Origin of the sequence: Plantactinospora sp. CA-294935, from assembly GCF_050936445.1 — a bacterium.
Classification (GTDB): Bacteria; Actinomycetota; Actinomycetes; order Mycobacteriales; family Micromonosporaceae; genus Plantactinospora.
Genome location: NZ_JBNJMU010000001.1, coordinates 9,129,014 through 9,185,495 on the forward strand (window position 1 = coordinate 9,129,014; position 56,482 = coordinate 9,185,495).

At 72.2% G+C, this 56,482-nt stretch carries 52 protein-coding genes and 1 riboswitch (2 of these 53 cut by a window edge); of the genes, 36 read left to right on the forward strand and 16 right to left on the reverse strand.

Annotated elements, in window-relative coordinates:
• The 5 genes from ACQEVC_RS39635 to ACQEVC_RS39655 all read left to right on the forward strand — a co-directional run.
• Positions 1-1,511: the 3' end of a ThuA domain-containing protein gene (locus ACQEVC_RS39635; protein WP_432888707.1), read on the forward strand. The gene continues 1,936 nt to the left of window position 1, outside the view; the window shows 1,511 of its 3,447 coding nt (coding positions 1,937-3,447); the start codon falls outside the window, past its left edge; the stop codon is at positions 1,509-1,511.
• 139 nt (positions 1,512-1,650) lie between these two features.
• A riboswitch (SAM riboswitch) is annotated at positions 1,651-1,741 on the forward strand.
• A gap of 7 nt (positions 1,742-1,748) precedes the next feature.
• Positions 1,749-1,880, forward strand: coding sequence for a hypothetical protein (locus tag ACQEVC_RS39640; RefSeq protein ID WP_432888709.1), 132 nt, complete (start codon positions 1,749-1,751; stop codon positions 1,878-1,880).
• A gap of 158 nt (positions 1,881-2,038) precedes the next feature.
• Complete coding sequence (locus tag ACQEVC_RS39645; RefSeq protein WP_432888711.1) at positions 2,039-2,920, forward strand: ABC transporter substrate-binding protein; 882 nt, start codon at positions 2,039-2,041, stop codon at positions 2,918-2,920.
• 81 nt (positions 2,921-3,001) lie between these two features.
• Positions 3,002-3,796, forward strand: coding sequence for an amino acid ABC transporter permease (locus tag ACQEVC_RS39650; RefSeq protein ID WP_432888713.1), 795 nt, complete (start codon positions 3,002-3,004; stop codon positions 3,794-3,796).
• A complete protein-coding gene (locus tag ACQEVC_RS39655) occupies positions 3,789-4,634 on the forward strand; it encodes an amino acid ABC transporter ATP-binding protein (protein WP_432888715.1) in 846 nt (281 codons plus the stop codon). Before ACQEVC_RS39650 ends, ACQEVC_RS39655 begins: the two co-directional genes overlap by 8 nt.
• A 62-nt stretch (positions 4,635-4,696) precedes the next feature.
• Here ACQEVC_RS39655 and ACQEVC_RS39660 read toward each other — a convergent pair whose 3' ends face one another.
• Positions 4,697-5,902, reverse strand: coding sequence for a cytochrome P450 family protein (locus tag ACQEVC_RS39660; RefSeq protein WP_432888717.1), 1,206 nt, complete (start codon positions 5,900-5,902; stop codon positions 4,697-4,699).
• 124 nt (positions 5,903-6,026) lie between these two features.
• Here ACQEVC_RS39660 and ACQEVC_RS39665 point away from each other — a divergent pair, with 124 nt between their 5' ends.
• From ACQEVC_RS39665 to ACQEVC_RS39675, 3 genes are all read left to right on the forward strand, one after another.
• The gene (locus ACQEVC_RS39665) at positions 6,027-6,680 is read left to right on the forward strand and encodes a CG0192-related protein (protein ID WP_432888719.1); all 654 of its coding nucleotides are present in this window, start codon (positions 6,027-6,029) and stop codon (positions 6,678-6,680) included.
• Positions 6,681-7,170: 490 nt separating this feature from the next.
• On the forward strand, positions 7,171-7,698 hold the full coding sequence (locus ACQEVC_RS39670) for a MarR family winged helix-turn-helix transcriptional regulator (protein WP_432888721.1): 528 nt from the start codon (positions 7,171-7,173) through the stop codon (positions 7,696-7,698).
• 64 nt (positions 7,699-7,762) lie between these two features.
• Positions 7,763-8,341 (forward strand): SgcJ/EcaC family oxidoreductase, encoded by a 579-nt coding sequence (locus ACQEVC_RS39675; RefSeq protein WP_432888723.1) that lies wholly within the window; start codon positions 7,763-7,765, stop codon positions 8,339-8,341.
• Between the two features lie 186 nt (positions 8,342-8,527).
• Here the strand turns inward: ACQEVC_RS39675 and ACQEVC_RS39680 are convergent, their stop codons facing one another.
• Positions 8,528-9,415, reverse strand: a complete 888-nt coding sequence (locus ACQEVC_RS39680; protein WP_432888725.1) for an NAD(P)-dependent oxidoreductase — start codon at positions 9,413-9,415, stop codon at positions 8,528-8,530.
• A 44-nt stretch (positions 9,416-9,459) separates the two neighbouring features.
• On the opposite strand from ACQEVC_RS39680, the gene ACQEVC_RS39685 reads away from it, so the two are divergent.
• The gene (locus tag ACQEVC_RS39685; RefSeq protein ID WP_318401171.1) at positions 9,460-9,801 is read left to right on the forward strand and encodes a winged helix-turn-helix transcriptional regulator; all 342 of its coding nucleotides are present in this window, start codon (positions 9,460-9,462) and stop codon (positions 9,799-9,801) included.
• A gap of 291 nt (positions 9,802-10,092) precedes the next feature.
• Here the strand turns inward: ACQEVC_RS39685 and ACQEVC_RS39690 are convergent, their stop codons facing one another.
• The gene (locus ACQEVC_RS39690) at positions 10,093-10,299 is read right to left on the reverse strand and encodes a DUF397 domain-containing protein (protein WP_432891964.1); all 207 of its coding nucleotides are present in this window, start codon (positions 10,297-10,299) and stop codon (positions 10,093-10,095) included.
• Between the two features lie 18 nt (positions 10,300-10,317).
• On the reverse strand, positions 10,318-11,184 hold the full coding sequence (locus tag ACQEVC_RS39695; RefSeq protein ID WP_432891967.1) for a helix-turn-helix domain-containing protein: 867 nt from the start codon (positions 11,182-11,184) through the stop codon (positions 10,318-10,320).
• A 306-nt stretch (positions 11,185-11,490) separates the two neighbouring features.
• On the opposite strand from ACQEVC_RS39695, the gene ACQEVC_RS39700 reads away from it, so the two are divergent.
• From ACQEVC_RS39700 to ACQEVC_RS39715, 4 genes are all read left to right on the forward strand, one after another.
• Complete coding sequence (locus tag ACQEVC_RS39700) at positions 11,491-11,640, forward strand: hypothetical protein (protein WP_432888728.1); 150 nt, start codon at positions 11,491-11,493, stop codon at positions 11,638-11,640.
• Positions 11,641-11,674: 34 nt separating this feature from the next.
• Positions 11,675-11,872 (forward strand): hypothetical protein, encoded by a 198-nt coding sequence (locus tag ACQEVC_RS39705; RefSeq protein ID WP_318401164.1) that lies wholly within the window; start codon positions 11,675-11,677, stop codon positions 11,870-11,872.
• Between the two features lie 47 nt (positions 11,873-11,919).
• Positions 11,920-12,504: a DUF1707 SHOCT-like domain-containing protein gene (locus tag ACQEVC_RS39710; protein WP_318401163.1), complete on the forward strand. Its 585-nt coding sequence runs from the start codon at positions 11,920-11,922 to the stop codon at positions 12,502-12,504.
• Positions 12,505-12,621: 117 nt separating this feature from the next.
• Complete coding sequence (locus ACQEVC_RS39715; RefSeq protein ID WP_432888731.1) at positions 12,622-13,146, forward strand: tetratricopeptide repeat protein; 525 nt, start codon at positions 12,622-12,624, stop codon at positions 13,144-13,146.
• Between the two features lie 6 nt (positions 13,147-13,152).
• On the opposite strand, the gene ACQEVC_RS39720 is transcribed toward ACQEVC_RS39715, so the two are convergent.
• Positions 13,153-14,088 carry a LysR family transcriptional regulator gene (locus tag ACQEVC_RS39720; RefSeq protein ID WP_432888733.1) on the reverse strand — a complete coding sequence of 312 codons (936 nt, stop codon included), beginning with the start codon at positions 14,086-14,088 and terminating at the stop codon, positions 13,153-13,155.
• A 29-nt stretch (positions 14,089-14,117) separates the two neighbouring features.
• On the opposite strand from ACQEVC_RS39720, the gene ACQEVC_RS39725 reads away from it, so the two are divergent.
• The 5 genes from ACQEVC_RS39725 to ACQEVC_RS39745 all read left to right on the forward strand — a co-directional run bounded on the left by ACQEVC_RS39725 (position 14,118) and on the right by ACQEVC_RS39745 (position 20,031).
• Positions 14,118-14,849, forward strand: coding sequence for a succinate dehydrogenase cytochrome b subunit (locus tag ACQEVC_RS39725; RefSeq protein ID WP_432888735.1), 732 nt, complete (start codon positions 14,118-14,120; stop codon positions 14,847-14,849).
• A 20-nt stretch (positions 14,850-14,869) separates the two neighbouring features.
• A complete protein-coding gene (locus ACQEVC_RS39730) occupies positions 14,870-16,807 on the forward strand; it encodes a fumarate reductase/succinate dehydrogenase flavoprotein subunit (protein ID WP_432891970.1) in 1,938 nt (645 codons plus the stop codon).
• Positions 16,804-17,565: a succinate dehydrogenase/fumarate reductase iron-sulfur subunit gene (locus ACQEVC_RS39735; RefSeq protein ID WP_432888737.1), complete on the forward strand. Its 762-nt coding sequence runs from the start codon at positions 16,804-16,806 to the stop codon at positions 17,563-17,565. The genes ACQEVC_RS39730 and ACQEVC_RS39735 overlap by 4 nt, the downstream gene beginning before the upstream one ends.
• A gap of 206 nt (positions 17,566-17,771) precedes the next feature.
• Positions 17,772-18,788 (forward strand): serine hydrolase, encoded by a 1,017-nt coding sequence (locus ACQEVC_RS39740; protein ID WP_432888739.1) that lies wholly within the window; start codon positions 17,772-17,774, stop codon positions 18,786-18,788.
• Positions 18,789-18,882: 94 nt separating this feature from the next.
• Positions 18,883-20,031: an MBL fold metallo-hydrolase gene (locus tag ACQEVC_RS39745; RefSeq protein WP_432888741.1), complete on the forward strand. Its 1,149-nt coding sequence runs from the start codon at positions 18,883-18,885 to the stop codon at positions 20,029-20,031.
• A gap of 40 nt (positions 20,032-20,071) precedes the next feature.
• On the opposite strand, the gene ACQEVC_RS39750 is transcribed toward ACQEVC_RS39745, so the two are convergent.
• Positions 20,072-21,556 carry an APC family permease gene (locus ACQEVC_RS39750; RefSeq protein WP_432888743.1) on the reverse strand — a complete coding sequence of 495 codons (1,485 nt, stop codon included), beginning with the start codon at positions 21,554-21,556 and terminating at the stop codon, positions 20,072-20,074.
• A gap of 222 nt (positions 21,557-21,778) precedes the next feature.
• Here ACQEVC_RS39750 and ACQEVC_RS39755 point away from each other — a divergent pair, with 222 nt between their 5' ends.
• Positions 21,779-22,438: a GOLPH3/VPS74 family protein gene (locus ACQEVC_RS39755; protein WP_432888745.1), complete on the forward strand. Its 660-nt coding sequence runs from the start codon at positions 21,779-21,781 to the stop codon at positions 22,436-22,438.
• A gap of 13 nt (positions 22,439-22,451) precedes the next feature.
• On the opposite strand, the gene ACQEVC_RS39760 is transcribed toward ACQEVC_RS39755, so the two are convergent.
• On the reverse strand, positions 22,452-24,437 hold the full coding sequence (locus ACQEVC_RS39760; protein WP_432888747.1) for a primary-amine oxidase: 1,986 nt from the start codon (positions 24,435-24,437) through the stop codon (positions 22,452-22,454).
• A 223-nt stretch (positions 24,438-24,660) separates the two neighbouring features.
• Between ACQEVC_RS39760 and ACQEVC_RS39765 the strand changes: the two genes are divergently transcribed.
• A complete protein-coding gene (locus tag ACQEVC_RS39765) occupies positions 24,661-27,084 on the forward strand; it encodes a Tex family protein (RefSeq protein WP_432888749.1) in 2,424 nt (807 codons plus the stop codon).
• Between the two features lie 276 nt (positions 27,085-27,360).
• On the opposite strand, the gene ACQEVC_RS39770 is transcribed toward ACQEVC_RS39765, so the two are convergent.
• Together ACQEVC_RS39770 and ACQEVC_RS39775 are read right to left on the reverse strand one after the other, a co-directional pair.
• Positions 27,361-28,389 (reverse strand): DUF389 domain-containing protein, encoded by a 1,029-nt coding sequence (locus ACQEVC_RS39770; protein WP_432888751.1) that lies wholly within the window; start codon positions 28,387-28,389, stop codon positions 27,361-27,363.
• Positions 28,390-28,529: 140 nt separating this feature from the next.
• Entirely contained in the window at positions 28,530-28,745 is a 216-nt protein-coding gene (locus tag ACQEVC_RS39775) for a hypothetical protein (RefSeq protein ID WP_432888753.1), read from the reverse strand.
• A gap of 158 nt (positions 28,746-28,903) precedes the next feature.
• On the opposite strand from ACQEVC_RS39775, the gene ACQEVC_RS39780 reads away from it, so the two are divergent.
• Together ACQEVC_RS39780 and ACQEVC_RS39785 are read left to right on the forward strand one after the other, a co-directional pair.
• Positions 28,904-29,644: a response regulator transcription factor gene (locus ACQEVC_RS39780; protein WP_432888755.1), complete on the forward strand. Its 741-nt coding sequence runs from the start codon at positions 28,904-28,906 to the stop codon at positions 29,642-29,644.
• Positions 29,641-31,284 carry a sensor histidine kinase gene (locus tag ACQEVC_RS39785; protein WP_432888757.1) on the forward strand — a complete coding sequence of 548 codons (1,644 nt, stop codon included), beginning with the start codon at positions 29,641-29,643 and terminating at the stop codon, positions 31,282-31,284. The genes ACQEVC_RS39780 and ACQEVC_RS39785 overlap by 4 nt, the downstream gene beginning before the upstream one ends.
• Positions 31,285-31,346: 62 nt before the next feature.
• Here the strand turns inward: ACQEVC_RS39785 and wecB are convergent, their stop codons facing one another.
• The 4 genes from wecB to ACQEVC_RS39805 are packed head-to-tail and all read right to left on the reverse strand — an operon-like array spanning position 31,347 to position 35,999.
• Entirely contained in the window at positions 31,347-32,471 is a 1,125-nt protein-coding gene (gene wecB, locus ACQEVC_RS39790; protein WP_432888759.1) for a non-hydrolyzing UDP-N-acetylglucosamine 2-epimerase, read from the reverse strand.
• The gene (locus tag ACQEVC_RS39795; RefSeq protein WP_432888761.1) at positions 32,468-33,793 is read right to left on the reverse strand and encodes a glycosyltransferase family 4 protein; all 1,326 of its coding nucleotides are present in this window, start codon (positions 33,791-33,793) and stop codon (positions 32,468-32,470) included. The genes wecB and ACQEVC_RS39795 overlap by 4 nt, the downstream gene beginning before the upstream one ends.
• Entirely contained in the window at positions 33,790-34,962 is a 1,173-nt protein-coding gene (locus tag ACQEVC_RS39800; protein ID WP_432888763.1) for an NAD-dependent epimerase/dehydratase family protein, read from the reverse strand. The genes ACQEVC_RS39795 and ACQEVC_RS39800 overlap by 4 nt, the downstream gene beginning before the upstream one ends.
• A complete protein-coding gene (locus ACQEVC_RS39805) occupies positions 34,959-35,999 on the reverse strand; it encodes a polysaccharide biosynthesis protein (protein WP_432888765.1) in 1,041 nt (346 codons plus the stop codon). Before ACQEVC_RS39805 ends, ACQEVC_RS39800 begins: the two co-directional genes overlap by 4 nt.
• Positions 36,000-36,348: 349 nt before the next feature.
• On the opposite strand from ACQEVC_RS39805, the gene ACQEVC_RS39810 reads away from it, so the two are divergent.
• The 8 genes from ACQEVC_RS39810 to ACQEVC_RS39845 all read left to right on the forward strand — a co-directional run bounded on the left by ACQEVC_RS39810 (position 36,349) and on the right by ACQEVC_RS39845 (position 44,033).
• Positions 36,349-37,470 carry a DegT/DnrJ/EryC1/StrS family aminotransferase gene (locus tag ACQEVC_RS39810; protein WP_432891973.1) on the forward strand — a complete coding sequence of 374 codons (1,122 nt, stop codon included), beginning with the start codon at positions 36,349-36,351 and terminating at the stop codon, positions 37,468-37,470.
• Entirely contained in the window at positions 37,467-38,120 is a 654-nt protein-coding gene (locus ACQEVC_RS39815; protein ID WP_432888767.1) for a sugar transferase, read from the forward strand. The genes ACQEVC_RS39810 and ACQEVC_RS39815 overlap by 4 nt, the downstream gene beginning before the upstream one ends.
• Complete coding sequence (locus ACQEVC_RS39820; protein WP_432888769.1) at positions 38,117-38,761, forward strand: acetyltransferase; 645 nt, start codon at positions 38,117-38,119, stop codon at positions 38,759-38,761. The genes ACQEVC_RS39815 and ACQEVC_RS39820 overlap by 4 nt, the downstream gene beginning before the upstream one ends.
• Positions 38,758-39,834 carry a glycosyltransferase gene (locus tag ACQEVC_RS39825; protein WP_432888771.1) on the forward strand — a complete coding sequence of 359 codons (1,077 nt, stop codon included), beginning with the start codon at positions 38,758-38,760 and terminating at the stop codon, positions 39,832-39,834. Before ACQEVC_RS39820 ends, ACQEVC_RS39825 begins: the two co-directional genes overlap by 4 nt.
• Positions 39,835-39,947: 113 nt before the next feature.
• Positions 39,948-40,565, forward strand: a complete 618-nt coding sequence (locus ACQEVC_RS39830) for a NeuD/PglB/VioB family sugar acetyltransferase (RefSeq protein ID WP_432888773.1) — start codon at positions 39,948-39,950, stop codon at positions 40,563-40,565.
• 80 nt (positions 40,566-40,645) lie between these two features.
• Positions 40,646-41,659: a GDP-mannose 4,6-dehydratase gene (gene gmd / locus ACQEVC_RS39835; RefSeq protein ID WP_432888775.1), complete on the forward strand. Its 1,014-nt coding sequence runs from the start codon at positions 40,646-40,648 to the stop codon at positions 41,657-41,659.
• Positions 41,660-41,685: 26 nt separating this feature from the next.
• Positions 41,686-42,897 carry a glycosyltransferase gene (locus ACQEVC_RS39840; protein ID WP_432888777.1) on the forward strand — a complete coding sequence of 404 codons (1,212 nt, stop codon included), beginning with the start codon at positions 41,686-41,688 and terminating at the stop codon, positions 42,895-42,897.
• Positions 42,894-44,033 carry a DegT/DnrJ/EryC1/StrS family aminotransferase gene (locus ACQEVC_RS39845; protein WP_432888779.1) on the forward strand — a complete coding sequence of 380 codons (1,140 nt, stop codon included), beginning with the start codon at positions 42,894-42,896 and terminating at the stop codon, positions 44,031-44,033. The genes ACQEVC_RS39840 and ACQEVC_RS39845 overlap by 4 nt, the downstream gene beginning before the upstream one ends.
• Before the next feature lie 17 nt (positions 44,034-44,050).
• Here the strand turns inward: ACQEVC_RS39845 and ACQEVC_RS39850 are convergent, their stop codons facing one another.
• A complete protein-coding gene (locus ACQEVC_RS39850) occupies positions 44,051-45,316 on the reverse strand; it encodes a hypothetical protein (RefSeq protein WP_432888781.1) in 1,266 nt (421 codons plus the stop codon).
• Positions 45,313-46,701 carry a hypothetical protein gene (locus ACQEVC_RS39855; RefSeq protein ID WP_432888783.1) on the reverse strand — a complete coding sequence of 463 codons (1,389 nt, stop codon included), beginning with the start codon at positions 46,699-46,701 and terminating at the stop codon, positions 45,313-45,315. Before ACQEVC_RS39855 ends, ACQEVC_RS39850 begins: the two co-directional genes overlap by 4 nt.
• 392 nt (positions 46,702-47,093) lie before the next feature.
• On the opposite strand from ACQEVC_RS39855, the gene ACQEVC_RS39860 reads away from it, so the two are divergent.
• The 3 genes from ACQEVC_RS39860 (at position 47,094) to ACQEVC_RS39870 (ending at position 51,569) form a co-directional block, all read left to right on the forward strand.
• Positions 47,094-48,992: a polysaccharide biosynthesis protein gene (locus ACQEVC_RS39860; RefSeq protein WP_432888785.1), complete on the forward strand. Its 1,899-nt coding sequence runs from the start codon at positions 47,094-47,096 to the stop codon at positions 48,990-48,992.
• Positions 48,993-49,217: 225 nt separating this feature from the next.
• Positions 49,218-50,333 carry a Gfo/Idh/MocA family protein gene (locus ACQEVC_RS39865; RefSeq protein ID WP_432888787.1) on the forward strand — a complete coding sequence of 372 codons (1,116 nt, stop codon included), beginning with the start codon at positions 49,218-49,220 and terminating at the stop codon, positions 50,331-50,333.
• A gap of 111 nt (positions 50,334-50,444) precedes the next feature.
• Entirely contained in the window at positions 50,445-51,569 is a 1,125-nt protein-coding gene (locus tag ACQEVC_RS39870) for a DegT/DnrJ/EryC1/StrS family aminotransferase (RefSeq protein WP_432888789.1), read from the forward strand.
• A 115-nt stretch (positions 51,570-51,684) separates the two neighbouring features.
• Here ACQEVC_RS39870 and ACQEVC_RS39875 read toward each other — a convergent pair whose 3' ends face one another.
• Positions 51,685-53,739, reverse strand: coding sequence for a glycerophosphodiester phosphodiesterase family protein (locus tag ACQEVC_RS39875; RefSeq protein WP_432888791.1), 2,055 nt, complete (start codon positions 53,737-53,739; stop codon positions 51,685-51,687).
• A gap of 361 nt (positions 53,740-54,100) precedes the next feature.
• Between ACQEVC_RS39875 and ACQEVC_RS39880 the strand changes: the two genes are divergently transcribed.
• The 3 genes in view from ACQEVC_RS39880 to ACQEVC_RS39890 are tightly spaced (each overlapping or abutting the next) and all read left to right on the forward strand, a layout consistent with a single transcriptional unit that may run on beyond the window.
• Positions 54,101-54,556 (forward strand): hypothetical protein, encoded by a 456-nt coding sequence (locus ACQEVC_RS39880; RefSeq protein ID WP_432888793.1) that lies wholly within the window; start codon positions 54,101-54,103, stop codon positions 54,554-54,556.
• A complete protein-coding gene (locus tag ACQEVC_RS39885) occupies positions 54,549-55,985 on the forward strand; it encodes a hypothetical protein (protein WP_432888795.1) in 1,437 nt (478 codons plus the stop codon). The genes ACQEVC_RS39880 and ACQEVC_RS39885 overlap by 8 nt, the downstream gene beginning before the upstream one ends.
• Positions 55,982-56,482, forward strand: partial view of a S8 family serine peptidase gene (locus ACQEVC_RS39890; RefSeq protein ID WP_432888797.1) — the 5' portion only. The gene runs 864 nt beyond the window's last position; only the first 501 of its 1,365 coding nucleotides appear in the window; the start codon lies at positions 55,982-55,984; the stop codon falls past the right edge of the window. Before ACQEVC_RS39885 ends, ACQEVC_RS39890 begins: the two co-directional genes overlap by 4 nt.

Genomic DNA, 56,482 nt, shown 5'->3' on the forward strand with positions numbered 1-56,482 from the left:
CCCTGTCGACGCACGACACCGCGCAGACCTTCACCGACCCGAGGTTCGGGCCGACCCGGGTCGGCGACCTCCAGTCGATCAACGGGATCTTCGGCGACATGAGCTGGATCCAGCCCTTCGAGGCGGAGTTCGGCCCGGACGGCTCGCTCTACGTCATCGACTTCGGCGTGGGCAGCGGCAGTGGCCGGGGCGGCAGCAACGAGGGGGCCGGGATCTACCGGATCGACTACGTGGCGAACGGCCGCCCGCCGGTGGCGAAGCTGACCGTGGACCGGGACAACGGCCCGGGGCCGCTGACGGTCCGGTTCTCCAGCGCCGGCTCGGCCTCCGGCGACGGCTCGCCGATCACGTACGCCTGGGATCTCGACGGCGACGGTGACACCGACTCGACGGCGGCGAACCCGACGCACACGTACGCCGACCGGGGCCGGTTCACCGCCCGGCTGACGGTGAGCAGCACGGGCGGGCTCAGTTCGGTGGCGACCGTGCAGATCACGGTCGGCAACACCCGGCCGACGGTCGGGCTGAACGTGCCGAACGGCGGCTTCTTCGACTTCGGCGACCAGATCCCGTACGCGGTCACGGTCACCGACCCGGAGGAGAGCAGCGTCGACTGTGCCCGGGTGGTCACCCAGACCCAGCTCGGGCACGACAGCCACAGCCACCCGATGGACAACTACCTCGGCTGCTCCGGCATGCTCGGCACCGAGCCGGCCGGCGGGGACGGGCACGGGCCGGGCCAGAACCTCTACACGGTGCTGACCGCCCAGTACACCGACGGCGGCGGCCCCGGCGGGGTGCCGGCGCTGGTCGGTTCGGTCCGGCACGAGTTGCAGACCAAGAGCAAGGAGGCGGAGCACTTCGACGCCTCGAACGGGATCCAGGTGCTGGACCGGGCGACGGCCCGGGCCGGGCGGCGGGTCGGCGACATCGACCACGGCGAGTGGATCAGCTTCGGTCCGGTGAACCTGACCGGGATCGGCTCGGTCACCGCCGGGGTCAGCTCGGGCAGCAGCGGCGGCACCATCGAGTTCCGGGCCGGTTCGCCGACCGGGCAGTTGCTCGGCACGATGCCGGTCGGCAGCACCGGCGGCTGGGACAACGTCGTCTCCCCGACGGTCAACCTGGCCGACCCGGGCGGGACCTTCGCCCTCTATCTGGTCTTCGTCGACCCGGCGCAGACCGGTGGCACCCCCGACCTGCTCTCGCTGGACTGGTTGCGGTTCAACGGGGCGGGCGTGAAGCGGGAGACCGGTGGCAGCGTCTCGGTCGCCGCCACCCCGCGCACCGGGACCGCGCCGCTGTCGGTGGCGTTCACCGGTACGGCCACCGCGGCGGCCGGGCGGACGATCACCGACCGCGCCTGGGATTTCGGCGACAACACTCCGGTCGTGCACGGCGCGTCGGCGAGCCACCCGTACGCCCGGCCGGGCACCTACACCGCCCGGCTGACCGTCACCGACAGCGCCGGGGCGACCATGTCGAGTCACCTGACGATTACGGTCAGTTAGCGGACCACCGGATGGGCCGTGCGGCGGCGGCCCATCCGGCCCCGGAAGTCCCCCTCGGCGGTGCCAGGTGGCGAGCACCACAGCCGTCCCGGCCCTGACCAGTTGGAACGTCGGGGCCCCGGTTGAGTAGGCTGATCACCGGCCATCCAGAGCGACCGAGAGACCTGGCTCGTCGACGTCGCAGCAACCCCCCACGCGGGTGCGGGTGCTACCGCCAGGACCGATGGAGGTTTCGTAGTGCGCAGCATCCGAGCCGGGCGGGCGAGCCGGCTGCATGTCACCTGGCACCGGTGGCGTCGACACGTCGACCTCTGCCGGACCAGCACCATGCTCTGTCGGGCCACGGCGCTCTGTCGGGCCACGGCCTGACCTGTCGGGCCCCGGCCTGACCGCGACCGCCGGTCGGCGGATCTCCGACCATCTCGTCAGCATCCCCTGAGCGACGCCGTCCCGTACTGCCCGTGACCTGACCGGTCGGGGCAGTTGTCGGCCCGTCGTCGCCGGATATTTCGTGGAGTTTCAGCACAATGCGCATCAACGCTCTCGCCACCCGTCTCCTCTCCGGAGTCGCCGCCGTCGCGCTGTTCGGCGCGGTCGCCGCGTGCGGCGGCTCCTCCTCCGGCGACGCCGCCGACAACCCGTACGACCTGCTGCAACCCGGCACCCTGCGGGTCGGCACCCTGACCGACGCCCCGCCGAACGTCTATCTGAAGGACGGGAAGTTCACCGGCTTCGACAACGACCTGATGACCGCCGTCGCCGGCAGGCTGGGCCTCAAGGTGGAGTTCGTCGGCACCGAGTTCTCCGCGCTGCTCGCCCAGGTCAACAACCACAAGTTCGACGCCGGCTCGTCGTCGATCACCATCACCGAGGCGCGGAAGAAGACCGTCGACTTCACCAACGGGTACGACTTCGGCTACTTCGGACTCGACGTACCGGCCGGCTCGCCGATCAGGAGCTTCGGCGAGCTGAAGGGCAAGCGGGTGGTCGTGGTGCAGGGCACCGTGCAGGACGACTACGCCACCAAGGAGGGCCTGGACCCGGTCCGGGTACCCGACTACAACGGCGCGATCAACCAGCTCAAGGCGAAAACCGCCGACGCCTGGATCGCGCCCGCCGAGATCGGCGAGAAGTCCGCGCAGGAGAGTGGCGGCAAGATCGTACTGGCCGAGAAGCAGCTCAGCTCGGCGCCGACCGCGTTCGCGGTGGCCAAGGGCGCCGACCCGCTGCGCGAGGCGCTGGACTCCGCGCTCGACCAGGTGATCGAGGACGGCACCTGGACCCGCCTCCAGGAGCAGTACTACCCGGGGCGGCCGGTGCCGGCCAGCTTCAAGCCGGGCAGCGGCACGGTGACGTACCCGCCGGTCAAGGCCGGTCCGACGAGCCCGGCCGCCACCCCGGCGAGCTGACCCGGCCCGCACCGCAGACAGCCGTCGGCCGACCGCACCGCGCGGCCGGCCGGCGGCTCCGGACCCGAGACAGGTGAGGCCATGGAGACCCTGGCGACGTTGTGGGAGACCTTCTTCGACCTGGAGTCGATGCGCGAGGCGCTGCCCGAGATGCTGACGGTCGGGCTGCCCAACACGCTGCTGCTGGCGCTGCTCTCCGCCATCCTGGGGACGCTGCTCGGCATGCTGCTGGCGATGGCCGGGCTGGCCCGGACCCGCTGGCTCCGCTGGCCGGCCCGGATCTACACCGACGTGTTCCGGGGGCTGCCGGCCGCCGTCACCATCCTGCTGATCGGGGTCGGGCTGGCGCCGCTCGGGCTCGCCTGGTGGGGCCCCAACCCGTATCCGCTGGGCATCCTGGCGCTGTCGCTGATCGCGGCGGCGTACATCGGGGAGATCTTCCGGTCCGGCATCCAGAGCGTGGAGGCCAGCCAACTGGAGGCGACCCGGGCCCTGGGCCTGTCGCACGGCGCCGCCATGCGCCTGGTGATCATCCCGCAGGGCGTACGCCGGGTCCTGCCGGCCTGGGTCAACCAGCTCATCGCACTGATCAAGGACTCCAGCCTGGTCTACTTCCTCGGCCTGGTGGCCAGCCAGCGGGAACTGTTCCGGATCGGCCAGGACTACGCGGCGAACACCGGCAACGAGTCCGCGTTGCTGCTCGCCGGGCTGTTCTACCTGGTCATCACCGTGCCGCTCACCCACCTGGTGAACTGGGTCGACCGGCGGCTGCGCGACGGCCGGGCCGGTGGCCCGGAATCCGACTCCGACGATCCGGTGGCGCTGGCCGGCGAGACCGCGCTACCGACCGGTGGAAGGGAAACCCGGCATGCCTGAGTCTCTCCGTCCGACCGCATCCGTCCGGTCGGCGTCGGCCGTCGAGGCCACACCGCCCGCCGGTTCGGCGGCTCCGGCCGGCTCGACCGGGGACGGGACCGGTCCCGGGTACGAGTCGGTGAGCGTCGCGACCCGGGACGTACACCTCTCGTTCGGCCGGCACCACGTGCTGCGCGGCATCGACCTGGAGGTCGGCCGGGGCGAGACCGCCTGCGTCATCGGCCCGTCCGGATCCGGGAAGTCCACCCTGCTGCGGGTCGTCAACCGGCTGCTGGAGCCGGACCGGGGCGACGTACTGCTGGACGGCGTGAGCGTGCTCGACCAGGACCCGGACGCGCTGCGCCAGCGGATCGGCATGGTCTTCCAGCAGTTCAACCTCTTCCCGCACATGACGGTGCTGCGCAACGTCACGCTCGCGCTCCGGCAGCTCAAGCGGCTCTCCCGGGACGAGGCCACCGAGCTGGCGCTGCGCCAGCTCGACCTGGTCGGACTGCGACACAAGGCCGACGTCCGACCCGGCCGGCTCTCCGGCGGCCAGCAGCAGCGGGTGGCCATCGCCCGGGCACTGGCGATGTCCCCCCGGGTGATGCTCTTCGACGAGGCGACCTCGGCCCTCGACCCCGAACTCGTCAAGGGCGTGCTCTCGCTGATGGCGGAGCTGGCCGACCAGGGCATGACGATGCTGGTCGTCACCCACGAGATGGGCTTCGCCCGGCAGGTCGCCGACCAGGTCGTCTTCCTCGACCGGGGCCGGGTGGTCGAGGCCGGCCCGCCCGCGCAGCTCTTCGAGGATCCGCGGAGCGCTCGGCTCGGGCAGTTCCTCTCCCAGGTGCTGTGACCCGGTCAGGCCGCGCGCCCTGACCAGAAGGACCCGGTCACAGCCTGGCCGAACGGACCCGGTCAGCCGCGCGGCCTGACCGGCAGCCCGGAGAGGCCACGGAGCAGCAGGCTGGACCGCCAGCCGATCTCCTCCGGCGGCACCGCCAGGCGCATGTCGGGAAACCGGCGGGCCAGCGCGCCGAAGGCGATCTGCCCCTCCAGCCGGGCCAGCGGTGCGCCGAGGCAGTAGTGGATGCCGTGCCCGAAGGCGAGGTTGGGGGTGGGTGGCCGGTCCAGGTCCAACCGGTCCGGCTCGGGGAACCGGTCCGGATCCCGGTTCGCCGACAGCAGGGCCACCAGCACCGACGCGCCCTCGGGGATGGTCCGGCCGCCCAGCTCGACCGGTTCCGTCGCGGTCCGGAACGAGGCGTTCTGCACCGGGCCCTCGTAGCGCAACACCTCCTCGATCGTCCCGGGCAGCAGCTCCGGCTCGGCCACCACCCGGGCCCACCGCTGCGGCTCGGCCAACAGCAACAGCATGCCGTTGCCGATCAGGTTGACCGTGGTCTCGTGCCCGGCGATCAGGAACAGGTAGACCATCGAGACGAGTTCGTCGTCGGTGAGCCGGTCGCCCTGCTCGTGTACCGCGATCAGCGCGGAGAGCAGGTCGCCGGCCGGCCGCTCGCGCTTGGCCGCCAGCAGCGTACGGATGTAACCGACGATCGCGGTCAGCGCGGGCGGCAGCCCGGCCGGATTCATCGGGCCGGTGACGATCGCGTCCGTCCAGCTCCGGAAGTCGGCCTGGTCCTCGGCCGGTACCCCGAGCAGCTCGCAGATCACCTGGATCGGCAGCGGAAAGGCGAAGCGGTCGATCAGGTCCACCTGCTCGGCGTCGGCGATGCCGTCGAGCAACTGCTCGGCCAGTTCCTCGATGCGGGGGCGCAGCGCGGCCACCCGACGTGCGGTGAACGCGCCGGAGACCAGCCGACGCAGCCGGGTGTGGTCGGGCGGGTTCTGCGCCAGCATGTGCCGGCCCACCGCCCGGGCCACGTCGTCCGGAACCATTCCCCGATAGCTGAACCCGCCCGCCGAGGTGGTCTTGGCCAGCCTCGGGTCGCTCAGGGCCCGCTGGGCGTCCTCGTAGCGGGTGACGACCCACGCGGTGGCGCCGGTCGGCAGCGCGACCTCCACGACCGGGCTGTCCCGGCGCAGCTCGGCGAGCACCCGGTGCAGGTCGGCGGTGGACCCGAAGGGATTGGCAACGGCGGTCGACATCGGCTCCCCCATCCGACGAGTGGACGCCCGGCAGCCGGAGCGTGTCCGGGCTGCCTCCTATGCTGCCACCGTCGGCGCCGTGCAGAGGGCCCCGCCGCCGGCCAATCTCCGGCCCGAGCGGGTTACGATCTTGTGCATGGCGCTGCTGCACCGGGCCCAACTGCATCCCGGCAAACTCGAACTCCTGGCGGACTGGCTGCCCGGCCGGCGCTGGTACCAAGGGTCGGCCCCCGCCCACGTCGTCCGCGTCGCGAGCTTCCGGTTCGACGACCCGGACGGAGCGGTCGGGATCGAGACCATGCTCGTCAGGTCCGGTGACGGGCCGGTGCACCAGGTTCCGCTGAGCTACCGCGCCGGATCCCTGCCCGGCGGCGACGACTGGCTGATCGGTACCACCGAGCACTCGGTGCTCGGCCGCCGCTGGGTGTACGACGCCTGCGGCGACCCGGTCTATGCCAGCGCACTGGCCGGCGCGATCGTCACCGGCAGCGGTCAGGCGGAGGAGTTCTTCGAGGTCGACGGGGTACGCGAGTTCCGCGAGCCGAGCATGACCGTGACCGGCAGCGGCACCCCTGGCAGCACCGTGCCGTCGGTACACGTCATCCGTCGGGTGGTCGAGGACGACGGGCGCACGACCATCGTCACGGACGCCGTGGAACTCGCCGTCGCCCGCCGTCCCGGAGCCGGGGACGACGGGCTGACCGGCGGCACGCCGATCGGCGGCACACTGACCGCCACCTGGCCCGGCCAGCCGACCCCACTGCCACTGGCCTACACCGTCCCGCGCTGAGCCCGGACTCGCCGCCGGATACGGTGACCTGGACTTGGCCCGCAGCCATGAACAAGCCCGCGTGACCGGATGAGGAGAGGACTGTGCGGGCCGCTCGACGTCAAGTGGCCCGACCGGTCCGGATCGGACAGGCTCGTCGGCCTGTTACCACCGCACCCCCAGCTCGCCATTCGTGCCTTGACATCCGTCCTCCTTCGGTTCGGGCCAGCCGCTCGCTTCCAGTGCGGACGACCTCTGTACGTCCGCGCAAGCTGCCCAGCTATTTATACGCATCCCTGCCTTTCGCCGACCTTTCAGCGCTCTTACACCAAGATCACCGGAATTATCCTTGCCGAGACGTCCTCTCCGCGATCGGCGCGGTCGACTGTCGGCGACGTGTCACCGGCGTGCACGACACTTCCGCTGGTACGCCGGGCCGTGCTGGTTGTCGGTCCTTTGATCGTTACGGTCGAGGCGATGGCCATGGGGCCGGAGTCGGAAGGGGTGGACGGTGGAGGGCCGGGATGAGCTGATCGGTGGGTTGGTGGAGGAGATGCCGCGCTACATCTCCGCCGCGGTGCGATTTCAGGTTGCGGTCGCTCATCAGCTCGACATGTCGGTTTCCGATGTGCACGGGCTGGCCGCACTGTTGGAGACCGGACCGGCCGGGGTCAGGCGGCTGGCCGATCTGATGGGAATGACCACGAGTGCGGTGACCCGGCTCGTGGACCGGCTCGAACGTGGCGGATACGTGCGGCGGGAGCCGGACCCGGCGGACCGTCGGCGGGTCGTGATCCATGTGGTTCCGGAGCAGGTCGCGCGGGTCGCCGGGTACTACGAGCGGCTGAACGTCCGCTGGCAGCGGCAGATCAGCCAGTACTCCGACGCCGAGTTGCGGTTCCTGCTCGAGTTCCTGCGGCAGGGCCGCCGGGATGCCGGTGCCGAGACCGTCAACCTGCGGGCCGGGGGCCGGCAGCACGCCACCCGGGGGCGCCGGGCCCTGCGACCGCCCTCTGACGAGTCTCCCGGAGGGCGCTAGGGGAGCACCCTGATCTACCCCGGATAGCTGCTGTAAGAACTTGCTGCTTGCAGCAGCGAATCGCTTGACTGAGCGGCAGACGGCAGAAGCCGTCGCTACTTGTCAATGGAGGTGGACAGTCATGCACGTACGACGCTTCCGGTTCGGTCAGTTCGTCGTCGCGTCGGTCATCGCCGTGGCCGCGTTGGCCGCCTGTGGCTCGGACAACAACGGAGACCGGGACAGGTCTGCGCCACCGTCTGCGAGTGTCGGCGCGGGAGCGGCGTCCGGAGCCGACGAGACCGAGGTTCGGGGACTGCTCGACAAGATCAACGAGGCGTGGGCGCGGGGTGACGCCGCGGCGTACGCCTCGTACCACACCGACGACGCCGATCTGATCGACTTTCGCGGCATCCATGCTGCCGGCCGGCCGGCGATCGTCGACCTGCTGCAGCCCGCGTTCGACGGTGTGTTGAAGAACAGCAAGGTCGAAGCGCGGATCGTCGACCTGCGCTTCCTCTCCGCCGATGTCGCGATCTTCCACACCAGGGGCAAGATCGTTCCAATGGGCGAGGATTCCATCCAGACCTTCGTGGCCACCAAAGGCCCCGACGGCTGGCTGATCGCGGCCTTCCAGAACACCCGTGTCCAGGCCGGCGAGTAGGGGTGTGCCGTGAATCGAAGCTGGTCTGCCAGGTCGAACGGCGCCGTCGCCGTCAGGTGTCCACGAGATCTCCGGTTTCGGTTCTGCTCGCCGAACCTCTACCGGAGACCTCGCCACACCCCGGCCTCCCACGCCCGAAAGATCCTCGCGCCAGTTCAGGCGCCGGCACCGACTTCGGCACCCGCCTCAGCGGCGACCGAGGAGTTCGGCGACCCGGAGAAAGCCGTCCGTGCCGTGGCCCAGCCCGATCACCCGGCGGGCCAGGCCCTCGACCGCCCGCATCACGCTGGCGTCGATTCCGTGCGCCTCCGAGGTGTGCACGACGTGCGCCATGGTCGAGGCCGCCGACGTGATCGGATTGTCCTCGCCGGAGTAGCTGCCGTCCGCCACCTGCGCCGCCGTACCCTCGAAGATCGCCGGCAGGATCGCGCCGATGCCCACAGCGAAGGGCGCCAGTTCCCGGGCGTTGATCCCCTCCGCCCGGGCCACCGCCACCGCGTGGGCCCAACCCGCCATCGAGGTCCAGAAGATGTCCAGCAGGGCGATGTCGTACGCCGCCGCCCGGCCGATCTCGTCGCCGACGTGGGTGTGGGTGCCGCCCAGCCGCTCCAGTGCCGGCCGGTGCCGCTGGTAGAGATCGCTCGGACCACTGTGGATGAAGACCCCGTGCGGAGTGCCGATGGTGGTGGTCGGCGTCATGATCGCACCGTCCAGGTAGCCGATGCCGTGCTCGGCGGCCCAGGCCGCGACGTCCCGGGCCCGGCCGGGAGTGTCCGCGCTGAGGTTCGCCACCGTACGACCCTTGAGCGCGTCGGCGACGGCGTCGGTCCGGAGGATGGCGTCCACCGCGTCGTTGTTCACCACGCAGACCACCGTCAGGTCGCTCGCGGCGACCGCCTCCGCCGCCGAGCCGGCGCCGACCGCGCCCCGCTCGACCAGCGCGGTTCCCCGGCCGGGAGTCCGGTTCCAGACCGTGGTCGGCAGGCCGGCGTCCAGGAACGCGCCGGCCAGGGCCCGGCCCATCGGTCCGAGACCGAGTACCGTGACAGCGGACTGTTCGAGGTGTGAGGACATACCTGTACTCCTGAATAGTGTGAACTGGGGTAAAGAGGACGCAGATGACACGCAGTCGTGCCCGGGACCTGAACGTCTGCGGAGTGACCGCCGCGATCGCCGTGATCGACGGCAAGTGGAAGACTTCGCTGCTCTGGCTGCTGGAATCCGGCCCGCACCGCCCCGCCGAACTGCGCCGGCGGCTGCCGGGCCTCACCGAGAAGGTGCTGACCCAGGCGCTACGCGAGATGGAGAGCGACGGGCTGGTGCACCGCGAGGTGCACGACGTACTGCCGCTGAAGACCGTCTATTCGCTGACCCCGTTCGGCCGCGACCTCGCCGAGGCGTTGGCGCCGCTCTCCGACTGGGGGCACCGCCGTTTGGACGGGCTGCACGCCGCCCAGTGAACCTTTTCAACCTCGCCTTGCGGTGCGGTGGACCGCAAGGTCGGACGCGGTGCGCGAGCGCCGCGCGGTTCAGGTTGAAAAAGGTTCAGTCGTCGGCCTCCTGACACACCGCCGACCTCCCGTCGATCCGGATCCCGGCGGCCGTCCGACCGCCCACGACCAGAGTCGTCCGGCAGTGCCGGACCGACAAGTACGCACAAAAAAGTGGCTATCGCCAGCGGTGTGCGGTGCATGGCTCGGCGGCCCCTCCTACGTGGTTCGGAAGGGCCGCCGATTCGCGCCCGGTATGGGTTACGCCGGATGCGTCCCGTCCTTCAGCGACGTCGTGAAGGTCGCCCAGGCAGCCGATCGGAACGCCAGCACAGGACCACTCCGGTCCTTGCTGTCCCGCACCGCGACAACAGCCCCAAGGTTGTCGGCAACCTCGACACAATTACCGTTGGCTCCCGAACGACTGCTCGTACGCCACCCGGCATCGGTCGGATCGAAGTCGTACATCTTCTTCACCTCCTTCCGTCAATCCTGCTCGGCGGCACGGGTGATCAAGCGGACCGAGGCCGCCGGATTGAGCGCTGCCGCGCGTAGGTGCTCGAAGAGATCGGTGTAACTGGCAATGTCGGTGTCGCGTTCGAGGAACAGTGCGTTGACCCGGTTCTCGATGTAGACCAGGTCCGAATCGGCCGGATCTGGAAAACTCATGACGGCAAATGCGCCATACATGCCCGGGTGCGCGCCGACCTCGTAGGGCAGTACCTGAACGGTGATGTTGGGCAGCTTGGTGAGCTTGGCGAGGTGCTGCAACTGGTCGTGCATCACAGCCGCCCCGCCGACCTTGCGGTGCAACACGCTCTCATCGAGAATCGCCCACACCTTGAGCGGTTCGGCCTTGCTGATCGACTCCTGGCGCCTGAGCCGCGCCTCGACTCGCCGTTCAACCTCCGCCTCCGTGCCGTCCGGTAAGAGCCCGGCGGTGACGGCTCGGGCGTACGCCTCGGTCTGGAGCAGGCCGGGGACGAACAGCGACTCGTAGTTGCGGACCGACTGGGCCTCGGACTCGAACGAGATGTAGGTGCTGTATTCGTCGGGCAACTGGTCCTCGTACGCCTGCAACCAGCCCAACTGTCCGGCATCCTTGGCAAGATCGACCAGCTCGGCCCGGCGCTCCGGATCGGTGACGCCGTAAACGTCGAGCAACCCGAGCAGGGTTCGGCGCTGGGGGCGGGCCCGCGCCGTTTCGAGGCGCCAGAGGGTGGCCGGGTTCATGTGGGTCCGCTCGGCGACATCCTCCCGGGTGAGACCGGCGCCGTGTCGCAGTGCGCGGATTTCCGCCGCCAGTCGGCGCAGTCTGACGGTCGGCGGTTGCTTTCGTGCCGCCACGTTCATGCTCCTTCGCTCCTCTCCAGTCTCAGGTGGCTTGCGTTTGCAAGGCAATGGAAAAGCCGCGCGATGTGAACAGTGCGGGGCTTCGCAAGCCTTGCGTTCGTGCATGACGCTCCAGCAACATGACCCACAGTACGGCCCCGGTCACACCGTGATTGGCCCGTACCGGCCACGGCGCGCCGCGCACCTCCCCTGCTGGGGCGCGCCGTGGCCACCCCCGCCCTCGGGCGGATGTCCCGTTCCCGGGATGCCGGGTAGACCCTCTGGCGGCAACCAGCCGCCCGGCATCCCTCCATCCAGGAGGCCGCCATGCTGCTGCGCCTGTTCTGCACGGTCGTCGGCTGCACACTGCTCGGCTTCGGCGCCGGGCTCTTCGCCTTCAGGGTCAAGTCCCGGTGGTGTCCACGCTGCGGTACCACCACCTCCGAACTGGCCGGCCAGCACCGCGCCCGGCCCTGATCTCGGTAACCGGATCGCCAGGAAGGAACGGCTGATGAGCCTGGAGGAACTGACCCACAAGGAACCCTTCTACGCGGCTATGCGGCTGCTGACCGAGACGGCGTGGCGGCGGAACATGACGGTCGAGGCCCTACTGACCCTGACCGAGCTGCTCGACCCGGCCGACGACGCGAACACCGCACAACCGATGCGAGAGACGCGGACGCGGGGAACGCGGGAAACGCCCGACTGAGCCGGCCGGGCTTCTGTACCTGCCGACCGGACCGTAGTGTTGGTGAGGTGAGTGGCGATGTGGTCCCGCCGAGGCGGGAGGTGCGGTTGTCCGACGCCGAGCGGGAGAGCGTCGTCGCCCGGTTGAGCGCCGCGGTCGCGGAGGGCCGGCTGACCCTGCCCGAGTTCGAGGAGCGCGTCGACGGGGTGCTACGCGCCCGGACCGACGGCGACGTGCAGCCCTACGTCGCCGACCTGCCGGCCGTGGCCCCAACCGTCGCTCCCGACGAGGTCGTCGAGCTGACCAGCTTCGCCGGGGAGATCAAGCGCTCCGGCCGCTGGGCCGTACCCCGGCGGCTGGTGGTGCGCAGCAAGGCCGGCATGGTCAAGCTCGACCTGCGGCACGCCGTGATCAGGCACCGGGTGGTCGACGTCAACCTCGCCACCCAGGCCGGCTCGACGGTCATCGTGTTGCCGGCCGGCGCGACCGCCAACATCGACGGGGTCAACACGAGCGCCGGCACGGCGACGGCCAAGGTGCCGTCCACGCCCGAACCCGGCTCGACCGCCCCGCACATCGTCGTCACCGGCAGCACCGCCGCCGGCACCCTGGTCGTCCGCTACGAGCGCCGCTTCTGGCGCTGGAGCTGGTAGCGCAACCCACGCCGGCCCTCGGCCCGGCAGCGGCAACCAACCCCGCAGATGTGGCCCGGGTAACGCGGAGACAGCGTCGACAGCGGCTCAACCGGGCGGCTCTGCGAGTCTGTGTCGATGCAGGACTGGGAGCGGCGGGTCGCCGAGGCGTGGGCTTCGATCGACGACTACGAGGACCGGGACGACGACTTCCGTGCTCTGATCGACAGTCTGGCGGCGGAACTGCCCGCCGACGACCCGGTCGGCGCGTTCGAGCGGGCCTGCGCGTGGGATTCGACCGGGCACTCCGACCGGGCCGTGCCGCTCTACCGCTGGGCGCTCGACCACGGACTCATCGGTTACCGGCGGCGCCGGGCCGTGATCCAGATGTCCAGCTCGTTGCGGAACATCGGGCAGGCCGAACTCGCGGTCAGGCTGCTGAAGGCCGAGCGTGGCATCGATCCGGCGACGCTGGACGAGCCGACCCGGGGTCTCGGCGACGCGATCAGCGCGACGCTGGCGCTCTGCCTTGCCGACACCGGTCGCGAGCGCGAGGCGGTGTCGGTCGCGGTCGGCGCGCTCGCCCCGCACCTGCCCCGCTACCAGCGCTCGATGGGCAACTACGCGCGGCTGTTGCTCGCCCCGGACGACAAGCCGGAATAGCCGGCGTCAGTACGGCGTGACGCCCGCCGGCAGCGTCGAGTTCGCGGCGGCCGTACCGATGAATGCCAGCAGGATCCGCCGGAACGCCCGGGCCGCGTGCGTGGGTTCCGGCTCCCGGCGTCGGGCCAGCGCGATCGTCCGGTGCACCCCCGGCGGGGCCAGCGGGGTGACCCAGAGCCTCGGCCGCCGCGCCACCACGATGCCCGGCACCAGGGCCACGCCGAGTCCCGCCTCCACGAAGCTGAGCACCGCGTCCATCTCGCCGCCGTCCACCGCGAGCGACGGCTCGAAGCCCGCCTCCCGGCAGGCCCGCAGGGTGGCGTCCCGCAGGTCGTAGCCCTGCCGGAACATCACCAGCGGCTGGTGGCGCAGGTCGGTGAGGTGCATGGTGCCGGCCGAGTCGGTCATCGGCAGCGGGTTGAGCGAGGCGACCACCAGGTTGTCCCGGAGGATCGGCTCGGCGATCAGCGCCGGGTCGGCGCCGGTCGCGGGCAGGATGATCAGCGCCAGGTCCAGCTCGCCCCGGAGCAGGTCGCGGACGAGGTCCTGCGAGCCGCTTTCCTCCACCCGCAGGTCCACCCCGGGGTGGGCGTCCCGGAACCGGCGCAGCACCGCCGGGGCGAGCGAGGTTGCCAGGCTGGGGGTGGCGCCGAGGCGTACCCGGCCGCGCCGGACCCCGACGAGTTCCTGGACTTCGCGGCGGGCGGTGTCGACGTCGGCGAGGATCCGCTCGGCGAGCGGCAGCAGCACCTCGCCGGCCGCCGTCAGCCCGATGTTGCCGCGTACCCGTTCGAAGAGCGGGGCGCCGAGATCGGTCTCCAGGGCGTGAATCTGCTTACTCAACGACGGCTGGGTGATGCCGACAATGTCGGCGGCATGAGTGAAATGCCGGGTTTCTGCCACTGCCACGAAGTATCTCAACTGGTGGAGCTGCACATGCATAGCCTACAGCTATCGTCTCTGAGGCTTCGATGCATTGGACGACTAATCGGAGGTCTCCTAGCGTTTGTGAGGTGACAGCTACCTCGACGCGGTCGCCGATCCGGTCCAGCATCGGCCTCAAGGCCGTGATGGCGGTGACGGGCATCCTGCTGGTGCTCTTCCTGATCGCGCACATGCTCGGCAACCTGAAGATCTTCTTCGGCCCCGAGTCGTTCGACCACTACGCGCACTGGCTGCGTACCATCGGCGCACCCGTGCTGCCGGACACCTGGTACCTGTGGATCCAGCGCGCGGTGCTCGGCATCGCCCTGGTCGCGCACATCTGGTCGGCGACCGTGCTGGCCCGGCGGGCCCGGGCGGCCCGACCCGTCCGGTACGCGCACCGCCCCAAGGTGCAGGGCAGCTACGCGGCCCGGACCATGCGCTGGGGCGGGGTGATCATCGCGCTCTTCGTCGTCTACCACCTGCTCGACCTGACCACCGGCGATCTGAACCCGGTCGGCGACCCGCGCCGGCCGTACGCGAACGTGGCCGCCGACTTCGCCCCGGAGCGCTGGTACGTCACCCTGCTCTACACCGTCGCGATCGTGACGCTCGGCTTCCACCTGCGGCACGGGATGTTCAGCGCGTTCCGCAGCCTCGGTCAGCAGACTCCCCGGGGCGAGGCCAGGGCCCGGGCGATCTCGCTCGGCTTCGCCGTCGCGCTCTGCGCCGGATACCTGGTCGTCCCCTTCGCGGTGATCGCGGGATTGGTGCGTTGACGATGAACCCCACTAACGGGCTGGACCTCTTCACCATCGGCGAGCCGATCGCCGACACCAAGGCCCCGGACGGGCCGATCGAGACCCGCTGGCAGCGCCGCCGGTTCGCCGCCAAGCTGGTCAACCCGGCCAACCGGCGCAAGCTCACGGTGATCGTGGTCGGCACCGGGCTGGCCGGCGGGTCGGCCGCCGCGACGCTGGGCGAGCAGGGCTACCGTGTCAAGTCATACTGCTACCAGGACAGCCCGCGCCGGGCACACTCGATCGCCGCCCAGGGCGGCATCAACGCCGCCAAGAACTACCGCAACGACGGCGACTCGATCCAGCGCCTCTTCTACGACACCGTCAAGGGCGGCGACTTCCGCTCCCGCGAGTCGAACGTACGCCGACTCGCCGAGGTCTCGGTGGAGATCATCGATCAGGCGGTGGCCCAGGGCGTACCGTTCGCCCGGGAGTACGGCGGCCTGCTCGACACCCGCTCGTTCGGCGGCGCCCAGGTGCAGCGCACCTTCTACGCCCGGGGCCAGACGGGCCAGCAGTTGCTGCTCGGGGCGTACCAGGCGCTGGAGCGGCAGATCGGGCAGGGCCGGGTCGAGATGCACAGCCGGCACGAGATGCTGGAACTGATCGTCGTCGACGGCCGGGCCCGGGGCATCGTGGCCCGGGACCTGGTCACCGGCGAGATAACGTGCGACTTCGCCGACGCCGTGGTACTCGCCTCCGGCGGCTACGGCAACGTCTTCTACCTCTCCACCAACGCCAAGGGCTGCAACGTCACCGCCACCTGGCGGGCGCATCGCAAGGGCGCGCTCTTCGCCAACCCCTGCTACACGCAGATCCACCCGACCTGCATCCCGGTCTCCGGCGACCACCAGTCGAAGTTGACCCTGATGAGCGAGTCGCTGCGCAACGACGGCCGGGTCTGGGTGCCGAAGGCGGCCGGCGACGACCGCCCACCCCGGCAGATCCCGGAGGAGGAGCGGGACTACTTCCTGGAGCGGATGTACCCGTCCTTCGGCAACCTGGTCCCCCGGGACATCGCCTCCCGGGCCGCCAAGAACGTCTGCGACTCCGGCCGGGGCGTCGGGCAGACCGGGCTCGGCGTCTATCTCGACTTCGCCGACGCGATCGACCGGCTCGGCCGGTCCACCATCGCCGACCGGTACGGCAACCTCTTCGAGATGTACCAGCGGATCACCGGCGAGGACCCGTACGAGGTGCCGATGCGGATCTATCCGGCGGTGCACTACACGATGGGCGGGCTCTGGGTCGACTACGACCTCCAGGCGACCATCCCCGGCCTGTTCGTGATCGGCGAGGCGAACTTCTCCGACCACGGCGCCAACCGGCTCGGCGCCTCCGCGCTGATGCAGGGCCTGGCCGACGGCTATTTCGTGCTACCCAGCACCATCGCCGACTATCTGGCGGCCGGACCCTTCGAGGCGCTGACCGACGAGCACCCCGAGGTGGTGTCGGCCCGGGACGACGTGACCGACCGACTGTCCCGGCTGCTCGCCTGCCAGGGCGACCGCACCGTCGACTCGTTCCACCGTGAGCTGGGCCAGATCATGTGGGACCACTGCGGGATGGAGCGGACCGACGCCGGGCTGCGCAAGGCACTCGCCGAGATCCGCAGCCTGCGGGAGCAGTTCTGGCAGCGGGTGAAGGTGCCCGGCGACGGTGAGGGGCTCAACCAGGCGCTGGAGAAGGCCGGCCGGGTCGCCGACTTCTTCGAGCTGGCCGAGCTGATGTGCGTCGACGCGCTGCACCGCACCGAGTCGGCCGGCGGTCACTTCCGGGCCGAGAGCCAGACCCCGGAGGGCGAGGCGCAGCGCGACGACGAGCACTTCAGCTACGTGGCGGCCTGGGAGTTCACCGGCGCCGACCGCCCGCCGGTGCTGCACAAGGAAGACCTGCACTTCGAGTACGTCCACCCCACCCAGCGGAGTTACAAGTGAACCTGACCCTGCGGATCTGGCGCCAGAGCGGACCGGACGATCCCGGCCGGATGGTGAGCTACCCGGTCCCGGACGTCTCCCCCGACATGTCGTTCCTGGAGATGCTGGACGTACTCAACGAACGGCTGACCCTCGACGGCGAGGAACCGGTCGCCTTCGACCACGACTGCCGGGAGGGCATCTGCGGCGCCTGCGGCATGGTGATCAACGGCGTGGCGCACGGCCCGGAGCGGGCCACCACCGCCTGCCAGCTCCACATGCGACACTTCACCGACGGCCAGACCATCGACATCGAGCCGTGGCGGGCCAAGGCGTTCCCGGTGGTCAAGGACCTGGTGGTGGACCGGAGCGCGTTCGACCGGATCATCGCGGCCGGCGGATACATCACCGCGCCGACCGGCGCCGCCCCGGAGGCACACGCCCAACTGGTCCGCAAGTCCGACGCGGACGCCGCCTTCGAGTCGGCCGCCTGTATCGGCTGTGGCGCCTGCGTCGCGGCCTGCCCGAACGGCTCGGCAATGCTCTTCACCGCCGCCAAGGTGAGCCACCTGAGCCTGCTGCCGCAGGGCCAGCCGGAGCGCACCACCCGGGTCGTCGGGATGGTCGACGCACACGACGAGGCCGGCTTCGGCGGCTGCACCAACATCGGCGAGTGCACGGCCGTCTGTCCGAAGGGGATTCCGCTGACCAGCATCGGCCGACTCAACCGGGACTATCTGAAGGCCACCCGGGAGCGGGACGGCGCACCCGGCACCTGACCCGCCGGCACCCCTGGCCGGCACCCCCACCCACCTACACCGCCGATACATCGCGTCGTGCGGGAGCAGTAGGGCCCAGCGGTGCGGGCCGCGGTCGCCTATTGTTACCGGTCGGCAAGCCGCAAATCCGGCAGCCGCTCTCGCGGACCCGTCCGCACCGGGCAGCCGTCGGTCGGCGACCTCGACCCTCCGATGGGAGAGCATTGGTGAGCAGGGTGAATCGCAGGACCGCACTGGGCATCGGCACCGCCGCCACCGCCGGCGTCGTGCTCGGGACGGCCACTCCGGCGATGGCCGCTCCGAACAGCGGACAGGCACCTGAGAGCCCCGCCCGGGCCCGGGCCGACCAGGTCGCCGCGATCTACCGGCGGGAGAAGACCAGGGCCGGCGGCAACTGGTACGCGTACCTGAGCGTGGCCAGCGGGACCGGGCCGGCGCCGCTGCCGGCGGTACGGGAGAACCAGGACACGGTCGTCGAGGCGTACAGCGTCAACAAGATCGCGGTGGCCACGGCGGTGCTGGACAAGGTCGACCGGGGGCTGCTCACCCTGGACCAGCGGGTCGACGTCACCTCGGCGATCGTGGTGCCCGGCGGCGACGGCATCTTCAGCCTGGACGGCGCCTACCCCAGCTCGGTGACCCTGGGGCACGTGCTCGCCGCGCTGCTGACCGTCTCCGACGACACCGCCGTCCGGCTCTGCGGCCTGGTCTGCCCGGCCGCCGAACTCAACCAGATCCTGGTCGCCAAGGGCTTCCCGAAGACCCAGGTCGAACCGGTCGCCAACCCGAACCGGTTCTTCCTCGGCACCAGCACCGCGCGGGAAACCCACGACCTGCTCCAGGCGCTGGTCCGGGGCACGCTGCTCTCGGCCACGTCGACCACCTTCCTGCTCAACCAGCTCCGCGCGCCGATCGCGTTCACCGACGGCATCCGCCGGAACATGTCGTCGACCGACCGGGCCCGGATCGCCACCAAGGCGGGCTGGTTCGGCAACGCCCGGCACGAGGCCGGACTGATCTTCGACCCGGCCGGCGCGCCGGTACTGACGTATGTGCTCTTCGCCGACGGCCAGGCCGACCCGGACAACTTCGGCTCGACCCACCCGGCGGTGCAGGCCCGGGCGGCGATGGGCCCGGCCTTCCTCGCCGCGGTCGACGGTCTGCGGAACCTGTCCGTGCCGGCCCGCCGGCCGAGGATGTACCAGCCAACCAACGGCGGCTGACCTCCCCCGCCCGCCGGGCGGCGGCGCCGCGCTGCCGTCCGCAGCGGTGCCGGCCGGCGTACCCTCGCTCGTGAGGACGAGGGGGCGTCGGCACATGCGGGGAAGAGCAGGACGGGGCGACGTCGCGGCCCGGCGCCGCCGGCGCCTCCGGTGGTCGCTCGCGGTCGCCGCGCTCGGCGCGGCCGGCTGGGCGGTCCGGGACGTGCCGGCCGCGCTCGGCCGCCTCCCGGATGGCGCCCGGGCCGACCGGGTACGCCGCTCCCCGCAGTTCCGGGCCGGCGCGTTCCGTAACCCGGTCAGTACCCGGATCGCGCTGCCCGGCACCGGAAAGGGCATCCTCCGGGAGTTGATCTTCGGCAACCAGCCCCGGCGCCCGGCCGGTAGCGTGCCGGTGCTGCTGCCGGAGACCGTCGCGCCGGCCACCGCCCCACCCGGCGAACTCAGTGTGCTGTGGTACGGCCACGCGTCGGCGCTGATCGAGATCGAGGGACGGCGGATACTGCTCGACCCGGTCTGGAGCGACCGCTGTTCGCCGTCGGCCCGGATCGGCCCGCGCCGGCTGCACCCGGTGCCGGTGCCGCTGGACCGGCTCCCCCGGCTCGACGCCGTGCTCATCTCGCACGACCACTACGACCACCTGGACATGCCGACCGTACGCGCCCTGCGCGACACCCAGTCCGCACCGTTCCTGGTGCCGCTCGGGGTCGGCGCCCACCTGGAGCGCTGGGGCGTACCGCCGGAGCGGATCGTGGAGCTGGACTGGGGCGAGCACGCCTCGGTCGCCGGGCTCGACGTCACCGCCACCCCGGCCCGGCACTTCTCCGGGCGCGCGCTCGCCCGGGACCGTACCCTCTGGGGCTCCTGGGTGGTCGCCGGCCCGACCCGCCGGGTCTTCTGCTCCGGCGACTCCGGCTACTTCGACGGCTACGCCGAGATCGGCGCCGAGTACGGCCCGTTCGACGTCACGCTCATCCAGATCGGCGCGTACGCCACCGCCTGGCCGGACATCCACATGTTCCCGGAGGAGGCGGTCGCCGCCCACCTGGACCTGCGCGGCGGGCTCCTCGTGCCGGTGCACTGGGGCACCTTCAACCTCGCCCCGCACGGCTGGGCCGAACCGGTGGACCGGTTGTGGCGCGAGACCGAGGCCCGGGGCGTACGCCTGGCGGTGCCGCGCCCCGGTGAGCGGGTGGTCGTCGACCACCCGCCCCCGGTGGACGGTTGGTGGCGGTCGCTCGGCTGATCCAGGCACGGATCCCAGCCGCCGCCGGTGGAGGCGGCGGTCAGCGGGTCAGGGTGAGTTCCGGGTCCTCGGCGGGCGGCGCATCGGCCACGCCCCGGCCGACGGCCTCGTACACCGCCGGCCGCCTGGCCCGGAGCAGGAGCCCCCAGCCGAGCCCGACCAGCGCGGCTGCCAGGGTGACCCCGGGCAGCAGCCAGGCCAGGTAGCTCGGGTTGCCCGGGGCGAGCAGCGCGTCGAAGTTCACCAGCAGCACCAGCAGGACGGCGAGGAGCAGTCCGGTGGCCGACGCCGGGGCGACCAGCCGCTGCCAGGCACTCACCCCGACCTCCGGGCGGCGGCGGAAGAAGCCCACCACCGAGGCGGAGGTGAGGGTCATCAGCAGCACCACCCCGACCGCCGAGACACCGCTGAGCCAGGTGAACAGGTCGACCACCGGATCCCGGTCGGCCAGCACGAAGGCCAGCACCACGCCGAGGGCCAGTACGGTCTGGGCCAGCGAGCCGGCCACCGGTGCCCCGGTGCGGACCCCGGTCTGGCTGAGGAAGGCCGGAAGGACCCGCTCCCGGCCCAGCGCGAAGAGGTACCGGGCGACTCCATTGTGGAAGGAGAGCAGGGCGGCCAGCACCGAGGTGATGAAGAGCAGGTTCGCCACGTCCGCCACCGTGCTGCCGGCATGGTCGGCTAGAGTGCCGAAGACCACCCCCGGGCCGGCCTCGACCGAGGCGGCCTGCGCGTTCCCCGGGCCGGTGACCACGGTCAGCGCCCAGGCGGAGAGCGCGTAGAAGGCACCGGTGAAGGCCACTGCGACGTAGGTGGCCCGGGCCACGGTGCGGCGTGGATCCCGGACCTCCTCGCTGTAGATCGCCCCGGACTCGAACCCGGTGAAGCTCGCGATCCCCAGCGCGAGCACCGCACCGAGCCCCGCCCCGAAGAGGTTGCCGGGGTCCAGCCCGGCCAGGCTGATGCTGCCGCCGGCCGGGTTGCCGAGCGAGACCACGTCGAAGACGACGACCGCGAGGCATTCGAGCAGCAGCAGCACCGCCAGGACCGTCGCGTTCAGGTCGACCTGGAGTACCCCGAGCACCCCGACCAGCGCCAGCCCGACCAGTGCCCAGACCCACCACTGCTGCTCGACGCCGAACTTCGTCGCCATGAAGTCGCCGAGGATCGCGCCGAAGAGCCCGTACAGTCCGATCTGGATGGCGTTGTAGGAGGCCAGTGCGACGAACGAGCCGGAAACGCCGCCCGCCCGGCCCAGGCCGTTCGCGATGTAGGAGTAGAACGCGCCGGCGTTGCTGACGAATCGGCTCATCGCGGCGTAGCCGACCGCGAAGACGCCCAGAATGGCGGCGAGCAGCACATAGGACAGCGCCGCGCCGACGTTGCCGCTGACGGCGTACATCGTCGTGATGCCACCGCCGAGCACGGTCAGCGGCGCCGACGCCGCGACGGTGAAGAAGACGAGATGCACGGTGCCCAGGCGTCCCCGGCGCAGGCCGGACTCCAGGGCGGGACTGGATGACATATGTCGGTCTCTCTCGGTGTGGGGGGAACGAGAAAGGGACTCTCGAACGACACCGGAGAGGGTATGGGCGATCACGCCCCGCGACAAGAGATCGACGGACCACAGTGTTCAGACACGCACGGCCAGGGCGGGTTGAACGGACAGTGCGCATGCCGTACCGTCCTGCATCGACATTGAGGAGTGACCGATCCGGCATGTCGGCCGGCCGGCCAAGGATGACGGATGACGAATTACCCCGGCCCACCCACCGAGCGGCTGGCCGACGATCTGTTCCTCATCGCACACGATGACTACAGCGGCAAGCCCCTCGCCGCGGCGAACCTGGTGGATGCCGCCCTCTCCGGCGCGCTCATCGCCGAACTGCTCTTCGACGGGCGGATCACCCTGGTCCGGTCCGCCGTCTACGTCACCGACGACCGGGTTTGGCAGGAGCCGGTGACCGACCGGGTGCTGGCCGAAATGGTATGCCGGGGCGACGGCCATCCGGCGCGTTCCTGGCTGGAGTTCCTCGCTTCCCGGGTCCGGGACCACGTCGGCGACCGGTTGGTCAGTGCGGGCGCGGTCCGCCGGATGACCGCCCGTGGGCTGAACTTCCGCACGACGGTCCGGTTTCCCGGGCTCGACCCGAACCGGGTCGCCCGGCCCCGGGTCCGGCTCAACGCCACCCTGGAACGCTCCGACCAGCCGCTGGACCCCCGCACCGCGACGCTGGCCGGGCTGGTCCGGGCCGGCGGCCTGGTCCGGGCGTTGATCCCGAGCAACCGGTCGATGGTGACCGAGCGGATCGCCGCCGGGCGACGACTGCTCCCGACGGAACTGGGCGACCTGCTCAACGCGGTCGACGCGGCCGTCGCCGCCACGGCGCTCACCGTACGCCGCTGAACCGCTCCGGTGCTCAGCCGCCGTGACAGGCGGCGGATTCGCCGTCGCCGGGTGTGTCGCAGTGTGTCGCCGTGCTCGCCGGCACGTCCAGGGTGGGGTTGCGGTCGAAGAATCCGTCCGGCCGCAGCGTGAAGCCGCACCGGTCCACCGGCATCACCGGCCACTCCTCGGGGCGCGGGAAGTGGGTGGTGCCGAAGGTGTGCCACAGCACGATGTCCTCGCCGTCGATCGGCCGGTCGGCCGCGACGTACTCCGGCAGCCCGGCGTGGCCCGGGTGCTGGTTGACCAGGTCACCGGCGGGATAGCGCTGCGCCGGGTCGTACCGGGTGACCCAGAGCGAGCGGGTGGCGAAGGCGGCCCGCCGGGCCACCGAGGAGTCGGGGGCGGCCAGCAGCACCGTCTGGCTCTCGGGCCGGAGTTGGTAGCCGACCGGCCGGCCGAGCCGACCCAGCCGCTCCGGGTTGGAGATCCGCCAGGTCCGGCCGACCGAGGCGTCCGCGTCCCGGGCGCCGTCCGACTCCGACGACAGCCGGGTCGCCACCCGGGTGAAGGCGTTGCCGTACGGGTTCTCCGGGCCGACCGGCAGTGCCCGGACGTCCACCTCGTCGACGGCGTTGCGGGTCCCGTCGACCGTGACGTCGAGCCGGGCGCTGAACAGGTGCTGGTGGTACGGCGCACCGAGCCCCGGTGCCACCTCGGTCGCGTACCCGTTCCCCTCGGTGTAGGCGGAGGTGAAGAGCACCCCGGTCGCCTTGACCTCCAGTTGGATGGTGCCGTCGAGGTAGAGGTACCAGTAGAAGCCGTAGTCGTAGTTGCCGACGGTGACGAAGGACGAGATGACCAGCCGGCGCTGCCGGCGGGTCTCCGCCGACTCCGTGAACAGGTCGGTGTGCTTCCACAGCACCCCGTGGTCCTCCTCGTGCAGGCAGATCGCGTTGCGCACCTCGCGCGGTTCGCCGGCCCCGTCGGCGAGTACGGCGTCGAAGTAGTAGATCTCGCCGAGGCAGTCGCAGCCCAGCACCAGCGAGTTCACCTGCTGGCCGAGGAGGTATTCCCCGGCGTCGAAGTAGTTCTGCCAGAACCGCACCGGGCTCGGGTCGGCGTACGGGACGACCATCTCGGCGACCGAGGCGCGGTAGAGCACCGGGCGCTCCCGGTCGCCGTCAGTGATGCCGAGCTGGTGCAGCACCAGACCCTCCCGGGGGTCAAAGCCGACCCGGAAACTCCAGTTCTCCCAGCGCACCACGTCACCGTCGACCGAGAAGCTGGGCCCCTCCGGCTGGGTGATCTCGATCGGCTTCAGGCTGGTCCGGGCCGGCCCGACGTACGCCGGGTCGTCGAAGTTGCCCTCCTCGGCCGGTACCGGCAGCAGTTCGTGGTCGATCAGCTCGACGACCCGGCGCTCGGTCAGGTCGACGTACGCCACCACGCCGTCGATCGGGTGCGCCCAGCAGTGGTCCTCGGGCCGGTGGGCCAGGAAGGAGAGCACCCGCAGCAGCCGCCGGCCCCGCTCCCCCGGCAGGTCGAAGTCGCCGGCCGAGAGCGGGCAGGGCCGGACCAGGTCGAGTCCGGTGATGCCCCGGCGTTCCATCGCCGCCCGCCAGCCCGGGTCGGCCTTGACGATCTCGTCGACCGCGACGAACTCCTCCAGCATGATCGGCGGCTGCCCGTCCCGGACGGCGTCGTGCTCGCGTACCGGGTCGACGGTGCCGGTGGTCACCGACGCCAGCACGGTCCGGGCGACGCCGGTGGCGACGTCGAGCAGTACCGCCCGGACCCGGCGGTCCACCGGATCACCCGGCCGGTACGCCAGCACCACGTCCTTGGCGGGCTCCTCCAGGGCCAGCAGGGCGAACCGGGTGGTCGGGCCGAGCAGCCCGTGCCGGTCCAGCAGGGCCCGGGCGGCCCTGATCTCGTCGGCGGTGAGCCGGGCCAGTGGATGTCCGTCGGTGACGCCCACCCCGGAGCCGGCGGGCTGGTCGTCGGCCAGCAGAGTCATCGTGCCCCTCTTCGGTTCGCGGACCGTTCCGAGCCGACCTAACCCGAATCACTCTCGGTTGTCCATAGCCGACGGCGCGTGAAGTCGCGGCGCTCGCGCATCGCCGCCGCCTGCGACGGCGACCGCCGCCGGGTGCGGCACAATGCTTGCCGGCACCCAGTTGCCCTGCGCCGGTCCCGGCGACGGGTGAGGGCGGAACCGAGTGGAGAAGGCGGAACAGGACGTGACAACCTCTGCGCAGCCGCGCTCAGTGCACCAGCGGATCGCCGAGGAGCTCGGCGTACACGAGCGGCAGGTACGGGCCGCGGTGGACCTGCTCGACGGCGGGTCGACCGTGCCGTTCATCGCCCGTTACCGCAAGGAGGCCACCGAGTCGCTCGACGACACCCAGCTACGCACCCTGGAGGAGCGGCTGCGCTACCTGCGGGAGTTGGAGGAGCGCCGGGCGGCGGTGCTGGAGTCGATCAAGAGTCAGGGCAAGCTGGACGACGCGCTGGAAGCGCAGATCATGGCAGCCGACTCGAAGGCCCGGCTGGAGGACATCTACCTGCCCTACAAGCCGAAGCGGCGGACGAAGGCGCAGATCGCCCGGGAGGCCGGGCTGGAGCCGCTGGCCGACACGCTACTGGCCGATCCGTCGCAGGACCCACGCACGGTGGCGACCGGCTTCGTCAACCCGGACGCCGGGGTGGCCGACCCGACCGGCGCGCTGGACGGTGCCCGGGCCATCCTGGTGGAGCGGTTCGCCGAGGACGCCGACCTGATCGGCTCGCTGCGCGAGAAGATGTGGTCGCGGGGCCGGCTGGTCTCCCGGGTACGCGACGGCCAGCAGGAGGCCGGCGCCAAGTTCGCCGACTACTTCGACTTCGCCGAGCCGTACACCAAGCTGCCCTCGCACCGGATCCTGGCGATGTTCCGGGGCGAGAAGGAGGGCATGCTCGACCTGACCATGGACCCGGAGGAGGCGCCCGCGCCGGACGACGCCCCGGTCGGGCCGACCCGTTACGAGCAGGAGATCGCCGCCCGGTTCGGCGTCGCCGACCGGGGACGGCCGGCGGACCGCTGGCTGGTCGACACGGTGCGCTGGGCGTGGCGTACCCGGATCCTGATCCACCTCGGCGCCGACCTGCGGATGCGGCTCTGGCAGGCGGCCGAGGACGAGGCGGTCCGGGTCTTCGCCACCAACCTGCGCGACCTGCTGCTCGCCGCGCCGGCCGGTACCCGCCCGACGATGGGGCTGGACCCGGGGCTGCGTACCGGGGTGAAGGTGGCGGTGGTCGACGCGACCGGCAAGGTGGTGGCGACCGACACGATCTATCCGCACGAGCCGCGCCGGCAGTGGGACGCTTCGATCGAGACGCTGGCCCGGTTGGCCCGGGCGCACAAGGTCGAGCTGGTGGCGATCGGCAACGGCACCGCCTCCCGGGAGACCGACAAGCTGGCCGGTGACCTGATCAAGCGGTATGCCGACCTGAACCTGACCAAGGTGGTGGTCTCCGAGGCCGGCGCCTCGGTCTACTCCGCCTCCGAGTACGCCTCCCAGGAGCTGCCCAGCCTCGACGTCTCGCTGCGCGGCGCGGTCTCGATCGCCCGTCGCCTCCAGGACCCGCTGGCCGAGCTGGTGAAGATCGACCCGCGCTCGATCGGCGTCGGGCAGTACCAGCACGACCTCTCCGAGGTGAAGCTCTCCCGCTCGCTGGACGCGGTGGTGGAGGACTGCGTGAACGGCGTCGGGGTCGACGTCAACACGGCCTCCGCGCCGCTGCTGACCCGGGTCTCCGGGATCGGTGCCGGGCTGGCCGAGAACATCGTGCTGCACCGGGACGCCAACGGCCCGTTCCGGACCCGGCAGGCGCTCAAGCAGGTGCCCCGGCTCGGCCCGAAGGCGTTCGAGCAGTGTGCCGGCTTCCTGCGCATCCCCGGCGGGGACGACCCACTGGACGCCTCCAGCGTGCACCCCGAGGCGTACCCGGTGGTCCGGCGGATCCTGGCCAGCACCGGCGGCGACCTCTTCGCGCTGATCGGCAAGACCGCCGTGCTGCACAAGCTCAGGCCCGCCGAGTACGTGGACGACACCTTCGGGCTGCCGACCGTGACCGACATCCTGAAGGAGTTGGAGAAGCCGGGCCGGGACCCCCGGCCGGCGTTCCGGACCGCGACCTTCGCCGACGGGGTGGAGAAGATCGGCGACCTGTTGCCGGGGATGCTGCTGGAGGGCGTGGTCACCAACGTGGCCGCGTTCGGCGCGTTCGTCGACGTCGGGGTGCACCAGGACGGCCTGGTGCACGTCTCGGCGATGTCCCGGACCTTCGTCAAGGACCCGCGGGACGTGGTCAAGTCCGGTGACGTGGTCCGGGTGAAGGTGCTGGACGTGGACGTACCCCGGAAGCGGATCTCGCTTACCCTGCGGCTGGAGGACGAGGCAGAGCCCCGCCCCGCGCGGGACCGGGGTGGCGACCGCACCGGCCAGCCGCGCCAGGGGCGCGGTGGCGGCGGGTCCGGCGGGAACCGGTCCGGCGGCGGCGGGTCCGGCGGTAACCGGTCCGGCGGTGGACAGGGCGGCGGGTTCGGCGGCGGTGCGCTGGCCGACGCGCTGCGCCGGGCCGGGCTGGACAAGGGACTGGACGGCAACCGCCCCGGGCGATAGTTCCGCGACGGACGCCAGCTCCGCGACGGACGCCAGCTCCGCGACGGACGCCAGCTCCGCGACGGACGCCAGCTCCGCGACGGACGCCAGCTCCGCGACGGACGCCAGCTCCGCGACGGACGCCAGCTCCGCGACGGACGCCAGCTCCGCGACGGACGCCAGCTCCGCGACGGACGCCAGCTCCGCGACGGACGCCAGCTCCGCGACGGACGCCGCGACCGGCCGCCGGCCGGTCGCGGCGCGCCCGGTCAGCCTCGTGGCGGGCGGGGCTGGTGGTCAGCCACCGCCGGTACGGTCCGGGACGGAACGGGGTGGGCGGGTCGGGTCAGGCCTGCCCCGGGGAGCCGGCGCGGAACGGGGCCAGCGGAGCCAGGCCGGCCGGGCGGCGGCGACCCGTTCCCACCACAGCCGCTGCACCAGCAGGGTCAGCACGCCGGCCACGACGATCGCGCAGAGGTTGATCAGCAACTGGACGAGCGATCCGAGCGCCTCGTCGAAGACGCCGTAGCCGAGCGCCACCGCGACGTTCGCCGCGGCCGGGACCGTGGTGACCGAGATCAGCACCCCGACCAACGAGCCGGACCGGTTCGAGGTGACCGAGAGCATCCCGGCCACCCCGGCCAGGAAGCCGACCACCCAGGAGAGCGCGTCGGGCCGCCAGATGAAGTCGGTCATGGGTCGGTCGGCGAGCAGCATCGACCGGTCGATCAGGCCGACGGCGGTCAGCGTCCAGGTGCTGAGCACGGTCACCGCCATCGCGGTGAGGAAGCCGACGCCGAGCGCCAGCAGGGAGCGCCGGATGACCGACCCGCGCCAGTGCAGCAGCGCGACGCAGAGCGCTGCCAGCGGCCCGAACTCCGGGCCGACCACCATCGCACCGACGATCAGGATCGGCTGGTCGAGCAACACCCCGATGCCGGCGATGACGGTGGCCAGGGTGATCAGCAGCAGGTACGTCACCGAGAGCCGGGTCTCCTCGCCGGTCTTCTGGGCGATCTCGTCCCAGACCACCGCGTCGGTACCCAGGCCCGGTGCCGCCCGGGCGGCCCGGTCGGCGGCGGCCGAGAGGGTGACGTCCACCCCGTCGCCGACCACCCCACCGGCCCGGTCCACGCCGAGGGTCCGCAACGCCTCCAGCACCTCGTCGGCACCCTCCCGGACCACGTCGCAGAGCACCACGTCCCCGGGTGGGGTACGGGCGGCGCCGGGCAGCACGATGACGTGCGCCACGGCGGGGTCGGCGGAGAGCATCTCCTGCACGACCGCGGACCGGTCGGTCGGCACGATGATCCTCAAGTGCAGCACGCCAGTCCCCCTCCCTCTGCCCCGGCCCCGGCCCCGGCCCCGGCATCGTGGTGGCCGGTCGAACCGTGGTCTGCTACTCCCCCCGGAGGGGTAGTAGCAGACCACGCAGCGACGGCCCGACGCACTTTAGCCACTGCCGGTCAGGTCGTGGTGTCCTGTCCGGCGCGCCGGTCGGTCCGCGCCGCGTCGAGACCGAGCGGCGCCGCGTCGGGAGCGGTGCGCAGTCCGGCCGCGGCGTCGGCCCGGCGCAGGGCCAGGGTCTCCCGGATCCGGCGCCGCGCCGCCGACCGCCGGGCCCGGTCCGCCGCCCCGAACCGGCCGGTCGCGCCGGATACGACTGTGCTTCCTTTCGACATGCCCGCACGGTAGGAGGGCAGATGTGCGGAAGCTGTCAAGAACGGGTGCGCACCGAATGCGGACCGCCGTCTGACCGTTTCCGGATCGCGACTTCATCACATCTTCACCGCTGCGGCGCTCTAATCGATGCCGCCACGAGCAGGCAGAATGGGGAGCGATGAGCGCGAGGATACTGGTCGCCGAGGACGACCCGAAGCAGGCCAACCTGGTCCGGGTCTATCTCGAACGGGAGGGCCACAGCGTGCTGGTCGTCGGCGACGGCCGGGCCGCCCTGGAGCAGGTCCGGTCCCGCCGCCCCGACCTCGTGGTGCTGGACGTGATGATGCCGGTGGTGGACGGGCTCGACGTGTGCCGGATCCTGCGGGCCGAGTCCAACCTGCCGATCCTGCTGCTGACCGCCCGGACCACCGAGGACGACGTACTGCTCGGGCTGGACATCGGCGCCGACGACTACCTGACCAAGCCGTACAGCCCACGGGAGCTGGCCGCCCGGGTCCGCGCCCTGCTGCGCCGCTCCGGGGTGCTCAGCGCGGGCAACCAGGCGGTGCTCCGGGTCGGTGACCTGGAGGTCGACCCCGGCCGGTTCGAGGTACGGATCGGCGGGCGGCTGGTCACGCTCACCGCCAAGGAGTTCGGCATCCTCGAGGTGCTGGCCGGCGAACCGGGCCGGGCGTTCACCCGGGCCCAGATCATCGACCGGGCCTTCGGTTTCGACCACTACGTGCTGGAGCGGACCGTCGACGCGCACGTGATGAACCTGCGCCGCAAGATCGAGATCGACCCGGCCGAGCCGCGCTACGTGCAGACCGTCTTCGGCCGGGGCTACCGGCTGGCGGAGCAGCCCGGCGGAGAGCGGAGCCCGGAGGAGGCCGCCGCCGGGGCGGACCCGTCGGCGTGAGCTTCCGGTTGCGGGTACTCGGCCTGGTGATGCTCGTCGCGGTCAGCGCGACCGCCGCGACCCTCTGGCTGGTACTCCGGCAGGCGTCCCGGCAGATCGACGAGTCCGGTGCCGCCGCCGCCTCGCTGGACCGGGTCACCGCCGCGCTCACCGACTACGGCCGCCGGCACGGCACCTGGGAGGGCGTCCGGGACCTTGTCGTACGCCTCGGCGCGCAGACCGGCCAGCGCATCCACCTGGTCGCCGAATCCGGCTGGGTACTCGTCGACACCGACAGCGAGAACGATCCGGACCGGGCGGTACGCGCACTCGGCACGGTGGTCGGATATGTCAACCCCCGCCCCACCCTCGACCTCTCCGGCGCGATCGCCGATCCACCGGAGGTCGCCGCCAAGGAGCTGTACCGGTACCGCACCGGTGTCCGGTTCGCCGCCTGCCTGACCCGCAACGGCGTCGAACCGATCCAGACGCCGGGCCAGTTCGGGGTGCCCGAATACGACCTGACCTCGGCCGCCTCGACCAACCCGAGGCTGAATCGGAACTGCCGGGACCAGGCGACCCAGTCCGAGCAGGCGAGCACGGCCGCCCTGGGTGACCTCTCGGCCGCGTGTGCCGTCGACGACCCGAGCGAGCCGACGGACTACTGCCTGGCCGAGGCGTTCAACGCCCGGATCGCGGAGGTGGCGCCCGAGCCGGCCCGGGTCATCCTCGGCGTCGGCGACGAGGGCAATCCCGCCCTGGTGGTCGGCCCGCTGCTGGCCGCCGCCGCCGGGGTGGCGGCGGTGGCGATCGTCGCGACCGCCCTGCTCAGCCACCGGGTGCTGCGCCCGATCGGGATCCTGACCGCGGCCTCCCAGCGACTCGGCCGGGGCGACCTGACCAGCCGGGTGCCGGTGAAGGGGAACGACGAGATCGCCGTACTGGCCCGGTCGTTCAACCGGATGGCGGACTCGTTGCAGCGCGGCGAGGAACGCCAGCGCCGGCTGGTGGCCGACGTGGCGCACGAGTTGCGTACCCCGCTGGCCAACCTGCGCGGCTATCTGGAGGCGCTCTCCGACGGGGTGATCGACCCCGATCCGGAGCTGTTCGCCTCGCTGCACGAGGAGGCGGTGCTACAGCAGCGGATCGTCGACGACCTCCAGGATCTCGCCCTGGCCGAGGCGGGCAGCCTGGCGTACCACCGGACAGCGGTCGACCTGGCCGAACTGCTGGAGACGTGCCGTACCGCGCACCGGGCCGGTGCCGACGCGGCCGGGGTGACCCTGGAGGTCAGCGCCGAGCCGGTCGCCGTGCACGCCGACCCGGACCGGCTGCGCCAGGTGGTCGGCAACCTGATCACCAATGCGCTGCGGGCCACCGCCCAGGGTGGTCGAGTGACGCTCACGCTGCGCCGGGAGGGCGACTCCGCGGTGGTCCAGGTCGCCGACACCGGTTCGGGGATCGCCCCGGACGCGCTGCCGTACGTCTTCGACCGGTTCTGGCGGGCCGACTCGGCGCGCGGCCGGCAGACCGGCGGCAGTGGGCTGGGGCTCTCCATCGTCCGGCAGATCGTCACCGACCACGGCGGCGTCATCCGGGTCGCCAGCAAATTGCGGGTCGGCACCACCTTCACCATCACCCTGCCGGTCCGGCCGGCATGACGGCCCTGCCGGTCCGGCCGGCCTGACGGCGCGCCCTCGGCCCGGGCGGCGGGTAGCCGCCACTACCTGCGGATGCCCGCCCAGTCGTGGTGCCGGCGGACGGTGGAGAGGATGAAGTCGACGACCCGGCGCGAGGTGTCGGTGACCTGGTAGTCCGCCGGGCAGGGCACCCCGGCCGCCGCGACCTGGTCGACGGTGACCTCGACCGCCTCCAGCACGCCGGCCGGGTCCAGGCCGGTCATCACGATGCCGCCCGCGTCCAGCGCCTCCGGCCGTTCGATCGACTCCCGCAGGGTCACCGCCGGGAAGCCGAGGATCGCCGCCTCCTCGCTGATCGTCCCGCTGTCCGAGAGCGTGCAGCGGGCCTGCGACTGGAGACGTACGTAGTCGAAGAGCCCGAACGGCTCGTGGAACGCGATGCCGTCCAGTGTGGATGCGTCGGCGGCCAGCGCCTCCAGCCGTTTGCGGGTACGCGGGTGCGTGGAGACCAGCACCGGCAGCCGCCAGGTGTCCCGGACGGCCCGCAGGCAGTCGAGCAGCCGACCCAGCCGCGCCGGGTCGTCGACGTTCTCCTCGCGGTGCGCGCTGACCACGAAATAGCCGCCCGGCTCCAGTTCGAGCTGGCGCAGGATCGTCGAGGCGGCCACGTCCAGCCGGTAGTGCTCCAGTACCTCGCGCATCGGCGAGCCGGTGTGCAGGATGCGGCGCGGGTGCAGCCCCTCGGCCAGCAGGTTGCGCCGGGCGTGTTCGGTGTAGACCAGGTTGAAGTCGGCGACGTGGTCGACCAGCCGCCGGTTGGTCTCCTCCGGCACGTTCAGGTCGAAGCACCGGTTGCCGGCCTCCATGTGGTAGACCGGCACCCGCATCCGCCGGGCCATCAGCGCGGCGATGCAACTGTTGGTGTCGCCGAGCACCAGCAGCGCGTCCGGGCGCAGTTCGGTGATGGCCTGCTCGATGCCGGTCAGCACCCCACCGAGCACCCGGCCCAGCGAGGTGGTGTCGACCCGGAGGAAGCGGTCCGGCTCGCGCAGCCGCAGCTCGGTGAAGAAGACCTCGGAGAGGTTCCGGTCCCAGTTCTGCCCGGTGTGCACCAGCAGGTGCTCGACCGTACGGTCCAGCCGGTCCAGCACCCGGGAGAGCCGGATGATCTCCGGTCGGGTGCCCACCACCGTCATCACCCGGGTCATCGCGGCGTCACCCCTGTCTCCCGATCGGGCCGCCACCGCCGGAGGAACCGGCGGGCGGTCGCCCGCCCGAGGCCACCCGCCGGCGGCACGGCGCTCTTGGTCAGCAGGTCCTCCACCTGGTCGGCGCCGACCCGCAACGACATCCGCTCCCGGTAGACCTCGCGGGCCCGCCGGCCGAGCGCGGTACGGACCGCCGCCGGCAGCGCCGCCGCCTCGGCGAACCGGACGGCCAGCGCGGTCGGGTCCTCGGGCGGGCAGACCAGGCCCACCCCGGTCGACTCCACCAGTCGGGCCGCGTCACCGGCCGCCGAGACGACCACCGGAGCGCCGCAGGCGAGTGCCGCCTGGAGCTTGGAGGGCACGGTGCCGCGCAGCCCGGGCAGGTCCCGCAGGCAGACGAGCTGGTAGTCGGCCGCCGCGTAGAGGTCGGCCATCTCCGCCGGCCGGCGCCGGCCGAGGAAGCGTACGTTGTCGGCGCCCAGCTCGGTGCCGAGCCGGCGGGCGCGCTCCTCCTCGGTACCCGAGCCGACCAGGACCAGGTCGACCCGGTCCCGGGCCGCGTACGCCGCCCGGATCGCGGTCTCGACCCGCTGGAACGGTCCCATGTTGCCGGCGAACATGACGGTGCAGCGGCCCCGGTGGCCGAGCGCGGCCCGCGCCGACGCGGTCGCCGGCACCGGGCGGAACAGCCGCTCGTCGGTCCAGTTCAGCACCACCCGGACCTTGCCCGGGTCGGCGCCCCGCGCCACGACCAGTTCGGCCATGGACGGCGAGATGACCGCGATCGCGGTGGCGGACCGGTAGAGCCGGCGCATCGTCGCCGACAGGAGGCCCTCGATCATCCGGCCGGCGCCGCCACCGGGACTCATCGCCGACGCGGTGACCGACTCCGGCCACATGTCCTGGACGTGCAGCACGATCGGGATCCGCCGGGCCAGCCGGACCAGCGCCGCCGCGGTGAACGCGGTCGCGGGCGGATGGTAGACGTACAGCGCGTCGGCGCCGGTCAGATAGCCCGGGGCGGCCAGCGCGCTGGTCGCGGCGAAGCTGACGAAGTTGGCGGTCCGGCCGAGCGTGGACGAGTCATGGCTCGGATAGACCGGCACCCGGCGTACGGTGACGCTGTCGCCGCCTTCGTCGGTGCCGGCGCCCGTCCCGGGCCACCGCTGCCGGTAGCCGGGATAGATCCGCCCCTCCGGATAGTTCGGATAGCCGGTGAGCACCCGGACCCGGTGCCCACGGGCGCCGAGTTCCCGGGCCAGTTCACCGGGGACGAAGACCGGCTCGGGCGGATACCACTGGGTGACGAAGCCGATCCTCACCCGACCACCACCGGCGCCACCACGGCAGGGTCCGCCACCGGCTCCGGATAGGTGTCGGGGCGGGCGGGGTCGAAGAGTTCGTTCGCCCAGAAGAGGGTGAGCAGTTCGCCGTCGCCGGTGTTGGTGATGTGGTGCGCCCACATCGTCGGCATGTCGACCACCACCGGCTCGTCACCGCCGACCCGGAACCGCAGCACCTCGCGGTACCCGACCCGGCGCAGCGCGATCTCGGCGGTGCCGCGCAGCACCGCGAACCGTTCCACCTTGGCCAGGTGGAAGTGTTCGCCCCGGGTGACCCCCGGCCTGCTGGTCGAGGCGAACGTCTGCCCGGCCCCGCCGTGCGCCTTGACCACCTCGACCAGGGCGCCGCGCCGGTCGGTGTGCCGGACCAGCGGCCGGGGATGGTCGGCCGGGAAGCGGTGCGAGCGGTACGTGTTGAACAGGCGTACGTCGTGCCGGTCGGCCAGTGGCGGGATCTCCCCGGTGCGGTAGGTCCGGGCGAGCCCGGCCAGCCGGTCGGCCAGGGCGCGCACCCCGATCCGCAACGCCGGCATGCCCGCGTCCCAGGGCACGGTCGGGGCGGCGGTCCCGGCCGACTGCGCGGCCGGGTCGGTGGGCGGCAGGCCGAGCAACCGGGCGGCGGCGTCCAGCGCGTGCACCAGGGTCAGTTCGCGGTCGTCGCGTACCTCGGGCGGGTCGCCGTCGGCCAACTGGCGGCAGAAGGTGGCGACCACCGAGTTGTAGTGCGGGCGGCCGTGTTCGCCGTACAGGTTCGGCAGCGGGACGTCGTCGAAGGCGCACCGGCCGTGCACCGCGCCGGCCAGGGTGGCGGCGGCGGCCCGCTTGGAGTCGCCGTACGGGGTGCCGTTGCCGGCCTGCACGGAGTTGGCGAAGACCACCGTCTCCGGCGGGATCGGGCACTGCCGGAGTCCCCGGGCCAGCGCGGCGGCGAGTTCGACGTTGCCGGCCGCCACGTCGGCCGGGTCACCGCGGTTGACGCCGGCCAGGTGCAGCACCCGGTCGGCGCCGCCGACCGCGGCCGCGACGCTGACCGGGTCGGCCAGGTCGGCCCGGGTCAGCGCGACCGGGTCGGGCCAGCCGAGGGCGCGGACCAGTACCCGTACGTGCCAGCCGAGGAATCCGCCGGCACCGGTCAGCACGAGCCTCACGGCGCCATCGCCAGGTCTCGGGCGGCCAGCTCGGCCCGGATCTCCGGCAGGCTCCGCAGCAGTTCCACGATCTCGGGTACGCCGAGCCGGGGCGCGTTGGCCGAGTTGAAGTCCTCGCCGCCGGGGCAGGTCGGGTCGCCCTCGGAGACGTAGAGCGCGTAGTTGAGGTCCCGGGCGTCGAGTGGTACCCGGAAGAACTCGCCGAAGTCCTCGGCCTGGGCGATCTCCTCCCGGCTGGCAAGTGTCTCGTGCAGCTTCTCGCCGTGCCGGACCCCGATCAGGTCGAGTTTGGCCGGTACGTCGAAGAGCTGGCAGAGCGCGGTGGCCAGGTCGCCGATGGTGCAGGCACTGGCCCTGCGGACGAAGATGTCCCCGGTCCGGGCGTGCATGAAGGCGTGCTCGACGAGCTGCACCGACTCGGCCAGCGACATCAGGAACCGGGTCATCGCCGGGTTGGTCACCGTCGGCGCCCGCCCAGCCCTGATCTGCTCGACGAAGAGCGGGATGACCGAGCCCCGGGAGTACATCACGTTGCCGTAGCGCACGCAGGAGACCGTGGTCCGGCTGCCCGGGTTGTGCCGGGCGTGCGACTGGACGACCTTCTCCATCAGCGCCTTGCTCATCCCCATCGCGTTGACCGGATAGACCGCCTTGTCGGTGCTGAGCACCACCACCGAGGACACGCCGTTGCGCTCGGCCGCCTCGACGACGTTGGCGCTGCCCAGCACGTTGGTGCGGACCGCCTCCAGTGGGAAGAACTCGCAGGACGGCACCTGTTTGAGGGCGGCGGCGTGGAAGACGAAGTCGACGCCCCGGCTCGCCCGCAGCATGCTGTCGTAGTCCCGGACGTCCCCGACGTGGTAGCGGACCCGGTCGTCGCCGAGCCGGTGCCGCATCAGGTCCTGTTTGGCCTCGTCCCGGCTGAGTACCCGTACCTCGCCGACGTCCTGGTCGAGCAGCCGGCGCACCATCGTCTGGCCGAAGGAACCGGTGCCGCCGGTGATCAGGACCCGGCGGCCAGCAGGCAGAGATGTCACTGGTGCTCCGTTCGCGCATGCGGGTCGGCCGGTCCGGCGTCTCGTCGAGGTCTGCGGCTCGACCGTGCCCTTCCCCCGGTCCGGACCGTTGGTGTCTGGTGTGCCACCTCCGTCAACGACGGGAGGGCCGGCAAGTCACGCGTACCGGACAATGCTCATCTGATGTGGTTATTACTGAATTTTTATTCATATATCTCTTGATACTTACTTCTGTCCTATCAGTCTGATAGAACACTTGCGGTCAGCTTGCTGTTCCGGCTCTGGAGGGCCCCCACCTGTGGATCTTTCTGAACGCGCGCCGTCGCCGGAGCCGGGCAGCCCGCCGGACACGTCCCGCTCACCCGACCCCGTGCTGCTCTCCCCGCCGGACGTCGGGCCGCTGGAGGAGTCGTACCTGATCCGGGCGCTCCGGTCCGGCTGGGTCGCGCCGCTCGGGCCCGAGGTCGACGCCTTCGAGCGCGAGGTCGCCGCCCGGGCCGGCACCGCGCACGCGGTGGCGCTGAGTTCGGGTACGGCCGCACTGCACCTCGGCCTGCTCGGCCTGGGTGCCGGGCCCGGCCGGACGGTGGTGGTGCCCACCCTGACCTTCGTGGCCACGACGAACGCGGTCGTCTACACCGGCGCGGAGCCGGTCTTCGTCGACTGCGACCCGGCGACCGGAAACGTCGACGTGCCGCTGCTGGCAGCGCTCCTCGACGAGCTGCGCACCGCCGGGCGCGACGTCGCGGCGGTGATCCCGGTGGACATGTTCGGCGCCTGCGTCGACTACACCCGGCTGACCCCGGTCTGCGCGGCCGCCGGGGTGCCGGTGCTGGAGGACGCGGCCGAGGCGCTCGGCGCCAGCCATGCCGGGCGGCCGGCCGGTGCCTTCGGCCAGGCCGGCGTCTTCTCGTTCAACGGCAACAAGATCATTACCACCTCCGGCGGCGGCATGCTGGTCACCGACGACGGCGCCCTCGCCGACCGGTGCCGCTACCTGGCCACCCAGGCCCGGCAACCGGTGCCGCACTACGAGCACACCGAGATCGGCTACAACTACCGGCTCAGCAACCTGCTGGCCGCCGTCGGCCGGGCCCAGCTACGCCGGCTGGACCGGATGCTCGCCCGCCGCCGCGAGCTGCGGGAACGCTACGCCAAACTCTTCGCCGCCGCACCCGGGGTACGACTGCTCGCCGAGGGCGACACCGGGATCAACTGCTGGCTGACCATCGTCGTCGTCGACCCGGCCACCGCCGGCTGGCGGGCCGGCGAACTGGCCGCACACCTGCACGCGGCGCGGATCGAGACCCGTCCGGTGTGGAAGCCGATGCACCTGCAACCGGCATTCGCCAGGACGGCGGGGGCGATCACCGGCGCCGCGGAGCGGCTCTTCACCGACGGCCTGACCCTGCCCAGCGGCTCCGGCCTGACCGAAGCGCAGGCCAACCGGGTGCTGGACGCCATCGCGAGCTTCCTGGAGGCCCGAGCGTGACTATCCGCCACCGGCGGTACGACCGACGCAAGCGCGTCCTCGACATGCTGGTCGCGGCCGTGCTACTCGTGTTGCTCTCCCCCGTCCTGCTCGGCTGCGCCGCCGCGGTGGCGCTGGCACTGGGCCGCCCGGTGCTGTTCCGGCAGAACCGGCCCGGCCGGGACGGCCGGCTCTTCGAGCTGCGCAAGTTCCGCACCATGCGACCGGTCTCCCCCGGCCGGACCAGTGACGCGGACCGGCTGACCCGACTCGGTCGCTGGCTTCGGGCGACCAGCCTGGACGAGCTGCCGACGCTGTGGAACGTGCTGCGCGGCGACATGAGCCTGGTCGGGCCGCGCCCGCTGCTGGTCGGCTACCTCGACCTGTACACCCCGGAACAGGCCCGCCGGCACGAGGTGCGGCCCGGCATCACCGGCCTGGCCCAGGTACGCGGCCGCAACGCGCTGAGCTGGGAGGAGAAGTTCCGCTACGACGTCGAGTACGTCGACGGCCGCTGCCTCGCGCTCGACCTGCGGATCCTGCTGGAGACCGTGCGCCAGGTGCTGCGCCGGCAGGGGATCAGCGCGCCGGGCAGCCCGACCATGCCGGAGTTCACCGGCAGCCGACGCGTCGGTGCCGAGCCGGGGCCGGGCCGGGGCGCGGACTCGTGAGCACCGAACTGGTAGTCGTCGGCATCGGCGGCCACGGCCGGGAGGTGCTCGGCATCGTCCGGGCGATCACCGCCACCGGCCGGGCCCCCGGCTGGCGGGTGGTCGGCTTCGTGGACGACCACCCCGCCGAACCGAGTCTCAAGCTGGTCCACCGGCTCGACGTGCCGTACCTCGGCCCGGTCGAGGAGCTGCGGCAGGCGTCACCGGGCACCGCCGTGGTGCTCGGCATCGGCGACCCCCGGATCCGACGCACCGTCGCGGACCGGATCGACGGGTACGGCCTGCCGGCCCCCGCACTGGTGCACCCGGACGCGACCGTCGGCCCGGACACCGTGGCCGGGGACGGGCTGGTGGTCTTCGCCGGCGCCCGGGTCACCACCAACGTACGGCTCGGCCGGCACGTGCACCTCAACCAGAACTGCACCGTCGGCCACGACAGCGTGCTGGCCGACCACGTGTCGGTGAACCCGCTGGCCGCGATCTCCGGCAACTGCGTACTCGAGACCGGGGTGCTGGTCGGGACGACCGCCGCCGTACTCCAGGGATTGCGGGTGGGTCGGGACGCCACCGTGGGCGCGGGCGCCTGCGTGGTCCGGGACGTGCCGGCCGGCACGGTGGTCAAGGGGGTGCCGGCGCGGTGACCGCGACGACGGGCAGCGGTATCCCGAAACCGCGCAACGGTGCCGACGGACCGGCCCCGCCGGTCGACCTCGACGACGTCGTGCTGGACGCGGCCGGCGGGGACCGGGGCGGCGCCGCCCGGTGGCGGGGCGAGCTGGACGCGTACCTGTCCGGGGTGCCGGGGCGGCCCCGGGTGATCGGCCGGGGGCAGCGGATCAGCCCCGGCTGGCTGCTGAGCCGGGAGCGGCTGGTCCGGCACGCCCGGCTGGTGGTCGCGCCGAACAACGTCTCGTTCGGGTACGCCGGCGACGAGCGCCGGGTGCTGCTGCGCAACGCCCTGCACTTCCTCCACCCCGACGAGGAACACCTGCTCGGCCGGCTGCCCCGCTCCTTCCGGGCACAGATCCCGGTCATCCGCCTCCTGCTGCACCGGGCCGACCTCGTCGTCGTACCGTGCGGCGCGATGGCCGAACGGGTCGTCCGGCACGTCCCGGCGGTACGCGACCGGATCGTGGTACGACCGCATCCGGTGACCCCGGTCGACGCGTGGGCCCCGGACGACCGGACCTTCCTGCTGGTCCCGGTGGTCGCCGCCGGCTACAAGAACCTGGTCCCGCAACTGCGGATGCTGGTCGACACGTTGGGTCGCAGCAGGCCCGGTCCGGCCGGGCGGGGCGGCGGTCCGGAGGCCGGCGGCATCGAGATCCGGGTCACCGCCCGCCCCGATGACCTGCCGCCGGACCTGACGGCCCATCCGGCGCTCCGGGCGATCGGGGTGGTCCCGCACGACCAGCTCCTCGGATACTGGCGCCGGGCCACCGCCATCTTCTATCCGTCCTCGCTGGAGTCCTTCGGCTATCCCCTGGCCGAGGCCCGGGCCAGCGGAATCCCGATCATCGCACCGGACACCGCGCAGGCCCGGGAGGTCGCGGGCCGGGCGCTGCTGCCGTACCAGCCGGACGATCCGGAGAGCCTGGCGGCGGCGCTGAGCCGGATCAGGGAGCCGGTGTCCGCCGACCCCGCTCCGTTCGACCGGGCCGGCTACTTCGGCTGGCTGCTCGGTTCCGACGTCCGTGCCGGGAGCGGCCGATGAGGGACGGCGCCGGACTGGACCTTTCGCAACCCGGACAGCGCCGCGCGTCCACCCCGGCTTCCGCCCGCGGCCACGACGGACCGCGAAGGGATGTCGGGAGAGGTTCACTGGTCGTGCTGGGCACCTCCGGACATGCCCGCGAGATACTCGCCATCGCCGAGGCGGCCGGCGGCTACCAGCTGCTGGGCTGTCTCGGCCCGCGCCGCGCGGCGGACCTGGCCCGGCTGCCGGTCGACTGGCTCGGCCCGGACGACTGGCTGCGGGACGCCGACGAGAGCGTCCGGTACGTGCTCGGCGTCGGCTCGGGCGCGGTGCGGACCCGGCTCGACGGGCGGCTCGGCCCGTACCGGCGGACCCCGGCCCGACTGGTGCACCCGGCGGCGGTGGTCGGCCCGGCCGTGGAACTCGGCCCGGGCACCGTGCTCTGGCCCGGGGCCGTGCTCACCGCCGACATCGTGACCGGCCGGCACGTGCACGTGAGCACGAACGTCAGCGTCGGGCACGACGCCGCCCTCGCCGACTTCGCCACCCTGCTGCCCGGCTGCACCGTCGCCGGCTCCACCCGGATCGGGGCGGGGGCGACGGTCGGCGCCGGGGCGACGGTGATCGACGGGATCTCGGTGGGCGCCGGAGCGATGGTCGGAGCCGGTGCGGCGGTGGTCCGGGACGTGCCGGCCGGCGCCGTGGTGGTCGGGGTGCCGGCCCGGCCGATGGAGCGGCGAGACCACTGAGTTTCGACAGATCACCGAGGAATCCGCAGGCCGGTCGCGCTCCGGGCCGGTCGCGGACCGCAACTCCGAGAGGGCAGACGATGCCGAAAGTCGCGCTGATCACCGGGATCACCGGGCAGGACGGGAGCTACCTCGCGGAACTCCTGCTCGGCAAGGGCTACGTCGTACACGGGCTGAAACGCCGGTCGTCGAGCTTCAACACGGAGCGGATCGAACGGATCGACCTGCACCCCCGGGATCCGGATGCGCACCTGTTCCTGCACTACGGCGACCTCTCCGACGCGGCGGCGCTGACCGGGCTGCTCCGGGACATCCGGCCGGACGAGGTCTACAACCTCGGCGCGCAGAGCCACGTCCGGGTCTCCTTCGAGATTCCCAACTACACCGCTGACATCACCGGGCTGGGCGCGATCCGGATGCTCGACGCGATCCGGACCGCCAAGCTGGACTGCCGGTACTACCAGGCGTCCTCGTCGGAGATGTTCGGTGCCACCCCGCCGCCGCAGCGGGAGAGCACCCCGTTCCACCCGCGCAGCCCGTACGCCTGCGCCAAGGTCTTCGGCTACTGGGCGGCGGTGAACTACCGGGAGGCGTGGGGCATGTACGCCGCCAACGGCATCCTGTTCAACCACGAGAGTCCCCGGCGGGGCGAGAACTTCGTCACCCGCAAGATCACTCGGGCGATCGCGCGGATCGAGGCGGGCATGCAGGACAAGCTCTACCTCGGCAACCTCGACGCGGTACGGGACTGGGGCTACGCCCCCGAGTACGTCGAGGCGATGTGGCTCGCGCTCCAGCAGGACCAACCCGACGACTACGTGGTGGCCACCGGCACCGGGCACACCGTACGGGAGTTCCTGACCGCCGCCTTCTCGCACGCCGCCCTCGACTGGGAGAAGTACGTGGCGATCGACCCGGCGTACTACCGGCCGTCCGAGGTGGACGCGCTGATCGGCGATGCCACGAAGGCCCGCCGGAAGCTGGGCTGGGCGCCGAAGACGCTCTTCGCCGACCTGGTCCGGATCATGGTCGACGCCGACCGGCAACTGCTGGAGGACGAGCGCACGGGCCGGCTGGTCCGGGTGGACCGGTAACCGGGCCCGCCGGAAGGGACGACCAGATGGACATCAGGATCGACGGCAGCGCCATCCTGCCCGGACACTCGGCCGGAGTGGAGGCCTTCACCTACGGCCTGCTCCGCGGACTCGCCGCCGACGAGGCGCACCGGATCGAGGTGACCATCGTCCAGGGTACCCGGCAGAGCTGGCGACGCGAGGTGCCCGACGACGCGCGGGTGCGCTGGACCGAGGTTCGGCAGCCACTCCGGGCCGACACCCGGCTCGGCGGCGGGCTGCGCCGGGTGCTGCCCCGGCAACTCCGGTCCGCGCCGCTGGCCCACCGCCTGCTCACCGGGCTGCGCAGCCGGGCCAACCCGGTGGCGGCGGACGACGACCGGGTCACGCTCTATCCGTTCGGTGGCGTGCCGGCCCGGGCCCGCCGCTCGGTAGTGGTGATGCACGACATGCGACGGTTCCACCTGGACTGCGACTCCGCGCCGATCACCGACATCTTCGCCCGGAACATCGTCGAGGCGGACGCCCTGGTCGCCTCCTGGCCACACCCGTACCAGCAGCTCCTGCGGATCTTTCCGGAGGTCGCGGCGAAGACGGCGCTGATCCCGCTGCCGGTCTTCCACGCCCGTCCGGCCGGGGCGGCGGCGGAGCCCGATCCCGGGCTGCTGCTCTATCCCTCCTCGACCGCGGCGCACAAGAACCACCTGAACCTGCTGGAGGCGCTCGCCCGGCTGCCGGAACTCCGGCTCGTCTGCCCCGGGCCGCTGGTGGAGCCGCAGGCCGGGCAGCTCGCCGCCCGGGCGGCAGCGGCCGAGCTGCGTACCCGGGTCACCTTTCCGGGCTTCGTGCCGGTGCCGGCGCTGGAGCAGCTCTACGCCCGGGCCACCGCCGTGGTCGTCCCGTCGCTGTGGGAGGCGGCCAGCGGCGCCATCTTCGAGGCGTTCAGCTGGGGCCTGCCGGTGGCCTGTGCCGACGTGGAGCCGCTGCGCGCCCAGGTCGAGTTCGCCGGGGCCGAGGTCTGCTACTTCGATCCGCACGACCCGGACTCCATCGCCGCAGCCGTCCGCCGGCTGCTCGCCGACCGCCCCCGGTACGCGGCGGCCTCCCGGCGCGCGGCCGACCGGCTGGCGACGCGTACCTGGGTGCAGACCGCCCGGGACTACGCCGCGGTACTCGACTGGGTGGCCGGCGGCCGCTGCGGCCCGGTCCCCCAGTCGTCGTTCCTGAACGCAGACGCCGTCGGAGGCAGCCCGTCATGAACCCCGCACTGCGCTATCCGGTCGCCCGGCCGTCCCTGACCGAGCTGGAGGAGGCGTACGTCCTGGACGCCCTGCGCAGCGGTTGGGTCTCCTCGCAGGGGCCGTACCTGCGCCGCTTCGAGGCGGAGTTCGCGGCCCGCTGCGGCACCCCGACCGCGGTGGCGACCGGCAACGGCACGGTCGCCCTGCACCTGGTGCTCGCCGCCGCCGGGATCGGCCCGGGCGACGAGGTGATCGTCCCGGCCCTGACCTACGTGGCCACCGCCAACGCGGTCACCTACTGCGGCGCCCGGCCGGTCTTCGTGGACGTCGACCCGGCGACCTGGTGCCTCGACGTCGACCGGGTCGACGCCGCGATCACCGCACGGACCAAGGCGGTGCTCGCGGTCGACCTGTACGGGCATCCGGCCGACTACCCCCGGCTCCGGGAGGTCTGCGCCGCGCACGGCATACTGCTGGTCGGTGACGCGGCCGAGTCCTTCGGAGCCCGGCTCGGCGGTACCGGCGCCGGCGCGCTGGCCGACGTCACCACCTTCTCGTTCTTCGGCAACAAGATCCTGACCAGTGGCGAGGGCGGCTGCGTCACCACCTTCGACCCGGCACTGGCCGAGCGGATGCGGCTGCTGCGCAACCAGGGGATGGATCCGCGGCAGCGCTACTACTTCCCGGTCGTCGGCTTCAACTACCGGCTCACCAACCTGGCCGCCGCCCTGCTCTGCGCCCAACTGGAGCGCGGTACGGCGATGGTGCAGCGCCGGCAGCAGATCGTGGCGACGTACGAGAAGGCGTTCGCGGATCTCGACGCGCTGACGCCGCAGCCGGTCGCGGTCGGCGTCGAGCGTGCCCCGTGGATGGCGTCCTTCCTGGTCGGCCCGGCCGGTGACGGTCAACTCCGGGACCGCCTGGCGGCGGAACTGGACCGGCTCGGCGTCGAGACCCGACCGTTCTTCGTGCCGATCCCGGACCTGCCGCCGTACCGGTCGGACCGGGATGGTGGCTTCCCGGTCACCGCCGACCTGAGCCGGCGGGGCATCAACCTGCCGACCTATGCCGACCTCACCGACCCCGAGGTGCTGGACATCGCCGACCGGGTGCGTACCGCGCTGGCCCGGCTGTCGACCTCCGGGCCCGCCTGACCAGCTCCGGCCGCGGATCAGACCGGTTCCAGTACGGGTTCCGCCCGGTGCCGGGCCCGCAGCAGGGAGCGGTAGCTGCACCACCAGCCGACCGCGGCGCAGCCGGCGACCGCGGCCATCGCCCAGGCCGCTCCGGGCGCACCGAAGAGGTGCCCGGCCCCGACGATCGCGCCGACCCGGATCGGCGCGAGGGTCGCCCCGAGGAGCAGCGTGCGGGCGCCGGCCCGCTCGATCCGGTGTCCGGCGGAGGCGACCATGGTGGCCACCATGAAGACGCTCTCGACGGCGAGCGCGGGCAGCAACGGACGGGCGAACTCCCAGTTCGCGCCGAGCAGCGCCCGGCCGACGAGATCCGGCAGGGCGGGCAGGACCAGCGCGAGCGGCCCGACCAGCACGATGATCGCGGCGGCGACCCGGGCCGCCGAGCGGAGCCGGATCCGTGGCTCGGCCTCCCTGGCCCGGGCGAGGTACGGAATCAGCAGCGCGGAGCTGGCGCCGATCAGCAGGGTGATCGGGCCGAGCGTGGTCTTCGCCCCGCCCAGCGCGCCGACCACCGCCGTGCCGGCCACTGCCGCGAGGGTGGCGGTGGCGAGCTGCGCGGTCCCGGAGCCAACCAGGAAGTGCAGGCCGAAGGCGAGCGCGTTCCGGGTCTCGGCGCTCCCGACCGGCCAGCCGGGCAGCAGCGCGCAGCGCCGCCGGGCCGCCCCGAGGTAGCCGACCAACGCCCCCGAGCCGGCCCACACCACGAAGGCGGTCGAGGCGCCGATCCGGCCGGTCAGGGCCAGCCCGGCGCCGACCCCGCTGGCCAATGTCCAGAGCAGTTCGTAGCGGAGGATCCGACGGGGGTCGGCCACGCCGAGGCCGTACGCCTTGACGTAGTCGTAGAGCACCAGGCCGGGCAGCGCCAGGCCGATGACGACCAGGTAGCGGTTCCCGGCCAGTGCTCCGGCTGTGCCGGCCAGTACCCCGGCCGCGCCGCCGAGCAGGCAGATCCGCCGGGTGGACCGGCGGAACGGCTCCGGGTCCCGCCGGTCCGGCTCGGCCAGCACCGACTCGGTGACCATGGCCCGGGCCAGGCCGGAGACCAGGACGTAGAGCGAGAACGCCAGCGCGTAGCGGCCGAGTTCGCCCAGGGAGCCGCCGCGGGCCACGGTGACGGAGAGCAGCAGGTTGCCGAGGCTGGACGTGGCGGTGACGACCACGGCGGTCGGGGCCCGCCCACCGGGGAGGATCCGGCGGCGCGGCACCCGCGGTGTAGCCCGCCAGCCGGGCCGGACGCTCACCAGTACGCTCGACCGGCCCGGGACACCGGCAGCCGGCCGGCCGGACGTGGCGGCACCAGCCGGTCCGGCGGACTACGCCGGGTCAGCAGCAGCACCAGGAAGACCGGCGCGGCCGCCACCGTGTTCTGGGTCGCCGCGATCGTCGACTCCGGGTGGCCGTTCAACCAGACCAGCGGTCCGGCCACCACGAAACAGAACAGGCTCAACCGCAGCGGTCCGGGCGCCCCGCGCACCCGGAGCAGCAGCCCGGCGACCAGCGCCCAGCCGCCGTAGAAGACGACCACTCCGGTCCGGCCATCGACGAAGTAGACGGTCCCCAGGGTGAGAAAGTTGAACGAGGACTTGTCACTACCACCGAGGAACCGGTTGATCGCCGCCCCGGTGGCCAGCGGTGCCCGGCCCGGGTCGAGAATCCGGGGCACGAAGCCGTACCGGAGATAGCCGGTAGGGCCGGGTTGCCCGAGGTCCACCGGTGCGTCGTACCCGCTGGCCCGGCCGATCTGCTGGTCGAACCGGAGCCGTTCCGCGGCGCTCACGTCGCTGGCGACCTTGACGCCGTTCTCCTGCCGGATCGCGTTACGTACCGCGAACACCGTCGGCCAGGCCAGGAAGAGCAGCACGGCGACCACCAGCACGTATCGGGCCCGGATCACTCCACAGATCGCACCGGCCGCCATCACGAAGGTGAGGTAGCCGACGAGCGGAGCGGAGATGGCGGTCAGGAACACCAGCAGGACCTGCACCCCGAGCAGCGCGGCGATCCACCGGTAGAGGCTGCCCAGCCGGGCCTGGCCACCGTGGAAGCTGGCGATCAGGAGCGCGAAGGCGAGGTACTTCCAGCCGGAGACCAGGGCCACCACGTTCACCAGCGGTGACGCCACCTGGGCACCGGCGACCTGGGCGACGATGCTTCCCCGGCCGGCGTACCCGCCGACGAGGTCCGCGACGATGCTGACCACGGCCACCGCGCGGGCGACGAGGAAGAGCTTCGGGTACCCGGAGTTGGCCTCGGCGAAGGTCTGCCGGCCCGGGATGTCGACGGCCCGACCCCGCCCCGGCCTGCCCTGCGGCACCAGCACCGTCTCGACCAGCAGCGAGGCGGCCAGGGCCAGGGCCAGCAGCCTGAGCACGAACCCGAGGTCGGGGTTGCGGTGCAGGACGGCCATCGGCAGGACCAGGACCAGGTACGGCGCCAGCAGCAGCGTACTGACCGGATAGCGCTGGAGCAGCCGGACCAGCCGGGTACGGGCCTGCGGCGGCCGGGCCGGCCCGGTGCGGACCCCCTCGGACCGCGCAGGTGCCGAGGACTCGGATCGGCGCTGCCGACCGGGCCGGCCGAGCGGGGCGTACCGGTCACCCCTTCGCGGAGAGGTGACGAGCTCCATCTGTCCCCTCCCGGTCCCGACGTGACCACCGGGATCGACGCCCCGATGGCCACCAGGGTCAACGAGGCCGTCGCACAACCGTCACGCGCCCTCCCGCCTCCAGTACGTCTCCGACGCGGTACCCGGCTCGTCGCCTGGTTGGGGCTCGGTGCCGGCGGGCTCGGCGCTCCCAGGTCGTCACCGGGAGCGGACTCGGCGAGCACCGCGACCACCTCGGCGGCCCGGTGCGGTCGCACCGACCTCGCCGGGGCATCGCGGCAGAAGCCGTCGGAGGCACGAAAAACGTGAAAGTGGCCCCTTAGGCCCCAACAAGGGACTAAGTGTGGTTTACCTGCCGGGAGTTCCCGCTGAGCTGCCCGAATACCGCTCGCATCAGTACACCAGGAGGCTCCATGCCGCCCAGCGCCGCCGCCACGACCGAGAGCCCGTCGACCCTCCGCCGCAGGCAGCCTGCGCTGGGCAGGGCCGCACTCCTGGTCACCGACACCGCGGCCTGGACGATAGGCTTCGGCTCGGGCGCCTGGACCAGATACGAGTTCGCCCTGACCACGAGCCAGCTCGTCCGGGCGCTCGCCGTCGGTGTCCTCGCCGCCGCGTTGCACGCCACCATCGCCTCCGTCGGTCGCCGCTATCTGGGCCGGCATCCGCTGGGCAGCCTGCCGGACCTGCGCGCCCTCTCGGTCACGGTGGCCTGCACCGCGATCCTGGTGTTCCTGGCCGACATCGCACAGCCGGACCGGCCGGTCCCGGCGAGTACCCCGCTGGTCGGCTCGGCGGTGGCCCTGCTGCTGATGGTCTGCGCCCGGGTCGCGTACCGGCACCGCCAAAACCGCTGGCTGCGCCCGGACACCCGGTCGGCGACCCCGGTGCTGCTGTTCGGCCTCGGCTCGGCCGGTCAGGGCCTGCTGCACGCCCTGGTCACCGACCCACAGGGCAGGTATCTGCCGGTCGGGCTGCTCGACGACGACCTCGACAAGCGGAACCTGCGGATCGACGGCGTCCGGATGCTGGGCGGCCGCCGGGAGATCCGGGAGGCGGTCGCGCAGACCGGTGCCACCACGGTGATCTTCTCGGTGGCGAACGCGGACGCCGAGCTGATCCGCGAGATCCGGGCCGCGACCCTTCAGGCCGGCGCCGACTTCAAGGTGCTGCCGCCGGTCTCCGAGCTGGTCGACCACCGGATCAGCGTCGCCGACGTACGTGACGTGGAGATCGACGACCTGCTGGGGCGCCGCCAGGTGGCCGCCGCCCTGGTCACCGCCGACTCGGCACTGACCGGGCAGCGGGTACTGGTCACCGGCGCCGGCGGCTCGATCGGTACCGAACTGTGCCGGCAGATCCTCCGGGCCGACCCGGCCGAGCTGATGATGCTCGACCGGGACGAGTCGGCGCTGCACAGCCTCCAACTGTCGGTCACCGGCCGGGCGCTGCTGGACGGGCCGGAGCTGATCCTGGCCGATCTGCGGGACAGCGAGGGAATCTCGCGGATTATTCGCGAGCGGCGCCCGGACATCATTTTCCACGCCGCCGCACTCAAACACCTCACGCTGTTGCAGCGGCATCCCGGTGAGGCGATCAAGACGAATATCTGGGGTACGCTGTCGGTCCTGAATGCCGCTCGGGACGTGGCCAGGTTCGTGAACATTTCGACCGACAAGGCGGCGAACCCGATCAGCGTACTCGGCTATTCCAAGCGGATCACCGAACGGCTGACCGCGTACGCCGCCGCGAACAGCCCCGGCACATTCCTCAGCGTACGGTTCGGCAATGTGCTGAGCAGCCGGGGATCCGTGGTGACCGCGTTCCGGGCACAGATCGACGCCGGACTGCCGGTCACCGTCACGCACCCCGACGTCACCCGCTACCTGATGAGCGTGCACGAGGCGGTGCAACTGGTCCTGCAGGCGGCGGCGATCGGGCGGGACGGCGAGGCGCTGGTGCTCGACATGGGCGCCCCGGTACGCATCGACGACCTGGCCAGGCAACTCGCCGCGCAGGTACCGGGTCAGCCCCGGATCGTCTACACCGGTCTGCGGCCCGGTGAGAAGCTGCACGAGGAACTGCTCGGTGACGGCGAACTCGACGTACGGCCGCTGCACCCGCTGGTCTCGCACGTGTCGGTTCCGCCGCTGAACCCGACCGAGGTGACCGGACTGGACCCGTTCGACGAACCGGAGAAGGTGATCGAACGCCTTGCCTGGCTCTGTGGCCAGCCGGACCAGCCCCACCCGCCCGTGGCGCTGGTGCCGAATACCCGAAACGCTCGCCCCTCCTCGTCCCGGTCGACGTGACGCCGGTCGGGAATTGGACACGCCGCTGGCGGGTCGCCGCCGGGCCGTAGCAGGATTTCGGGGAATTGCCGCCGGGCTTCCGGCGGCCGCCGTCACCCGCCTGTCGACGCTTTTCCAAACCGCCGACAGCGAATGATCCTCGCCGAACGGAATTCGCGTCGCCGAAATATCCGTGCGATGTTCGGCGACGATTTCCACCGTCACCGATCTCCTGGAGACACCACCGTGACCGAGAAGTTCGGCCTGATCGGCTTCGGCTACTGGGGCACCAATCTCGCCCGCAACCTCGACAAGCTGGCCGGAGACCGGTGGCGCTACCTGGTGGACGCCAGCCCCGAACGGCGGCGCGCGGCCACCGAGCGCTACCCGCGGGTGCGCGCCACCGACGACCTGGACGCGGTGCTCGGCGACGACGAGGTCCGGGCGGTCCTGATCGCCACTCCCGCGCCGAGCCACGCGCCGCTGGCCCGCCGGGCGCTGGCCGCCGGCAAGCACGTCTTCGTCGAGAAGCCGCTGGCGATGTCGGTCGCCGACGCGGTCGCGCTGGCCGAGACGGCCGACCGGTACGGCCTGGTGCTGATGGTCGGGCACACCTTCGAGTACGTCCCGGCGGTCGAGCGGATGCGCGACTACATCCGGTCCGGCGAGATCGGCGACGTCCTCTACCTGCACTCCCAGCGACTCAATCTGGGCCGGATCCAGAACGACCTGCACACCTTCTGGTCGATCGGGCCGCACGACGTCTCGATCGCCAACTACCTGCTCGGCGCCGAGCCGTGCTGGGTCGCCGCGCAGGGCGGTCGCTATCTGCACGACGGCGTCGAGGACGTCACGTTCGTCACCGTCGGCTATCCGGGGGACGTGGTGGCGCACATGCACGTGAGCTGGCTGGACCCGGCGAAGACCCGGCGCACCACCGTGGTCGGTACCCGGCGGATGCTGGTCTACGACGACCTGAACACCGACGCCCGGCTCACCGTGCACGACAAGGGGGCGGAGCCGCTGGAGCCGGACGGGGACGGCGTACGGCGCTACCGGCTGCGCGACGACGCGGTGCACGTACCCGTGCTCTCCCCGGCGGAACCGCTCAGCCTGGAGTTGCGGCACTTCCTCGACTGCGTCCGCACCGGGGCACGCCCCCGGACGGACGGCTGGAACGGCGCCCGGGTGGTGGCGGTGCTGGAGGCCGCCGACGCCTCGCTGCGGGCCGGCGGCGCGACGGTGCCGGTGCCGCCCGTCGCCGGCCCGGTGGACGCCGCCGGGACGCCCGGCCGACGCCCGCACCCCGACGGCCCGCGCCCCGACGGCCCGCACCCCGACCTGACCACCGCCGCGCACTGACCACCTCTGCACCCTGAACCGTCCGGCGCCGTCAGCGCCCCGACCCGACCCGCGGCCACGGACCGCAGGGGAAGGGTCGAAGAAGGTTCACCGAGCACACAGGAGGCTGAGATGCCCCGAATTCCCCTGGTCGACCTGGCCGCCGCCCACCACCGGCACCGGGACGCGATCGACGCGGCGATCCGCGCAGTCGTCGAGGACACCCGGTTCATCCTCGGCCGCGAGGTCGGCGAGTTCGAGTCGGAGTTCGCCGCCTTCTGCGGCACCACCCATGCGGTCGGGGTCGCCTCCGGCACCGCCGCGATCCACCTGAGCCTGGCCGCGCTCGGGATCGGTCCCGGCGACGAGGTGGCGGTGCCGGCGCACACCTTCGTCGCCACCGCCGAGCCGGTGAGTTGGCTGGGTGCCCGGCCGCGCTTCGTCGAGGTGGACGCCGAGACCGGCGCGATGGACCCGGACGCGCTGAAGTCGGTCGTCGACCGGGTCCGGGCGGTGCTCCCGGTGCACCTCTACGGCCTGCCGGTCGACCTGACCGCGATCGGCGCGCTCGCCTCGGCCGCCGGGGTGCCGCTGATCGAGGACGCCGCCCAGGCGCACGGCGCCGAGTACGTCCGGGACGACGGATCGGTGGTCCGGGCCGGGGCGTACGGCCGGATCGGCTGCTTCTCGTTCTATCCCGGCAAGAACCTCGGCGCGTTCGGCGACGCGGGCGCGGTCACCACCTCCGACCCGGCCCTCGCCGAGCGCGTCCGGAGGCTCTCCGACCACGGCCGCACCAGCAAGTACGAGCACCTCACCGTCGGCTACGCGGCCCGGCTGGACACCGTGCAGGCGGCCGTACTCTCGGTCAAGCTGGGCACGCTGGCCAATGGCAACCAGCGGCGGCGGGAACTGGCGGCGGCGTACCGGTCCCGGCTGGACGGGGTCGGCGACCTGGTGCTGCCGGCCGAGCCGCCGAACCGGCGCGGCGTCTACCACCTCTTCGTGCTCCGGACCCGGCACCGGGACGGGTTGCTGGCCCACCTGCGCGACGCCGGCATCGGCGCCGGGGTGCACTACCCGATCCCGCTGCACCTGCAACCGGCGTACGCCTCGCTCGGGCACAAGCCCGGCGACCTGCCGGTCACCGAGGCGTGGGCGCGGGAGTGCCTCTCCCTGCCGATCTATCCGGAGCTCACCGAGGAGCAACTGGAGACGGTCGTCGCCGAGGTGCGCGGCTACTTCGATCGGGTGTGAGGACGGGCCTCCCGTCGTCCGGAGGGCCCGTCCCGTCGTCCGGTCAGCTTCCGGACGGGGTCAGCGCAGGCCGTTGCGGATCGCCACCGTTCGTCCGGTCAGCTTCCGGACGGGGTCAGCGCAGGCCGTTGCGGATCGCCACTGTCACCAACCGCTCGGGGTAGTCGGTGATGATGCCGTCCACCCCGAGGTCGATCACCCGCTGCATCACCGCCGGATCGTCCACCGTGTACGGCACCACCTTCAGCCCGTACCGGCGTTGCAGGTCGGCGACCGTCGGGCCGTGGAAGTACGCCGGGTCCTGCCGCAGGTACCAGTCGGCCGACGGCACGGTGTCCTGGGCCGGGTCGTGCACCTGCCAGTTGGCCGAGACGGTACCGGCGCCGGAGGCCCGGACCAGCTTGCCGAGGTCCCGGTACCGCCACCAGTCCAGCCCGGCCGTCCACGGGCTGCGCACCGAGGGGTCGCCGTAGACCGCCTGGAGCGAGCACTCGTCGGCGAGGCTGGCGCACTCGGCCGGGCCGTACTGCCAGACCAGGGCGACGGTCTCGATCCGCCGGTTCAGGTCCCGGGCGTGGGTGATGGTCCGCCAGTCGAACGACTGGATCGTCACCCGGTCGGTGAAACCGGCCCGCTCGACCGCCCGGACCAGCTTCGCGGTGAAGCTGCGGTACGGCTCGGTGTCCGCCACCAGCGGGCTGAGCTTGGTCTCGACGTTCAGTCGTACGTCCCGGCGGCCGCTGCGCCGCACCAGCTCGAAGACCTCGTCCAGGGTGGGAATCCGGGCACCCGGCACGGCAACCTGTTCCGGCAGCTCCGGCGGCGTCTTCGAGCCGCAGTCGAGGGTCCGGATCTGCTTCAGCGTCAGGTCGTGCACCCGCTTGCCGACGTACGGGAACGCCCGGTCACCCGGCCAGGCCGGCGCGGTGTCCGCACAGTGGCTGCCGTTGACGGTCCGGTCGTGCAGCACCACCAGGTGACCGTCGCGGGTCACCCCGGTGTCCAGCTCCAGTGTGGAGATCGCCGGGTTGCCGAGCGCGTTGGCGAAGGCCGGCAGGGTGTTCTCCGGCCTCGTCGCCCGGCCGCCCCGGTGCGCCTGGATGTCGAACGGCGCGGCGTACCCCTTCGGGAGCGCGATCCGGCGCTGCGCCAGCAGCGTACGCAGCCGGTCCGGGTAGTCGGTGATGATGCCGTCCACCCCGTCGTCGAGCAACTTCCCCATCGTCGGCACGTCGTCGACCGTCCACGGCACCACCTTGATGCCGTTGCGGTGCGCGTGCGCGACCATCTCCCTGGTCACGTACGGCCGGTAGCCCGGGTCGGTGACCGTGCCGTTCTGCGGGAAGCCGTGCACCGGCGAGAACGCGGTGGCGCCGAAGCTCCTGATCGCGCTGATCGGGTCGCCGCCGAAGTCGTCGATGTCGAGGCCGCCGAGCCAGGGCGAGGCACCCGGCTGCCCGGTCTGCAGGAAGTCGTAGTTGGTCAGCGCGACCAGCGGCAGCCGGGGCTCGACCTGACGCATCCGCATCAGCGCGCCCCAGTCGAAGCTCTGGACGGTCACCTGCTTCAGCAGCCCGGCGGCCCGGATCTCGGCCACGGTGAGCTGCACGAACTGCTCCCGGGGCGCGGTCTCGGTCGGCGCGCCGGCCTCCACCTTGGTCTCCACGTTGAGCGTGACGTCGTCCGCCCGGTAGCGCTTCACCAGCGCGAAGACCTCGCGCAGCAACGGCATCCGGGCCCCGGGTACGGCGAGCTGTCCCGGCTTGTCGGCCAGCGTCCTGGTGCCGCAGTCGAGGGTACGCACCTGGGCCAGGGTCAGCGTGTTGACGTACTTCCCGACGTACGGGAACTCCGGGTCGTTCAGGGTGGCCGGGGCGGTGTCGACGCACTTCGTACCGCTGACCCGACGGTCGTGGGTGACCACGACCTGCCGGTCCTCGGTCACCTGCACGTCCAGTTCGAGGGTGCGGACCCCGAGCTGGAGCGCGTTGCCGAACGAGGCGAGGGTGTTCTCCACCCGCAGGCCGAGCCCGCCCCGGTGGGCCTGTAGGTCGAAACTCCGCCGGGACTCCGGTCGGTGGCGCTCGCCCGCCTGGACGCCGGTGGGCGTCCCGGCCAGTACGGCCGCCGTCACCAGCAGCGCGCCGATCAGTTGGCGCCGTCGGGACATCGGTATCACCTGTTCCAATGTGGTGCGTCGGAGCCCGGTCGACCGGGCCTCCGGTGCTGTCGAGGGTCGAGCCGGTCTGACCCGGCGATCGGGGCACAGCATCACGACGGTCGGCGACCGGAAGGCGTGCAGCGGGCGACATCGGCGTGAACCGGGGTCGACGGCCGACGGCGGATCGGGCGAACCGGTGGGGATGTCCGACCGGTCGGGCAGCGCACACCGGAGCGCATACTGTCCACTTCTCGATCCGTGGCGTCCGATTTGACAACAACAGTCGGTTGTGCTTCGGCTACAATGAGCCGCGACCACGTCACCCAACCATTCACGGGGAGGGGTTGCGATGAGCCCGGTTGGTCCATCGGTGGGCGCGGCAGCCGGCGCGATCGGCGCGGCAGCCGCTGCGGTCATCGGCCAGATCAATGTCGAGATCGACGGTCTGGCGAGCGCGGCGGCGGCGATGCGTGAGGAACTCAAGGAGGGCTACCGCACCCAGGTGCCCCCGGTGCACGACGCCATGCAGCAGGGCGCGACGATCGGCGACCGGCTCGAAGGCGACGACTGGCTGCACCTACAGGAACGCTACGACGAGTGCATCAGGGACAGCCTCAAGGCGCTGTCCAACCTCGACCAGGGAACCCAGGCGGTAGCGCAGGCCGCCGAGCGGATCGCCGCCAACTACCGCGGCTCCGACGCGTTCGCGCACGCCACCGTGAGCGACGTACACGAGGTCCTGCCGCCGACCGAGCAGACGAGACCGGAATCCGCCGCGCAGCCGACCGGATCCACCACCGGGACGGGAGGTGCCGGCAATGGCTGAGGAGTACATCCCGCACCTGTGGCGGCGAGTCGACGCGGCGCAGCAGAAGCTCCAGCCCAGCCGGGACCAGGTGGCGGCCTGGGAGCGGGCGTCCAGCATGCTGAGCGGGCACTCCGCCAGGTTGCAGAACTGCCGCAACCAGCTCGCCGCGCTGTGGCCGCCGGAGCAGAACGCGGCCTCGGCGGCGTACATGGTCGAGCTGGACCGGCTGATCGAGGCGAGCCGCCAGACCTCGACCGCGGCCCAGAACAACGCCACGCACATCGGGCACGTGGCGGACGCCATCGAGCAGGCGCGGACCAAGCTGGAACCGATCTACCGGGAATACCTGGAAAACCAGCGGAAACTCGCCGACTATCAGCGGCAGGTCGAACTGGCCGGCGACGTCGGGGCGACGGCCGGCGGAGTCGCCGCATCGCGCTTCGGCCTGACCGGCCTGGGCCAGAAGGCCGGGGACTTCCTCGGCGAGGGCGCGATGACGCTCCTCACCGACCCGCCGGTGAGCGACGCCCAGCAGGCGGCGCTGGTCGCCCGGGCCCGCGCCGTGCAGGCGGAGGTGGACGGCGCGGCTCGGGACGGTGGCGGCCGGATCCAGCCACCGCCGGAGTACATCCCCCCGCCGGTCATCAAGGACGACAACGCGCGGGAGTTCGACGACGACTCGGACGGGACGGTCCGGCCACCCGTGGTCAACCCGCCGCCGCGCCGCCGGGGCGAGGCGGAGCACTCCCGCCCCGGCTACATCGACGGGACGCCGCCGCCGGACATCCACACCGAACTGACCCCGGAACAGGTCACTCCGCCCACCTACCCGGTGGAGGACGGTCCGAGCCTGACCACTGTCGCCCCACCGACCACCGGGCCACCCCCGCCCGTCACGCCGGTTCCGCCCGGTCCGCCGGTCGGGCCGCCGGCTCCGGTACCACCGGTCGTCCCGCCCACCATCGGCGTACCACCCGGTCCCGGCGGACTACCGGGCACCGGCCCGGGACTCGGCAGCGGGCCACGCGGCCCCGGCGTGCCGGGCAAGGTCGGCCCGCTCGGTACGGTGCCGACCGGTGTGCCGCCGGGCGGTGTGATCGGTGCCCGGCCCAGCGGAAACGTCGGCGTGCCACCGGGCGGCGTCGGCGCACCCCGCTCGGGTGGTGTACCCAAGGGGATCAATCCGGTCGGTGGCGTCATCGGGCCACAGGGTGGCCGGCCCGGCGCGGCTGGTGGAGCCGGCCCGGCTGGCGCCAGGTCGGGTACCCGTCGTCCTGGCCCGGGCGGCGGCACCCGGGCCCGCCGCGATCAGGACGAGTCCGAGCAGAAGCACTGGGACCCCGACAATCCGTGGGAGGTCGAGCAGGGCGTCGCCCCCGAGATCGAGCCGAACCGGGACGTCAGCCGGCACGAGCCCGGTCGCGGAACTCTCGGGAAGGACCGGTGAGCAGAGCCACCCGGTTCCACAAACGGCTGCCGCGCTGGTGCGCGGCAGCCGTCTGCGGTCTGCTCGTGGCCCTGGCCGGCGCGCCGCCGGCACTGGCGGATGCGGCCCGGGACCGGCAGTGGCACCTGCGGGCGCTCGACGTCGCGCAGGCGCACCGGGTCACCGAGGGTGCCGGCGTCGTGGTGGCGGTGCTCGACACCGGGGTACGGGCGGACCACAGGGACCTGACCGGCAACATCCTGCCCGGGGTCGACGTGACCGGTGCGGACACCGACGGCCGACAGGACACCGACGGACACGGCACCGCGATGGCGGGACTGGTCGCGGGGCACGGGCACGGTCCGGGCAATGCCGACGGCGTACTGGGGATCGCCCCCAAGGCCAAGATCCTGCCGGTCCGCGCGATGCGTACCGAGTACGGTGCCGGCGCCGACCTGCCCCGGGCGATCCGGGAGGCGGTTCGCCGCAAGGCGGGGGTGCTGTCGCTGTCGCTCTCC

Bases quoted from the DNA above. Each gene is read 5' to 3' on its own strand.
- ACQEVC_RS39745 (WP_432888741.1), top strand. From the start codon at position 18,883: ATGCGGGGAAGAGCAGGACGGGGCGACGTCGCGGCCCGGCGCCGCCGG.
- ACQEVC_RS39685 (WP_318401171.1), top strand. From the start codon at position 9,460: ATGACACGCAGTCGTGCCCGGGACCTGAACGTCTGCGGAGTGACCGCC.
- ACQEVC_RS39715 (WP_432888731.1), top strand. From the start codon at position 12,622: ATGCAGGACTGGGAGCGGCGGGTCGCCGAGGCGTGGGCTTCGATCGAC.
- wecB (WP_432888759.1), bottom strand. From the start codon at position 32,471: ATGACCCGGGTGATGACGGTGGTGGGCACCCGACCGGAGATCATCCGG.
- gmd (WP_432888775.1), top strand. From the start codon at position 40,646: ATGCCGAAAGTCGCGCTGATCACCGGGATCACCGGGCAGGACGGGAGC.
- ACQEVC_RS39750 (WP_432888743.1), bottom strand. From the start codon at position 21,556: ATGTCATCCAGTCCCGCCCTGGAGTCCGGCCTGCGCCGGGGACGCCTG.
- ACQEVC_RS39775 (WP_432888753.1), bottom strand. From the start codon at position 28,745: ATGTCGAAAGGAAGCACAGTCGTATCCGGCGCGACCGGCCGGTTCGGG.
- ACQEVC_RS39720 (WP_432888733.1), bottom strand. From the start codon at position 14,088: ATGCATGTGCAGCTCCACCAGTTGAGATACTTCGTGGCAGTGGCAGAA.
- ACQEVC_RS39885 (WP_432888795.1), top strand. From the start codon at position 54,549: ATGGCTGAGGAGTACATCCCGCACCTGTGGCGGCGAGTCGACGCGGCG.
- ACQEVC_RS39705 (WP_318401164.1), top strand. From the start codon at position 11,675: ATGAGCCTGGAGGAACTGACCCACAAGGAACCCTTCTACGCGGCTATG.
- ACQEVC_RS39875 (WP_432888791.1), bottom strand. From the start codon at position 53,739: ATGTCCCGACGGCGCCAACTGATCGGCGCGCTGCTGGTGACGGCGGCC.
- ACQEVC_RS39660 (WP_432888717.1), bottom strand. From the start codon at position 5,902: ATGGGGGAGCCGATGTCGACCGCCGTTGCCAATCCCTTCGGGTCCACC.
- ACQEVC_RS39665 (WP_432888719.1), top strand. From the start codon at position 6,027: ATGGCGCTGCTGCACCGGGCCCAACTGCATCCCGGCAAACTCGAACTC.
- ACQEVC_RS39680 (WP_432888725.1), bottom strand. From the start codon at position 9,415: ATGTCCTCACACCTCGAACAGTCCGCTGTCACGGTACTCGGTCTCGGA.
- ACQEVC_RS39700 (WP_432888728.1), top strand. From the start codon at position 11,491: ATGCTGCTGCGCCTGTTCTGCACGGTCGTCGGCTGCACACTGCTCGGC.
- ACQEVC_RS39655 (WP_432888715.1), top strand. From the start codon at position 3,789: ATGCCTGAGTCTCTCCGTCCGACCGCATCCGTCCGGTCGGCGTCGGCC.
- ACQEVC_RS39725 (WP_432888735.1), top strand. From the start codon at position 14,118: ATGCATTGGACGACTAATCGGAGGTCTCCTAGCGTTTGTGAGGTGACA.
- ACQEVC_RS39760 (WP_432888747.1), bottom strand. From the start codon at position 24,437: ATGACTCTGCTGGCCGACGACCAGCCCGCCGGCTCCGGGGTGGGCGTC.
- ACQEVC_RS39870 (WP_432888789.1), top strand. From the start codon at position 50,445: ATGCCCCGAATTCCCCTGGTCGACCTGGCCGCCGCCCACCACCGGCAC.
- ACQEVC_RS39855 (WP_432888783.1), bottom strand. From the start codon at position 46,701: ATGGAGCTCGTCACCTCTCCGCGAAGGGGTGACCGGTACGCCCCGCTC.
- ACQEVC_RS39650 (WP_432888713.1), top strand. From the start codon at position 3,002: ATGGAGACCCTGGCGACGTTGTGGGAGACCTTCTTCGACCTGGAGTCG.
- ACQEVC_RS39845 (WP_432888779.1), top strand. From the start codon at position 42,894: ATGAACCCCGCACTGCGCTATCCGGTCGCCCGGCCGTCCCTGACCGAG.
- ACQEVC_RS39645 (WP_432888711.1), top strand. From the start codon at position 2,039: ATGCGCATCAACGCTCTCGCCACCCGTCTCCTCTCCGGAGTCGCCGCC.
- ACQEVC_RS39860 (WP_432888785.1), top strand. From the start codon at position 47,094: ATGCCGCCCAGCGCCGCCGCCACGACCGAGAGCCCGTCGACCCTCCGC.
- ACQEVC_RS39755 (WP_432888745.1), top strand. From the start codon at position 21,779: ATGACGAATTACCCCGGCCCACCCACCGAGCGGCTGGCCGACGATCTG.
- ACQEVC_RS39780 (WP_432888755.1), top strand. From the start codon at position 28,904: ATGAGCGCGAGGATACTGGTCGCCGAGGACGACCCGAAGCAGGCCAAC.
- ACQEVC_RS39840 (WP_432888777.1), top strand. From the start codon at position 41,686: ATGGACATCAGGATCGACGGCAGCGCCATCCTGCCCGGACACTCGGCC.
- ACQEVC_RS39690 (WP_432891964.1), bottom strand. From the start codon at position 10,299: ATGTACGACTTCGATCCGACCGATGCCGGGTGGCGTACGAGCAGTCGT.
- ACQEVC_RS39695 (WP_432891967.1), bottom strand. From the start codon at position 11,184: ATGAACGTGGCGGCACGAAAGCAACCGCCGACCGTCAGACTGCGCCGA.